Below are 56,504 nucleotides of genomic sequence, written 5' to 3'. Positions count from 1 at the left end.
GCGGCGGCCGCATCGACCGACGGCGCGACACCCACCGCTTAGGTTTTCTGGGGCCTGATGGTGAACATCGCCGACCACGCGATCACGGCCGCGCTATCGCCGGCGCTGATCATCGACGGCCGCGCGATCTCGTACGGCGAGCTGTATGCCAAGAGCCAACGGGTCGCCGCGGTGCTGCACGAGGCCGGGTTGCGCCGCGGCGACGGCGTGGCCCTGGTGCTGACGAACCGACCGGAGTTCTTCGAAATTACCTGGGGTTGCCAGCTTTCCGGGCTCTACTACACCGCGGTCAACACGCACTTCACCCCCGACGAAATTGCCTACGTGATCGACGATTCCGACGCCAAGGCGGTTTTCTTAGATATTACCGACGCTTCGGGGCCTTCCGGGGCTGACCTCGCGGCACACGTGCGGGAGGTCAACACGGGAATCGGTGTCCACATCGCGGTCGGGGGCGAGTTGCCCGGCTGGCAGTCCTATGCGGACGCCCTCTCCGCGGCCGGCGATGCGCCACCGTTGTCGGACGGGTCCGAGATGCTGTACTCGTCGGGTACCACCGGAAGGCCCAAGGCGGTCCGCCGGCCGCTCCCGGCCGACGGCAACGGCTCATGGGCGCAGTCGGTTCTTGAGATGGCGCTGATCCACCACTATGGGATGGATCAATCGAGCGTGTATCTGTCCCCCGCGCCGATGTACCACGCCGCCGGGGTGAACTACACGATGGCGGTGAACCGCGTGGGGGCCGCGTCGATCATCATGCGCAAGTTCGACGCCGAGACCGTCCTGCGGCTGATCGAGACCCACCGCATCACCCACGCCCAGTTCGTGCCGACAATGTTCGTGCGGATGCTCAAGCTGCCGGAGGCCGTCCGGCAAAAGTATGACGTGTCGAGCCTGAGGTGCGTGATCCACGCGGCCGCCCCGTGCCCGGTGGACGTCAAGCACAAGATGATGGAGTGGCTTGGACCAGTCATTCACGAATATTACGGGGGCACTGAGGGGTTCGCTGGCACTACGATCGGCCCGCAGGACTGGCTCGCCCACCCCGGCTCGGTCGGCATACCGATGGCTCCGGTGCACGTGGTAGGCGAGGACGGAGAGGAGCTTCCCGTCGGGGAGTCCGGCGAGCTTTACTTTGAGGGTGGACCCGACTTCGAATACTTTAAGGACCCCGCGAAGACCGCGTCGGTGTCCAACGAACGCGGGTGGCGCTCCTTGGGCGACATGGGTTACGTCGACAAGGACGGATACATGTACCTGACCGACCGATCGACGTTCATGATCGTCTCCGGCGGGGTGAACATCTACCCCCAGGAGGTGGAGAACCTTCTGGTCATGCATCCCAAACTCGTTGATGCCGCGGTGTTTGGCGTGCCCAACGACGAGTTCGGCGAGGAGGTCAAGGCGGTCGTGCAGCCGGCCGACGGCGTCACGCCGGGGCCCGACCTCGAGGCCGAGCTCATCGAATACTGCCGAACCCATCTGGCGGGCTACAAGTGCCCGCGCAGCGTCGAATTCGATCCGGAGCTGCCCAGGGACCCGAACGGAAAGCTCTACAAGAGACGCATCCGCGAACGCTTTTGGCAGGGGCGGGCGTCACGGATCCTGTGACCCGCACGGATAAGGGGTACTAGATGGTGAGCACCGACAAAACCGAAGTGAACTGGACTTCGCTTCCGGTGCCATGGGCGGTTCGAACGGCCGACCGGATCCCCAAGCAGCGGTACTACGACCCGGAGTTCTACGCGCTCGAAAACGAGATGCTTTGGCCGCGGGTGTGGCAGATGGCATGCCGCCTCGAGGAGATCCCCAAGCCCGGCGACTACGTCGAATACGAGATTCTCGACGAGTCCGTGATCGTGGTCCGCCTGGACGCCGAAAACGTTCGCGCTTATCACAACGCCTGCCGCCATCGCGGCGTAAAGCTGGTGGAAGGCAACGGGAATCGGCGCACCTTCGTTTGCCCCTTCCACGGCTGGTGTTGGGGCATCGACGGACACAACACCTTCGTGCTACGGCCCGAGGAGTTCAACGAGCACAACCTCAGCCCGGAGGATCTCCGCCTGGTTTCGGTCCGATGTGAGTTGTGGGGTGGGTGTGCGTGGATCAACCTCGACGACGACGCCCCGCCGCTACGCGACTGCTTCGAGCCGTTCGCGTCCATCTATGACGCCTGGAAGGTGGAGTCGCTGCGCGTCGAGTGGTGGCAGTCGTGCCGGCTTCCGGTGAATTGGAAGCTGGCGACGGCCGCATTCATGGAGGGCTACCACGTCCCGCAGACCCACCCCCAGCTGCTGCCATCCTCGCAGCCCAACTCGTCGTCCAAACCACAGGGCCTGGCCCAGACCAACCTGTACTTCATGCGCACCCTGGGCGAAGGCATGGCCGGCATGACCCACGAGAACGACATACGCATCGCCGAGGGCTTGCAGGACATGGAGCTCCCGGCCGATCCCACGGCGGCGATGGCCCTGTGGCGCAGCACCCTCAACGACGCCATCGTCCAATGGCATCGGGCCCGGGGCTGTGACATCCCCGACCTCAACGAGTTGCAGCGGCGCGGCATCGTCGAAGCCATCAATTTCGCTTTCCCGCACTACTTTCTGCTACCCCAGTACAGCAGCGCCTCCTCGTACCGGATCCGTCCGCTTGGTCCCGAGGAGACGCTGTTCGAGATCTGGTCACTCACCCGCATTCCACCTGACCAAGTCACCGGGAGACCGACACCACCGGAGCCCATGTCACCCGACGACCCGCGCTGGCCGCCGATCCCCGCCCAGGACTTCTCCAATCTGCCCAAGCAGCAAAAAGGATTGCACTCCAAGGGCTTTGAATACATGCGCTTGTCCAGCCGGATCGAAGGATTGATCTCGAACTTCGAACGCGTCATCGACGGTTTCCTTGCCGGCCTGCCTTATGACGCCCTGGTGCCCGCGATCCAGAAGACCAACACCACAATCGACGTTCCGATCGCCGATCTCGGCCTTACCGCCGCTTCGGAGGCATGATGACCACGCAGTGGGACCGCTCCGTCGACCTGCTCATCGCGGGAAGCGGCGGAGGCGGCATGGTGGCCGCGCTGGCGGCGCTCGACTCCGGGATCGAGCCGCTGGTGATCGAGAAGCAGGCTCTGGTGGGGGGTTCCACGGGACTTTCCGGTGGCATGGTGTGGTTGCCGAACAACCCGCTGATGCGCGCGGACGGTATCCCGGACTCGCACGAGGATGGTCTGGCGTACTTCGACGACGTGGTCGGCGACATCGGCCAGCCCTCATCGCCGGCACGCCGCGAGATGTTCCTCACCGCGGGCTACGAGATGATCAACTTCTTGATGCGCAAGGGCGTTCGGCTCGTGCGGTGCCCGGGCTGGAGCGACTACTACCCGAATCACAAGGGCGGCAACGAAGCTGGCCGCGCGATCGAGGGCATCCCGTACGACGCGGCAGCACTGGGCAACTGGAGCGACAAGGTCCAGCCCTCGATGGCCAAGAGCTACGGCGGGTTCGTCCTCAAGACGAACGAGCTGCGCGCGGTGCAGTACTTCAATCGATCGCCGCGGGCCTTCGCCGTGGCGACGAGGGTGTTCGCGCGTACCAGGGCGGCCAAGCTGCGTCGTCAAGAGCTCCTCACCAACGGTGCCTCACTCATTGGTCAGCTGCTCAAGGCGCTGATCGACCTGCGCGGCGAGCCGCCGATCTGGATCGACGCCGCAATGCAGGACCTGATCGTCGACGACGGCCGTGTCGTCGGCGCGCGCGTTACTCGTAACGGCGCATCGCTGAATATCGAGGCGCGCAAGGGCGTCCTGCTCGCTGCAGGCGGCTTCAGCCGCAACGCGGACATGCGCCGCCGCTACAGCGGCGACCAGCCCAATGAGGCGCGGTGGTCGATCGCCAACGCAGGCGACACGGGCGAGGTGCTGGAGACGGCGATCCGGCTTGGCGCCAAAACCGATCTGATGGATGAGGCCTGGTGGCTGCCATCGATTTTCATCGCCGACGGAGGTGACGCCGCAAGGGCGCTCGGAAGCGGTCGGCAGCGGCCCGGGGCCATCTACGTCGACGGCAGCGGCAGGCGGTTCTGCAACGAGTCGAACTCATACGTCGAGGTCGGCAAGGCGATGTACGCGAACAAGGCGGTGCCGTGCTGGATGGTCTTCGACGAGGGCTACATACATAGATACGTCTCGGGAGCGAACCCGTTCAAGAAACGCAGCCTCCCCGAAGAACTGATCGAGCGGGGCGCGGTCCTGCGAGGTAAAACCATCGCCGATCTCGCGCACCAGATGGAGGTGCCGGCCGGCACGCTGGAGCAGACGGTGAAGCGCTTCAATGGTTTTGCGGCCAAGGGCCTCGACCCCGACTTCGGCCGCGGCCAGTCGGCGTACAACGACTGCCTGGGTGATCCCGGGTACCGCACGAACGCCGCGCTCGGGCCACTCGACCGGGCGCCGTACTACGCCACGAGGGTTGTTCCCGCCGATGTCGGAACGTGTGGAGGGCTGGTCGCCAACGAGTACGCGCAGGTCCTCGACGAGAACGACCGCGTGATCGAGGGGCTGTACGCGACGGGCAACATCACCGCGACGGTGATGGGCCGAAACTATCTCGGAGCGGGCGGAAGCATCGCCTACACGATGGTCTTCGGCTACGTGGCCGCCCGGCACGCCGCCGGCCGCAGGGTCGCCGGCGAGACGAGCCGCTAGGCCCAGCGCCGTCTCGTCGAGCGTGACGATGCAGTCACGCTCGGCCTCGAATTTGACTGCACCGTCACGTTGGCGGCGGATCGAATTTGTCGACGAATTCGCGCGGCTTCATGCCCGACTGCATGAGTTCGGCCCGCCGCGCCTGGACATCGGATGCGGCGCCGACCATGTTCGTCAAGATGTGGCTGACCTGAAGGTGCACCCGCATTCCCATCAATTCCCAGGCACGCTTCACGTTGCTTTTCACCGCCATCAGCGTGGTCAACGGGATCTGCGCGATCTTGCGTGCCATCTCCTCGACCGTGTCCTCCAGGTCTTCGCGCGGCACCACCCTATTCAGCAGACCCCAGTCGAGGGCTTGCTGCGCGGACAGGGTCGGCGCCAGCAACAGCCAGTCCATGGTGCGGTGCCAGTTCATCATCAGCCACGGCTCGATCATGGTGTGCCCGCCGGGTTCCCCGAGGCTCTGGGCAAGCGGCATCTGGAAATACGCGTCCTCGGACGCCACACAGAAGTCCGTCAGCAGGCCGAGATAGATCCCGCCTCCCATGCAGTAACCGTGAATCTGGGAGATGGTCGGCTTAGGGAACTCCCACAGGTACAGCGTCGGCCACAGGAACAGGTCAGCGGTGCCCTTGTACAGGTCCTCGAACGTGTTTCCGAAATCGGGATAGGGATTTTCGTCCGGTTCCCAACGGGCGACATGCCCGCCGCAGAAGCCCTTTCCATTGGCCTTGAGGATGACGACCTTGATCTCCTTGTCGCGGTCGGCTTCGTGCAGGCACTCGTCTACTTCGGTGACCAGTACCGCATCCTTGGTGTTGGCCTTGTCTACCCGATTGAGGATGATCCGTGCGATCGGTGGTTCGCGTTCATAGATGACCGCTTCGAGGACGCGCCGTTCCATCCTCGTGACACTACCCGAGGCCGGGGACGTGCTACAGCGAGCGGCTGATGATTTCCTTCATGATTTCGCTTGTGTCGCCGCAGTGAGACCCGTTGGAAATGAAGGTCTTCGAACCGTTGATCACGTAGTGCGAGACGTCGCGAACCGCGGTGGTGCGTATCCCCTGCAGGTCAGAACCGGCACCCGGTTCGGTCATCGCGATCGCCAGCACCGCCTCCCCGCTGATGACTTTGGGCAGCCACCGCTGCTTCTGGTCCTCGGTGCCGTAGGTGTTGATGTAATGCGCGCCGATCGGCGAGTGTACGATCCAGCCCGACGCGGTGTCGTTCGCCAGCGCCTATTCTTCGGCGACGATCGCCGAAAGACCGAAGTCGCCTTCGGCTCCACCAAACCGCTCGGGCAAGTCCAGCCCGAGCAGCCCCGCATCGCCTAGCTTGTTCCAGTATTCACGATCGACCTGATGCTCTCGGGCCCAACGTTCTTGGTTCGGGGTCGCTTCCTTTGCCAGTAATTCGCCAGCGTGCTTACTCGATGCTGGTTTGTTTCCCAGCTCGCGCGGTATGTCGGAAAAAGCTCGGACATTGTTACCCTCTGAATTCATCCACCCCGAATATCGGGTCAGGTTCGCATATTTTTTGGCTTCGCAGGCCATATTTCGGCAAACACGTGCTGGACTTTACGACGGTTCGAAGCCATGGGTGTCGGCCGTCTCTGACCACTGGTCATGCGCGCAGGCTCAAAACCTGGCCGTCACGCACGCGCCAGGAGCCAGGCATATCCATTCGCTTCGCCGGCGGCAACGAGGTTGAGGTCGGCGAATGCGGCGGGTAACTCGCCAGCAGCAGCGCGAAATGGCCCCGGGCTGGCGTCGACTTCGCTGAGCACCGCGATCGCCAGTAGCCCGCCGGGTGCCAGACGCTCAACGATGGCCCGGTCGAGGCGGCGGTCCCGAAATTTGTGGCAGAGGATGACGTCGACGGGCGCGCCGGGCGGCAGACCCTTGTCAAGATCGACCACCTCAAACCGGCAGCGATCCTCGACCCGGCTGCGCCGGGCCAGATCTCGCGCCTGGTTGATGGCCACCGAGGAGATGTCGATCCCGAACACGTCTAGGCCTCGCCTCGCCAGCCAGACACTGCCGAGTCCCCGGCCGCAAGCCAGATCGAGTGCCTTTCCGCTGGTCGGGAACATGTCTGCGTAGGCCGCGAGGACGCTGGGCGGCTCGACCGCAGCTACCGACGCGGGTTCCTCGCTTGCGTACCGCTCGTCCCAGCGGTGCCGGTCCTCCCCGGTCACAGGCGCCACCCTACGGGTCGGGGATAACCGAAGCTGACCGATGCGAGAGCCGCGAGCCCAAGTTCGCCAACCGGTCGCCAAAATTCTGGACACATGTCTGTCGTTGGGGCCAAGGACAGGATTTGGTGCTCCACCGAGCAAGACGCAAGCGAGCCGCGAAAAGCCGACACTCATCGCCATATCGCCTGGTCCCACGCCATTGCTACAGGCCGTTGTCGGACGTCCCTGCGCTTTCCTACACTGGACTGGTGTCTAGAGAAGCGGCATCTTCTGCCGACGCCACCGGCACCGCTCCTGGCGCGGGCCGCCGGTCGGATCGTCGGCCGGGGCAGACGATCCGCAAGGTGCTCGACGCCGGCTTGCAGGAATTGCGCGAAACGTCGTACGCCAACCTGACGATGCGCGCGGTCGCGAGCCGCGCCGGGGTGTCGCCGGCCAGCGCCTACACCTACTTTCCGTCGAAAAGCGCGCTGGTGGCGGCGGTGTACCTGCGTCTCCTACAGGCACTTCCGCTGCATACCGACGTCGACGACACCACCAAAACACGCGTGAGCGCGACCATGCGGGATATGGCGATCGTGGTCGCCGACGAACCCGAGCTGACCACCGCATGCGGCGCGGCCCTGATGGCCGACGATCCGGCGGTCAAGCCGCTGCGCGAGCAGATCGGCGACGAGGTGTCCAGGCGGATCGGTGCTGCGCTGGGTCCGGGTTGGCCGCGCGCGGTGAAGTCCACACTGCAAATGACGTTTGCCGGCGCCCTGATGACGGCCCGGTTTGTCAGCTACGACGAAATCGCCGGGCAGCTCGACGAGGCGGTCAACCTCATTCTGGGCGCATCCGTTGCCTGAAATGACTGAGGCCCAAGCGAGCCCGGTACCACCCGACACAGAATCAACGAACTTCGAGGAGTTTCATGGATGACAGCGGCTTCAACCTGTCGACTGTATTCGCGACGCTGGCGAAAACACTTCCCGATCATCGCGTACTGATCTGGCGGGGCCGGGAATGGACGTACGCGCAGATGGACGCCCGCGTCGACGGGGTCGCGCACTACCTCGCGTCTGTGGGCTTGGGATGTCACACCGAACGTGATCGCCTGCAGGGTCACGAATCCGGCCAGGACCACGTCGGGTTGTACTTGCGTAACGGCAACGAGTACCTGGAATCTATGATCGGCGCCTATCGTGCCCGCGTCGCGCCCTTCAACGTCAACTACCGCTATGTCGAAGCCGAACTCGTCTATCTGCTGGACAATGCAAAGGCTCGGGCGCTGGTCTACAGCGCCGAATTCGCACCACGGGTCGCGGCGATCCGCGACCAACTCCCCCACCTGGAATTCCTGATCCAGGTTGCCGACCACACCGGCCAGCCTCTGCTGCCCGGCGCCGTCGATTACGAATCGATCGTCGCCACACCGCCGCCCGCGAGCGGAATGCCCACTCCCAGTGGAGACGACCTGTACATTCTTTACACCGGCGGCACCACGGGAATGCCCAAGGGTGTGCTGTGGCGTCAGAACGACATATTCGTTTCCTCAATGGGCGGAAGATCTTTCGGGACCGACGACGCGTTGGCGTCCTACGACGAGCTTGCCGAACGTGCGGCAAAAGCCGTCGGTTTCGCCTCGTTGCTGCTGATCCCGCCGTTCATGCACGGAGCGGCCCAGTGGGCTTCGTTTCAGATTATGACGATGGGCGGTTGGGTGGCGATTCCCGACGACGTTGAAAGCATCCGGGCCGACCAGATTCTGGCGCTGGCGGAACGCGAACGCGTCATGAGCATCCCGGTCGTCGGCGATGCGATCGCCCGCCCGCTCGTCGACGAGATCGAGCGGGGGAGCTATGACCTGTCGGGGCTCGTGTCGATCAGCAATGGTGGCGCCCCACTCACCCCCGCCGTCCGAAACCGCATAGCCGCCGCGCTGCCCAACCTGCTGATCATCGACGCCGTGGGCGCCTCGGAGTCGGGTATGCAGATGAACATGATGTCCACGGAGTCCGGACCGAGCGCCACGGCTACCTTTAATCCGGGCTCCGAAACCGCCTTTGTCGCAGCCGATTTCAGCCGGGTCATGGGCCCCGGAGGCGACGAAGGATGGCTGGCACGCCGCACTCTGATTCCGCTCGGCTACCTCGGCGACGCCGAGAAGACGGCCCGCACGTTCCCCGTTATTGACGGCGTGCGCTGGTCGGTGCCCGGTGACCGGGCCCGATTCCTCGCCGATGGCCGCATCGAGCTGCTCGGCCGTGATTCCGTCACCATCAACTCCGGTGGCGAGAAGATCTTCGCCGAGGAAGTGGAGGCCGCGATGGCCGAGCACCCCGACGTCTACGACGTGGTGGTTGCCGGGCGCCCATCCGAACGCTGGGGCAACGAGGTAGTGGCGATCGTGCAGCTTCGGGAAGGCCGTGATCCCTCGGACCAGGATCTGCTGGACACCTGCCAGCAACACGTCGCGCGCTACAAACTGCCGAAGGCCATAATTCGCACCGCCAAAGTTCAGCGGTCCCCGGCCGGCAAAGCTGATTATCGCTGGGCCAAAGAGATTGCCGTCGAAAGCCTTTCCAGCACAGCAGACTCCGGAAGCTGACGCCACCCGTTCAACTTCGCGGTGATGTTTTATGATTTGCACTGCACGACCGTTATGATGCAGCCATGCGCAGTCACGGCTGGGCAGGCAATACACCGGCCTCCGACGAGGAGGCGATCGAGCGCATTCTGGATGCCGCGGACAAGATAATCGACGAGCGCGGGTCAGCGATGCGGATCGCCGATGTGGCGCGGACGCTCGGTGTGACGCGCCAGACCGTCTACCGTTACTTTCCCGGCACCGAAGCGTTGCGGGTGGCAACCGCAATGCGGTCGGCCGACGGCTTTTTAAGCCAATTGGCAACCCACGTCAAGGGGATGACCGACCCGGTCGTCGCAATTACAGAAGGAGTGGCTTTCGCCGTCGAACAACTGGCGTCCGACAACCAAGCCGACCTCGTACTCAGTCAACGCGACCGCACCGGCCGGACAGTCTCCATCATGTCGGACACCGCCGTAACGTTCGGGCGCTCGATGCTGCATCGCTACGACGTGGATTGGGAGCAGTACGGTTTCGACGAGGCGGGTCTCGACGAACTGGCGGAGTTCTGTCTCCGGGTTGTGCATTCCTTCCTTGCCGACCCGGGTCGACCGCCTCGCAGCGGCGCCGATCTGCGGCGCTATCTGACCCGATGGATCGGGCCTGCGATCGCCTATCCCCAGCTGGCCCGTGCGATGGGCGCACTGCACAGCCCCGAGCCGCGAGCCCGGCGCAGCTCATCAGCAGCATCCTGATCCTGGGAAACAGCTGCGTATTCGGCGCATCGTGCCGCCGCCGCCCGGCTAAGACGCAGGTCGGCGGGTACAGTGAGCAACTGCGACCCACCACAAAGGCAGCACGGTGATCGCCCTGTGCGGTGCTGTGGCCACGCTTGCCATTCGCGGGCGGATACGGCCCAGGCGAGCATCCGACTTCGGCCTCTTCGGCCTCGTCGTCTAGCGTGCCGGTCACTCCCGCACCCCCGCCAGCTCCCGGTAGTCCCGGCGGCGCGTTCCCCGCGGTTCCCGCCGGCGGCGGAGGTTGCTATATCGGCCTCAACTGCGGATGCATTCCGCGTATCACCTGTCCCACCCCGCAGCGCCGCCCCTCTGCCGTCGTGCCGGGCCACGATGCGGCCGGCGGGCCCAATCCCTTGCCCCGCCAATCGAATTCGACCGTGCCTTACGCGGGCGATATTCGAGCTGCCACGGAGAACGCAGGATTCGCGGGCGAGACCCAGACGCTGAGCAGTTGATTCGCTCACCAGCTTCAGCGATCCTCAACGAGCCGACGTTGACGGCCTGAGCCGAAGGAGGAATAGACGTGGCTGGTCTGGGACAGATCGCACTGAACAGTGCACCCGTTTTTGGTGGCGCGATGCTGGCCATCGCGGCCGGGCAATTCAAAGGCCCGAACTATCGAGGGCTGATCAAAGATGACATGGACCTCTTGGATCGGCTTCCGCCGGACGCCGCGGCCAGACGTGCCGACCTGCAGCGCACCATCGATGCACGCATCGACGATCTGGTCGACGCCGCCGACCGGACCCGCGCGCTACGCAGGGCCGCACTGTCATATCAGGGCAATTGGCGCGACATTGTGCTCTTCCTCTGCGCGCTGTTGTTCACCATCGTCTGGTGGGAAGTCGACCACCAGAGATCCAATTGGCTGGCTATGTTCATCCTGCTGATCGTGCTGTCGGTGGTGGCCGCCGTATACGCACTGCGCGGGGTGTTGCGTGCCGCCACTTCGTTCGTGCGCAGGCAGCACACGTGACGACAGACAGCATCGGCAATACGCGGCGGCGCAACAGTGCACTCGAACTCGCCGCGGGATGAGAGTATTCGAGGACATTTTCACCGTCAGCGGGGTGGAGACTGAGGAGGGCAAGCAGTGGTGGATGGGCAACCCGCGCCGGTCGCGGACGTCGGCGGCGTGGCCTTCGACGTCGCCGACCGATTGGCGATCATCAACTTGTTCGGCGCGTACGCATACACCTAAGACCAGAACCAGCTGGACGACTTTCGTGCCTTGTTCAGTGAGTCACCGGAGCTTGGCCTGCGGCTATACGACGGCACCACGGTGTCGCAGGGCGTCGATACGGTGATGGAATTGCTCGCGGTAAGGAAAGACGAGTTCAAGGCGCAAAACAACCAAAGACGCCACGCCCTGAACTCCTTCTGGTTTGACAGCCAAAGCGCCGAGGAAGCGACCGGCCGCTGTTATGTCCAGGTATTCGCAATCCGCGACGGTGGCCCACCCACACCCGATCTGACGGGCTGCTACGAGTTCACTGCGGTCAAGCACGACGGCGTGTGGAGATTCAGCCGCTGGATCTTAGCGATCGACCAGGCCCAACTGTAAATTCAGAAGCCGGGGCCGGCGTCCTCTAGGACCTCAAGGGCCGCATCGATGTTGGGCATGACGGTCGAACCGTAACTGCTCACCACCTGGCCGAGCGCACGCGCGACATGTGGACCGATGGCACCGGCAGCGAGAATTTCGTCGGCCAGAACGATCCCGTTCACCACGTGCGCGGCGCTCAATCGGCCGTCCTGGGTCACCTCGTACCGCCAGTCGCCGATTTGGATCCGCTCTGGTTGCGATCGGAACAAGCCTCGCCGCGCCGGAGTGAGAACGACTCCCGGCAGTCCACAAAACACCTTGACCACCAGTCCAACTCCGCCGGGCCCGGCCAGGGCCGTCCCGACGGCGCGGCTGACGCGTTCGTGGTCGTAACCGGTCATCAATCACTCATCGGAAGCACGAACGACGGCGCGATGGTTTGCGGCTCGCCGTTGCGCCGCACCGCCGTTCCCGCGACGTAGAACTCGACCGTGTGCGGTCCCCACGCATAGTTCGAGATGGCGAAATGCACACCCACAACCCCGGTTCCGCCGTCTCGCTCGGCCTCGCTCTGCATACGTGACATCGCCAGCTCCCGGGCTTGGTAACTGCCCTGCGTCCACTGCGGCATCTCCGCGTTGCGCCCCACCTGACTGAGCGTCTTCAAAAACCCTTGTACGGCAATGTGGAACACACAGTTACCCATCACGAAGGCGACCGGCGCATACCCGGACCGCAGCAGCGTCGACAGATCCTGACCGGACAGGTGGCTACTGAATGCCTGTCCGTTCGGACGCCGAAATGCGCCTGGTTTGGCGGTGTATCGCACCGCGGTGCCCACCGCGACGAACTCGAGGTGTTCGCCCTCGCCCTGATGGCGCCATTCCAGCCGGACGCCGACTACTCCGTCCGCACCCAGCGAATCGGCCTCGGCCTGCATCCGCGACATCGCATTCCAGCGCGCACGGTACGTCGCGTCGGTGAGCACCGGCAGCTCCGATTGTTGTCTGATGCCGGTGAACTGGTAGCCGACGTGAAAAACCGAAACGCCCATGACGAGTTCGATGGGTTCGAATCCGGCCGCATGCAGCAACGCGAATTCGTTGATCGACAGGTCGGACGTGAACACCTTGCCGGCGTGTGACAGCCGTTCGCTGGCGACTGGATCGAGGGGGTTCGGTTGCATGGTCAAAGCTTCCTCCTGCGGTCCCCGACAGCGTAGGCCAGGGCAGGCCGCGACACCCCGTCGCACACGCACAACGTGCGACATCACCAGCGCTCGGGCGAGCCAGCGGAGACCGCGATTGCTAGATCGTCTATTTTTTCTTCGCCGAGGTATTGCCCGCCACTGTGGCCGATGTCACGCTAGCTGCATGACAGAAACCGACGGGTACGTAGACCAGGCGGTGATGGGGCTCGCCGAGCCGCAGCCGATGTACAAGGCACTGCGCGAGTCGGCGCCGGTGTTTCGCTCGCCACAGGAGGTGGTTGTTCTCAGCCGTCTTGCTGACATCGAGATGGCGCTCAAGCGCACCGAACTGTTCTCGTCGAGTATGGATGCGGTCGACCTGGGCAACGTGCGACCGTTGATCCCGCTGCAGGTCGACCCGCCCGAGCACGCGAAGTACCGTCGAATCCTCGATCCGCTGTTCACCCCGCGCGAGATGGCCCGACGTGAACCACAGGTCGCCGAGCTGGTGAATGAGATGATCGACCGCTTCGTCGATCGGGGCGAATGCGACTTCCACGAAGAGTTCGCGGTACCCCTTCCGTGCACCGTCTTCCTGCAGCTGCTCGGCCTGCCGCTGGATGACCTCGACAAATTTTTGGAGTGGAAGGACGGCGTCATCCGCCCTGAGGGCGACACCGGCTCCGCCCGCCGGCACGAGAGCTCGGCCCCCGTCGCACAGCAGATCTACGAATACTTCGACCGTGCCATCGACGACCACATCGCCAGCCCGCGCGACGACGTGCTGTCCGCAATGATCGCGGCGCATGTGGAAAGCGAGGGCCGGCCACTATCCCGCGAGGAGCTGCTCGACATCTGCTTCCTGTTCCTCATCGCGGGGCTGGACACGGTCACCGACTCGCTCGATTGCTTCTTTGTGTATTTGGCCCGTCACCCCGACCATCGGCACCGGCTCGTCGAACAGCCCGACATCCTGCCGCATGCGATTGAGGAGCTGTTGCGGTGGGAGACTCCGGTGCCCGGCGTCGCCAGGGTCGCCATGCAGGACGTCGAGGTGGGCGGATGCCCCATAAGCAAGGGCGAACGCGTCAGTCCGTTGCTCGGCGCTGCCAACACGGACCCGGCCGAATTCCCGGATCCCGACGTCGTGGACTTCAGCCGCAACCCGAACCGCCACCGCGCGTTCGGCGGCGGACCGCACCGCTGCCTCGGATCCCACCTCGCCCGCATGGAGCTGCGAGTGGCGTTGCGCGAATTCCACCGGCGCATCCCGGATTACGAGATCCCGCCCGGCACGCAGCTGACTTACACCGCCGCGCTGCGGTCGGTGGAATCGCTGCCACTGACGTTCCCTGTTTCGAAGCAATGACCCGCGTCATCGTCAACGGCGACCGCTGCACCGGGCACGGGCGCTGCTACACGCTGGCGCCCGACATCTTCGACGCCGACGAGGTCGGGCACTCGATAGTGCGCGTCTCGGAAGTCTCCGGTGAACTCGAACAGCAGGCCGTCACCGGGGAGCAGAACTGCCCGGAGCAGGCGATCACGTTCTCTCCGTGAGGATTCACCGCACGGACAAAATGCACCGTCGCACAACCACAATGGCTCTCTTATCTACAGGTGGCTCGCCGCGAAGGCGGCCGCCTGGTCCACCATCCCGTTGTCCGCATACGAGTTATGCGCGGCGAAGTCCCCACCGCCGGCGCACACCGGGTCACCCGCGGCGCACAACTCCGTGGTCTTAGGTACGTACAGCGGGCCGATCACGATTGGTGGCGCGCCGATCTGGTTCATAAAACCATTCGACGGCGTACCGAACAGGGCTACCGCGGCGACGTGGTTGGCGACGTCGGGCGGCATCGGTTTGGGTGCGTCCGCGGGTGCTCCATCGGGTATGGCCGCCGAGGTGACGAAACCCATGACTGCCGCTCCCTGGGAAAAGCCACCGAGCACCAGTTTGGTGTTGGGACAACTTCCTGCCATCTGCTCGACGTGATTGCCGGCGTCATCGATACCGTCCAGAGCGGTGGGAAAATCCATGGTCGCCGGGTAGTTGACCCCATAAACCCCCAAGGACTTCCCGCCCACTTTCGAACGCAGCGCGTCGACGAACGCCTGCCCGAAGTAGCCCACGCCAGGTGACTCACCAGTGCCACGGGCGAACACGACTTCGACATTGGGGCACCCCCCGGCGGTCACCGATGGGGCAGCAGATGCAAATGGAACGGACGCGGTCGCCAGTGCCCACACGGTGAGCACCGCTGCACCGCCCAATCTAAGAACTGTTGCGTTCACTCCCCGATGATGCCCCTTTGTCAAATGGCTCAAACCGGCCTCAGACCGGCGGGTGGACCGTTCATGCAGCCCTCGTGAGTCGTTTTCGCTGCGAAGCACTTTCACGAGCCCGTCCTACACAGAACCAGTGGATGTCGAACCGATCCGGAGTCTACCTCGTGTATCGCATATCGGTGTCGCTGGGCGCGCGATTATGCGCCCTCTGGCGGGAGGATCATGTTCGGACGAATCGACACCCTCGATAGGCCCAGGCACAAACTGCTGACCGTCGAACTTTGCAACGTGATGCGCGAATACCGGGTCGGCGGTCAATCAGTGCGTGCGCTCGACGAGATCAACCTGGGGCTGGAAGGCGGGCAGTTCGCGGCGATCGTCGGGCCGTCGGGCGCGGGCAAGAGCACGTTGCTGCATCTGCTCGGCGCATTGGACTCCCCCGATTCGGGATCGATCATGTTCGACGGCCAGGAGATCGGCCGTCTCAGCGACGAGCAGCAGTCAGCGTTCCGCCATCACCGCGTCGGATTCATCTTCCAGTTTTTCAACCTGTGCCGACCCTGTCGGCGTGGGAGAACGTGGCGGTCCCCAAGCTGCTCGACGGTGTCCGGCTGGGCAAGGCCAAAGCCGATGCGATTCGGCTCCTGGACCGGGTCGGGCTCGGCGACCGGACCGAGCACAGACCGGCGGAGCTGTCCGGCGGCCAAATGCAGCGGGTCGCCGTGGCCCGCGCATTGATGATGGACCCACCGATGATCCTGGCCGACGAACCAACCGGGAACCTCGATTCGAGAACTGGCCCTTCGATCTTGACGCCGCTTGCCGAGGTGGCCCACGAAGCCGGCCGCGGGCCGGTAGTACCCCGTTCGCCGATGATGATCGCCGCGACGTGCTCGTTGGCCAGGTCTGGAAGGTCGGGAAGCGTGACCAGGCCCTGCCAGCTGCACCAGCCGGTCGGCTCCGCGTCCGGCGCGCCGACGATATCCCGGACCACCGAATGCAGGCCGTCCGCGCCGATTAACACGTCTCCTTCGGCCGTGCTGCTGTCCTGGAACTCGACCCGCACAGCATCGGGTGTGGTGACGACGCCGACCACGCGGGAGTTGCAGCGGATGCGATCAGCCGGGAAGCCTTCCAGCAGTCTTCCAGCAGATCACGCCGTGGGACCATCCGGACAGGTGCGCCCAGCCGTTGCACCATCGCGGCCACGTCCAGGGTGGCCATTGGGCGACCCGTCGAGGTCATCACTCGCACACTCGACAGCAGTTGACCCGCTCCGTTCATGTCGACGCCGAGCTGGCCAAGAACCGTCTCGCCGTTGGACCAGATGGTTACCGCGCCACCGCCCGCCTGCACGTCCGACCGCTGGTCGAAGACGCTGACGTCGTGTCCGCCCCGCAGCAGTCCGCGAGCAGCCGAAATGCCGCTCACACCGGCTCCGATTACAAGAACCCGAAGCGGGCAGCCCGCTCGCAAACCGTCCCGCGAGCGTGCGTGTCTAAACGGCGACACGCCGTCGACGGCGAACAACTGCGCAGACCCGCGCCGGCCTCTCACTCTTGTGAATACGTAATTGGCCGCAAATCAGTTCATCAGGAAGCAGAGTCGTTGATCATCGCGTGCAGGTCCTCGACCGACCACGGTTCAGCGTCATGGTGGTCGCGGTACGCTAGCACCCGCGGCGTTGGCCGATCGAAGCGGCCGACGAATCCGCCTGCAGCAACGAATATTTGACCCGTGACGTCACTTGCCAGGTCGCTGGCCAGATACGCGTAGATCGGTGCCGCAAAAGGGGCGGGAGGAGCGTCCAGTGAGACCTGCCTGGTCATGTCGTCGAGGATTCCGCGGCGGTAAAGGCTCTCGATCTGCTCTTCGTAGTCGGCACCGGTGGACAGCCGCGTCTTCGCGCCTGGACACACCACGTTGGCCCGCACCCCGGACGGCTTCAATTCCGCGGCGATCGCCATCGTCAGCCCGTTGACCGCGCCCTTGCCCGCGGGGTAGCCGGTGCCGCCGTAGTCGCCGAGGAACGCAATGGAGCTGGTGTTGATGATCGACCCGTATCCCTGCGAGGCCATGACGGGCGCCGCGACCCGGCAGGTGTGAAAAGCCGTGCCGAGGTGGGCACTGATCAGGTGATCGAATTCTGCCGGCGAGATATCAAGTATCGAGGCATGGGGAGGTTCGGCGATCCCGGCGCAATTGATCAGGACGTCCAACCGCCCGAACGTATTCACGCACTCTTCGATGAGCGCCGCGGCGATACGCTCGTCGTCGGCGGCCCCGACCACCGCGGTGGCTCGCCCTCCCGACGCAGTGATCCCCGCGACGGCCTCGTCTACAGCAGCGGGGTCGCGTCCGTTGACCACCACGCCGGCACCCAAGCGACAGAGCAGCTCGGCGACTGCGCGACCGACGCCGCGGCTGCTTCCGGTCACCACCACACCCCGCCCTGCCAGGAGGTTCTGGCTCATTTATCGGCCTCCTGCGCTAGTGAGTTGGCGGCGGGCGGACTCAACAAATCGGATGCGATAGACGTCTTCGGCGTTCCCGTGCGGAACCACAGCGGACGTTACCGGCGGGGGGTCCGTCGTCACAAGGTGAACCACCGTCGCCCGGACGTTGCTGCCGCCTACCCCGTAACCAACCGACCGCTGCGTCCGGAAAGCGATGTACTGTGCGTTTCGGGATCAAGAAGTTCGGCCTGGGTCACTTTCCCCGGTCGCCCGAGCGTTACCGCGAGGAGCATGGGTGCGATGAGGATTTCTCAAACGATGGTCGCCGGCGTGGTCGCCGCGACGGCGCTGGCGGTCTCGGTGGCCGGCTGCGGCAGCAAAACGTCATCGACGACGACGTCGGGCTCGGCTACGTCGGCCACGAGCGCGCGCAGCTCGGGCCCGACTTCCTCAGCGCCAGCACAGCCGAACGACTACACCGGGCTGTTGATCCAGGCAGCGGATATCAACGCGCCCGAAACCTTCACCGCAAGCCCGCCGATAAACAACCCGAACGGCCAACCGGGTGTCGCGACGACCTTCAGCACCCCAGAGAGCAACCACGTCATTCACGACACCATCCAAGTGCTGGCGGACCCCGCCGCCGCCACCAACGCGCTGAACGCAGCAAAGACGGGACAGGGTAATTCAATCAAAGACCCGCAAACACAGCCGGCCAACAACATCGGCACCGGCGGAACGCTTATCTCGGGCAACACACCGGACGGCAACAAAGGGATAGCCATCTTGTTGTTCACCGAGGGCAGGGCATTCGTCACGCTCCAATTCGATGGCCCGCCCGGCATGCTCCCGCCGCCGGACTTCCTCACCGATGTCGGCCAGAAGCAAGACGCGGCCGTAAAGAAGGGGCTCGGCGGCTGACCTCAGGGTCGCCGTGGTATCACCGCTCGGACCCACAGCGACGCAGCCGATTCCGGCTGCAGCGCCCCGGTTTCGTCCGACGCACGCGCCGTCGTGCGCAAAGGTCCGGGTTGACCGCGAACGAATGGAGCAAACCAGATGGACGACGTAGTTCACGGACATTGCGACCCGCGCTTCGACAAGGTCCGCGCGGCGCTGGCGGACAACATCGTCTACGGTGAAGAGGTTGGCGCATGCATTGCCATCGACATCGATGGCGAGGCCGTCGTCGACATCTGGGGCGGATTCACCGACGGTGCACGGACCAACGCCTGGACTGAGAACACCATCGTCAATGTCTGGTCATCCACCAAGACTGTCACCAGCCTGGCCGCACTGATGCTCGTCGACCGCGGAATGGTCGAACTGACCGCGCCGGTGGCCACCTACTGGCCCGAGTTCGCGGCAAATGGTAAGCACGACATCGAGTTTCGTCATGTGCTGTCACACACGTCGGGTGTTTCCGGCTGGGAATTGCCGTTCACCACCGAAGACATGTATGAGTGGGACAAGTCCACGGCGGCCCTGGCCGCCCAGGCGCCTTGGTGGGAGCCGGGAACCGCGTCCGGATATCACGCACACAACCAAGGGCATCTGATCGGTGAGGTGATGCGGCGCGTCACCGGGCGTTCGCTCAAGGAGTTTGTCCGCGACGAGATCGCCGGGCCGCTGCGCGCCGACTTCCAAATCGGCGCCCATCTTGCTGATTACGACCGCATCGCCGAGATCATCGCGCCCCCACCCCTTGAGTTGCCGCTCGAGCTGCTTCCCGAAGACAGCCCGATGCGCAAAACCTTCAGCGGTCCACCGCCCAACGCCGACGCCGCAAACACGGCGGCGTGGCGCGGGGCCGAGTTGGGCGCACTCAACGGCCACGGCAACGCGCGTTCCCTGGCGACGATACTGTCGGCAATTTCACTGGGGGGCAAGGCACGTGCAGTGCAGTTGCTGAAGCCCGACACCGTCGAGCTGATCTTCGACGAGCAAACAAAAGGCATCGACCTCGTCCTCTCCGCGCCGCTGCGTTGGGGTATCGGATACGGGCTGGCGAAGAACGAGGCGCTCCCCTACCTTCCGGATGAGAGGATTTGCTTCTGGGGTGGATGGGGCGGCTCGATGGTGTTGATGTGCCCCGATCGGCGCACCACCATCTCCTACGTCATGAACAAGATGGGGCCCGGGATTCTCGGTTCAGACCGCACGGCGACCTACGCGGCGTTGATCTTCGACGCTCTTGCGTGAGCACAGTGCGCTACTTCTACCCGAAAAGGCTTGGTGGTTGCGCTGATCCGGACGGCCGAAGTGTCGTACCGTTCTCGAAGGTCTCACGCAGTTGATCCGGCACACCGGATCTGAAGACGTCTGAAGACATCCTCGTGGGACCGGGGGCTATGTCGAGGGGGAAATTGGCGCAGTGAAGAGACCGACCACCGTCATCGCAGCATGTGCTGCATTGCTGACCGCCGGATGCAGCGGGTCCGACACCCATCAAGCCGGCACCACAGTGCCCGCGGCGCGGCCCTCGACACAGACGGCACAGACGTCCGAGGCCCCACCGCCGCCCGCGTCGGGAAGGGTGGAATCCGTTATGAAGACGCCCACACCCCGGAGGCGCAACGCGGGCGCGAACTGATGCAAAACGCGCGGCTTTTGGAGGATCTCGCTCGCCACGTCGAGGACACCTTGGTGCTGCCGTCCAACATGGGGGCCGCCGTCGCCAAGCAATGCGACACGGTCAACGATTTTTATGATCCGAATGTCAGCGAGGTGCAACTCTGCTACGAGGCCATCCAGCACAGTGAGCAGAACTTCGCCGGTAGCGGTAACCCGGATCCGGCGGCCGCCGCGGTCGATGAGGCGACCTCCGCGTTCAACCACGAGCTCGGTCACGCCGCGCTGGCCATCTATAACCTCGCGTTCACCGGGCGTGAGGAAGATGTGGCCGACCAGCTGTCAGCCTTCATGCTCCTTACCCCCGGTGCCGTTGGGAAGCCCTATCCCAACGGTGTCCCAATCGCGACGAACACCGCGCAAGACTGGAAGCTGAGCGCAAAGGAGGCCGGGGACGCCAGCGAGCTCCCGTTTTGGGACGGGCACCCAATGGACATACAGCGGATGTACAACTGGGAATGCTGGATCTACGGCTCAGACCCGGCGGCCAACGGCAGCATTGTCACATCCGGAGGCCTGCCGGAGGACCGAGCCGGCAACTGCGAAGGCGAGTTTGAGAACATGTCCAGAGGTTGGCAGCAGCTGTTGGGGCCGCACTTAAGAAAGCCCAGCTAGGCTGCGCTACGCAAGATTCGTCGAAGCGTGAGTGCACCAGTTGATGCGTCGCGAACCGTCACTCGGTCGGCGTGAGAAGAAACAGCCGGAATTGGCGTGCGCCGGCGCGATGTTGAGCGATCTGATAGTTCGGCCAGTGCGCCACGACCGTGGCCCACGCCGTGTCGCGTTCTTCTCCGGTGAGCAGCCGCGGCGTTGCGGTGAAAAATTCGCGGTGGCCGCGGACGGTGACCCGTTCTGCCGCTTGAAGGTTCGCCGACCACGCCGGGTGGTGCCGCCGGCCCCAGTTGGAGCCAACCAGCACCAACCCGTCGTCGACCGGTACGTATTGCACGGTTGTCGTGCGGGCAAGACCCGTTTTGCGGCCTTTCGTGGTGATCCGCACGCAGGGTAGGCCGGCGAGGTCCAGAACGCCGATTCGCCCAGCCGTCACGAACCGGAGAAAAGACTCGAGAAGCTCGGCGATCGGTCGGGCGGGCAACACCAGCCACCGGTACGTAATCGGATTTCGCGCCACTCGCTGGAGCGGATTCATGCGATGAGCGTATGGCTTTCGAACATCGCCGTGCCATGTCGATTTCCACCCAGTTCTCGCCACCACTCTACAGATGTAGAGTGCGCGTGATGGAACACGACGAGTTCGAGGGCAAGGTAGCGATCGTTACCGGCGGAGCATCCGGTATCGGGCAAGCGACCGTCGAAACGCTGCACCAACGGGGCGCTTCGGTGGCGCGGTGGCGCATCAGCTCGTCGATGAGGACACTGATATCCGCAGGGCGGTGCCCGCCTGCGTGGTCAATGACGGCGATGCCAACGGTTACGGGATCAGCAAGTGGGCCGGCGAGGTGTTGATGCGCGAGGCCCACGATCTGTGCGGACTGCCCCTCGCGGTCTTCCGGCCCGGCATGATCCTCGCCGACAGCCGCTACGCGGGGCAGCTCAACGTGCCCGATATCTTTACCCGGCTGTTGTTCAGTCTGGTTGCCAGCGGTATCGCCCCGCGGTCGTTCTACCGTGCAGGGGCCGCGGGCCCCAAAGGTCGGGGCCCGCACTACGAGGGCCTGCCGGTCGACTTCCTCGCCGATGCGATCGCGGCGATAGGCCCGCAGCACGGCAGCAGCTTTGACACCTACAACACCATCAACCCGCACGACGACGGCATCTCCCTGGACACTTTCGTGGACTGGATCATCGCCGCGGGCTATTCCATCGAACGGATCGAGGACTACTCGGACTGGCTGAGCCGGTTCGAGACGGCGATGCGCGCACTACCCGAACGAGAGCGTTCCCAGTCGGTGCTTACAGTGTTGGACGTGTACCGCCAACCCATGCCCGCCGTCGCCGGCTCACCGGTACCCGGTGAACGGGTTCCGGGCGGCGGTCGAAATGTCCGGACGTACAATCCCCCACCTGTCAGAGCAGCTGATCGACAAGTACCTCGTCGACCTCGAACAGCTTGGAGTGCTGTCGCTTTCACATCAGAGGCACCCGAAGGAACGATCATGACAAGTCTCGACCCGGCCGGCCCGATCGGGGCACCCAAGCACCGGCACGGTCGGGCAACCGAATTCGACACCGGCCTGCCCGCCGGGACCGAGGTCTTCTCGGCCGACAACCATATCTCGGTGGCAGACGACATCTTCTATCAGCACTTCCCCGACGACCTCAAAGACCGCGCGCCGCGGATCTGGTACGAGGACGGCGCGTACTTGCTCGGCCCCCCGGGGAATTCAATGGTGGTCGGCGATTTCAGCGCCGTGCTCATGCAATACGACGATCTCGCCGGCGCGGCCACCAACAACATCGACGCCCGCATCCGTGAACTCGCCGGGGACGGCGTCGACAAGGAACTGGCGTTCCCCAACGCGGTCCTCGCGCTGTTCCACTATCCCGACAAGGACTTGCGCGAACGGATTTTCCGCATCTACAACGAACACATCGCCGATGTCCAGGAACGCTCCAACGGGCACTGCTACGGCGTCGGTTTGATCAACTGGTGGGACCCGCGTGGCGCTCGCCGTACCCTCTCGGAGCTGAAGTCGCTGCGGCTCAAGACGTTTCTGATGCCGATAAGTCCGGGCAATGACGACCACGGGCACGTCATCGACTACTCGAGCACGGAGATGAGCGCGGTGTGGGACGAGATCGAAGAGGCCGGCCTACCGGTCAGCCACCACATCGGCGAAAGCCAGCCGAAGTGCCCGAGCGAGGTCAACAGCGTCGCGGTCGCCATGATGGTCAACATCGACTCATTCCGGGAGATGTTCTCCAAGTACATCTTCGGCGGCATCCTGGACCGGCATCCCAGCCTGCGTGTCGGCTGGTTCGAAGGCGGGATCGCGTGGGTGCTCCCGGCCCTGCAGGACGCCGAACACGTGCTGGCGTCATACCAGCACATGCTCAAACACCAGCCCGAACACGACCCCCGCCACTACTGGGACACCCACATGTGCGCCTCGTTCATGGTCGACGGCCTGGGCCTGAAACAGATCGACGAGATCGGAATCGACAAGGTGATGTGGTCATCCGACTATCCGCACAACGAAAGCACTTTCGGGTATTCGGAGCGGTCGCTGGCCGCGGTGGTGGAGGCCGTCGGCCCCGAAGACGCCGTCCGTGTCGTCGGCGGCAACATCAGAAACTTCCTAGGTATCTAGATGGCGAACTCACTCACCGCCCGCGGCTCGGTTTTCGAGATTCCCGACGAGCCCGACTGGGCACGCATGCGTTCAGAGACCGGCGCACGACTCCGGTCGGCGATGGTCGACCACGGCGTCGATGCACTGATCCTCTTGATGAACGGCCACGTCCAATACGCAACCGGGGTTAGCTGGCCGCTGCTGGACGCCGGCCTGTCGCACGTGGAACGCCCGGTGGCGATCGTGCTGGCCGACGACGAACATCCGCATCTGTTCCTGCCTTTTCGAAGTGGGGCCTCATTGGAGCCACCGGTCCCGCATGACCATCTGCATGGCCCGGTTTATCTCGAATTCGACCACGGGGTAGCGCACTTTGCGCGCGTACTCGCCGAGTTGGTCCCGCCGGGCGCTACGATCGCCGTCGACGAGCTGACCGGCGCGATGCGTCGGTCAGGGCCCACCCTGTTTCCGTCGGGCCCGCCGCAGGAGGCGGCGATAGTGGTCGGCGCCGCGCAGCTGATCAAGACCCGCGATGAGGTTTCGTGCCTTCGCCAGGCGGCCCGGATCACCGAGCAGGCCATGGCGGATGTGCAGAAGGCGCTGGCACCCGGGGTGCGGCAGATTGACCTTTCGGCCCTACTGGTGCGCCGCGCATTCGAGTTGGGCGCCACCGCCAACATGCTGGAGGCCATCTGGCAGGTAATGCCGGCTTCCCGGGAGGCCGGCGTTTGGACCACCCACGGCGATCTGGCGCTGCCGCTGCTGCCCACCGATCGTGAACTGTCAGCCGGCGACGTGCTCTGGACCGACATCAGCTTCAGCTACGCCGGCTACTGCTCGGATTTCGGCCGCACCTGGCTAGTCGGCGAACAACCCACCGCTGCGCAGCAGGACCAGTTCCGGCAGTGGCAAGCCATCTTGGACGCAGTGCTCGCGGTGACCAAGGCCGGCGCTACCTCAGGGGACCTGGCCCGGGCGGCGATAGCCGCCAACCGCGGTCGCAAACCGTGGCTGCCGCACTTCTACCTCGGCCACGGCATTGGCACTTACCCCGCCGAAACCCCCATGATCGGAACCGATCTGGGCGAAGACTTCGACGACAACTTCGTCTTCCCACCCGGTATGGTCCTGGTCTTGGAACCGGTGGTGTGGCAGGACGGCACTGGTGGCTATCGCAGTGAGGAGATCGTGGTTATTACCGAAGACGGCTACCTGCCGATCACCGACTACCCCTACTCCCCCTACGGTGACTGACGTTTCGCCTGACGCCCTGCAATTGCGGGTCGGGCGTCGGGAACGCGCACTGGCCCAAATGGAGGCACACGACCTCGACATCCTGGTGCTCGGGCGGCAAGCCAACGTCCGCTATGTCACCGGCGCCCCGCAGCTGTGGATAGCCGGGACCCGACCCTTCGGCCCGGTATGTGTCGTGGTGCGCGCCAGCGGCGATATCTACCTCAACACCACCGATGACGAGGGTGTCCCCGAGGAAATAGGCCACGATCACCTCTACGGGTTGACCTGGAATCCGATGACGCTGATCGACGTCTTGAAGAAGATCGACGGTGCCGAGACGGCGCTTCGAGTCGGAACCGACGCGATAACACCCACTTTCGCCGCGTTGCTGCCCGAAGCGTTCCCCAAGGCCGAGCTCGTGGACGGCGAGCTGGCCATGCGCGCGGCGCGGCGCATCAAGACACCTGATGAGATCGCGGCAATGGGCGAGGCCATTCGCATCGCTGAAGGCGGCCTCGCCGCCGGGGTGGCGGAATTGCGGACGGGGTTACCCGAGCAGAAGCTCGCTGGGGCGGTACTGGAGGCGATGGCCGCCGGCGGGGTGAGCACGCCCGCTACTCAGGACGCCGCGTGGGTGACCTCGCGCGAACATCCTTGGCAGCGCGCACAACCGAACGGCACAGTGCGAGATGGCGACCTGGTCGCATTCGCCGCCGGCGCCTTGGCCGGCGGTTACGTCGGCGAGGTGGGCCGGACCTGGCCGACCGGAACGGTCACGGCCGAGGCTCGCCAACTGCGCCAGCGTTCGAACACGCTGTACGACAAGCTCATTGACGCCTGCCGCCCTGGCGCATCCACCCGCGAGCTGCTCGCGGCGTATGAAGCGGCCGGTGAGCCGATTCCGCCGATGCCGATCGCGCACGGACTGGGGCTGGGCTTCGACCCGCCCGTCGTGTCCGAGACGCTTTCGGCCGCAGCCGAAGACGACCGTCTCGATGCCGGGATGGTGCTGGCCATCACGGGCTACGTGTGGCAAGAAGGCGTCGGCGCCGTATTTCGCCGGGACACCGTCCACGTCACCGCCTCCGGCGCGGAAGTGCTGACGCACAGCCCGTCCTGGCCGGAGAACTGAGGCATCAGAGTACGTCGGCGATAGCGCGGCCGGCGGTGCGGCCGGAGAATATGCAGCCGCCGAGGAAGGTTCCTTCCAGGGCGTTGTAACCATGTACGCCGCCGCCGCCGAAACCGGCGACCTCGCCAGCCGCATAAAGCCCACCGATGGGCTCTCCGTCGAGGCGCGCCTGCACCGACAAGGGGCCCGGTAAACGTAAGCCTAAGCAACTTCTGTGCTGTTCTGACGTCAGCAGCTACGGGTCGTCGTCGGGTGCCAGGAGTTTCTCGGGGTGATGGAAGCTGTTGGTTCTGGGTTGGCCGCGGTCCAGGTGCGCCGGCGGTAACCATTCGGTGTCGCCGTTGGCGTTTTTGCGGGTGATGAATCCGCCTTTTTCGACGAGCCGGTTATCCGGTCCGCAGGCCAGGGTCAGGTCGTTGATGTGGGTGCGGTGGGTGGCCTTCCAGCCTTGGACGTGGTGGACCTGGCTGTGGTAGGCGGGTGCGTCGCAGCCGGGCTTGGTGCAACCGCGGTCCTTGGCGTAGAGCATGATTCGTTGGGCGGGAGAGGCCAGGCGCTTGGTGTGATACAGCGCCAGGGCTTTGCCATGATCGAAGATCGCCAAATAATGGTGGGCGTGGCTGGCCCAGCGGATTACATCCGACATGGGTACCAGGGTGCCCCCGCCGGTCAGAGCTTTGCCGGCGGCGGACTCTAGGTCCTGAAGCGTCGTGGTCACCACGATGGACACGGGTAGGCCGTTGTGTTGACTCAGCTCGCCCGAGGCGAACACGCCGCGTATTCCGGCGAGCAATCCGTCATGGTTGCGCTGGGCTTCGGATCGGTGATCGCGGCGCACCGCGTCCTCATCGGGTGTCGCATCGACCACGGGGGTCTCATCTTCGGGGTTGCACACCCCGGGGGCGGCCAGTTTGGCGAGCATGGCCTCGATGGCGGCCCGCAGCTCCGGGGTCACCAGCCCGCTGAGGCGTGACATCCCGTCGAATTCCTGCTTGCCCAGCATGATGCCGCGCTTGCGCGCCCGCTCCTGGTCGCTGAATTCCCCATCGGGGTTGAGCCAGTCCATGATCCGTTGGGCGTACTTGGCCAACTCATCGGGGCGATACCCGCCGGCCTTACCGGCCAGGTCGACTTCGGCGGCTTCCCGGGTACCCAGGTCCACCTCGGCGGGCAGGTGGGCGAAAAAGCTGCGGATCACCCGCACGTGTGCCTCGCCGATCAGTCCCTGGTGCTGGGCGGCGGCAGTCCCGCTCAGCTGCGGCGCCAGTGGTTCACCGGTCAAGGCGCGCCGCTGTCCTAAGTCCTCGGCGTCGTCGATGCGCCGACTGGCGTCGGCCTTGGTGATACGTAACCGGTCGGCCAGCGCCGAGCGCAGTGTGCCGCCGAGTTCTTGCTCGCTGGCTAGTGCGCCGAGCTGGTTGATGATGCTGTGCTGCGGTGCGCGTGACCGGCGTGCGACGCGTTCGAGACGCTCGAGTGCCCGCAGCAGTTCTGGGGTGGTGAGAACGTCAAAAGACAACTCACACAAGCGGTCCAGGTCGGCGTCGAGCGAGTTGAAGACCTCGACGATCTCTTCGCGACTACTCGAACCCATGCGTCAAATTTTACGAAGGCCCACCGACACAAATCGCCCGTATGTGACTGCTGAAACCAATGTGGCACAAGGGATTATAGAATCCCTAGCAGGCGCCTTCCACAAGAGCCGCATCAAGCAGGTCGCCGATGCGATGGCGTTCCCACAGGTTCAGCAGATTCGACAACATCTGCAGCGGCGCACGCACGCTTTCGTCATTCTTGATGCACGGGTCCGTGCGATCGCCAGGGGTTGAAGCACCAAAATCGCTTGCGTATCAGCGCCGGTACATCCAGTAGCCAGGCCACGCCTATCACCGCCGCGTAGAGCAGGGTGTGCCGGCGCAATCGGTCCGGGTCGAGAGCCGGACCGCCACAGCGACGGACTTCGGTGACGAACACGTCCAGCAGTTCGTCGAGATGCCCGTCCTACATCGAGGTTTCCGCACCCGACATGGCTCCCCACAGGGCCATGCCCAAATTCATCTGGCTGACGCACCCCCAGTCCATCAAGCCACAGTGCAGGCCGTCGGTATCGCGCCAAAACCAGGCATTGTCGACGTTGGCGTTCCAATGGCACAGTGCGACATAGTCGGTGTCGGCCGCCAGTTGGCGCGCAACGAAGTGCTCGTGTGCTGCGATCCGCGGCGCGTCCGCGTGCGGAAGCGACAAGAACTCTGGTGAAGCAACGTTGGCGGGCAGCAGTCCGGGATGGGTTTCGGCGAACTCGGCCAGCTGAGCCAACCGCCGGTCCAGTTCGTCCGTGCTGAGTGGTGTGCGGTTGCCGACTGTCGCGGCCTGCACGTCGAGCGGAAAATGTGCGGTCAGGTCGGCCGGCAGGCGCCCGGCTCGGTGGGTGCCGTGTCGGCCAAGCGCGCGACGGCGGCAAGCAGCGCGCGATAGTGCTCAAGCGACTCGGGCATCTCATAGTCGAGGCACTTGTGATATTGACGTTCGATTCCATTGCTGCTGAACTGGATTCGCTCGCTGATCAATATTCCTGTGCCGGTCTTCCGGTGGTAGTCGCCGAACAGCGCCCTGGGTACCGAGATGGGAAACCCGGCTGCCCGCGACAGCGACGCGAACCGCACCTCGGGCTCCATTTGCGTCTTTCCGCGGTCGCGTATCGGGTTGTCGAAGTCGCGTGAGAACTTGACGAACAACTCGGTGCGCAGGCCCGGCTCAGCCTCGTCGTATTCGACCGACAGCACGACTTTGCGTCCCGTGCTGCCGCCGGCGACCTCACACAACCCGGTAATGCGCGTGACGCTGTTACCGTCGAGCGCGCCTCCCGCCCGGAATGCGTCGGTGAGAAATCGTGCCCCGCCGTTGCGCAACGCCGCGGCGTCGGCGGGAAACGGCATACCGAACTGGTCACCGGTCACCCAGCGGTGAGTCTCACTGTGCACTGTTCTGAATCACCACGTCTGTTCGGCCGCGCGTACCAGCATGTGGTTGACCGCCACCCGACGGTCACGCGTCACCATGAAAAGCACCGCGTCGGCGATGTCTTCCGACCGCAACTTGACCATGCCGGCCGTCTGGCGCTCGAACGTCTCCCGCGACGACTCGGCCAAATGGGTGAAGATCTCTGTGTCGACGGTCCCGGGACCCACGACACCGACCCGAACCCGCTTGCCAATGAGCTCTTGACGGATGCCCTCGCTGAAGGCGTTGACACCAAACTTGGTCAGTGCGTACACCGCGGTGCCGGGCCGGGCCACCCAGCCAGCGGTGGAGCTGATTGTGACTACGTCGGCCACCCCGCGGGGTGAGTCGGCGGCCGCGTCGATCAAATGCGGAAGTGCGGCTCTGGTCGCGTAGAGGACACCCTGCACGTTGACCGCCACCATGTCATCCCAGTCCTGCAGGGAAGCCTCGGCAGCGGTACCCATTTGCATCGTGCCGGCGTTGTTGACCAACGTGTCGAGGCGTCCCAACTCGGCGACGACGCGCTGCACCGCTGTTGATACTTGCTCGGCGTCGGTCAAGTCGGCGGGCACCAGCAGTGCTGTGCCCCCGGCGGATTCGATCTCGGTTTTCACCTCAGCCAGGCGATCAGCCCGGCGGGCCAGCAGTGCCACCGCAGCGCCTTGGGCGGCCAACGCCTTCGCCGTGGCTGCGCCGATACCGCTGCTGGCACCGGTCACAAGTGCGGCGGTGTTCGCCAGCGTCTGAGTCATGTCCGGCCTCCCGTTGGCGTCCCGGCGCGCAGAGGCTCGCGAAGCACTTGGTAAAGATAGTCGTTGTCCTCACCGAGGTCGGGGGCGCCCCGCGCGATGTGCGTTGGGGCGTGCGCCATCCGCCATGACGCTCCCAGTATCGGGCGCTGACCCTCGTGGTGATCGGTGACGAAGCGGTACAACTCGCGGTCCCAGAGTCGTTGATCGCCGATGACATCGACTGACGTGGCGCTCTTGGTGGCCGGGACGCCCGCCGCCCGCAGGCGGTGCGCGAGTTGCTCGGCATCATGGTTTCGGGTGAGTGCCGCGAGGTCGGCATCGAGCGCCGCGGCCTGGTTGTGCCGCTCGCCCACTGTGACGTAGCGCGGGTCAGCGAAAAGCGTTGAGGCATTGAGCACGTCGCACAACCGCTGCCATTCGGAATCGTCGGACACGGCCACGGTGATCCAGGATCCATCCGCGCAGGGGTAGCAACCGTGCGGGCACATGTCGGGATGGTTGTTTCCGCTGGGCCCCAGGCGTTTTCCGGTGAGGCTCTGCTCGAGCAGGCAGTCCCCGATCATCGTCGACAGGGTTTCGACGGCCGATACGTCGACGAATTGGCCTTCACCGCTGAGCTCTCGATGCAGCAATGCCATCATGGCGGCGTACGCTGCCGCTGCGCCGACGGTGGAGTCCCCGTAGCGCATGCTCGCCCCCAGCGGAGGCCCATCGGGATAGCCGACCAGGGAAGCGAGGCCGGCCAGGGCGGCGAAACACGGCGCGTAGCCGGTTTGGTGCCCCAGTGGACCGTCGTTGCCCCACATCTTGATCGACACCGAGATGATGTCTGGCTTGATCTCTGTGAGCTGCTCGTACCTCAGGCCCTGACGTTCCATCGCTCCCGGGCGCAGGTTGTTGATCACGATGTCGCTGCGGGCGATCAGCTCACGCAGCCGCGTCATGCCCTCGGATGACTTGATGTCGAGGTCGACACTGAGGATCTCGGGGTTGATGCTCAGAAAGAAGGGCGCGTGGTTGATATCGGTGCCGCCGTAGGCGCGCATCTCCTCGGGGTGAGAAGCGGTTTCGACTTTGATCACTTCAGCGCCGAGCAGCGCCAGCAGCTTGCCCGCGTAGGGACCGGCCCACACCTTGGTCAGCTCCACGACGCGTACCCCTTGCAGCGGTCCTCCGCGTGGATTATTGGACGACTTCAGTTGGGCAGACTTGACGGTCGCGGCCACGCGTGGGGTGTCAAGCCGGTGCAGGATCGGTGCGATGTGCTGCCCGAGAACCGGTGCAGCAGAGGTGATTTCAGCCGGTGATGCGCTGAGCGAGTACGGGACGGTGGGATAGGCCGCGGTACCCAGCACGGGGTGGTGCACATCCTGGAAGAAGCCGCGATGACGATACTGCGCCGATTCGTGCAGATCCGCGGCGTCATTGACGGGGACCAGCGGCACGCCGAGCCGCTGAGCTTGTTCGGCCGCAGCCTCTTTGGCTAAGCCCTTGACCCACGCCGCGAACCCCTGCTGGAACGTAGCGACCTTTTCCTGCGTGACGGAGAACTCCAGCCAGTCGTCGTCGAAGTCGTCGAGCCACTGCGGATGCCCCATGAGGGCCTCGACGCCCAGCCAATGCGCGCGGCTGGTCATGTAGAGGTAGACGAAGCCTTCGGCGCAGGCGAAAAACGAGGCCGGGCCCTGCTGGTCGAAATCGCTGCGTTCACCCTCGGCCGGCACCTCGCCCGTGATGAACCGGCCCACGATGCAATCGGAGCGCGAAACGAGCACGGCGTGTTGCGACACGTCGATGACGTCGCCCTGGCCGGTGTGCAGGCGCCTGAACAGCGAGGAGGCGACGCACAGCGCCGCCTCCAGTCCGGCTTCGTAGTCGGCGAGGAATCGGCCCGGACCCTGCAACGGCGGATCGGCGGGGTCGGCGTGGCTGGGCGTGTGAAACCCCCATCCACTGGCGTGAAACACGTTGATGCTCTTGGCGTTGCCGAACTCGGCATCGGCCAGTTGGCCGAACGGGGTGATCGAACAAAACACCACACCCGGGTGCCGCGCGGCGCCGGCCGTGACCCAAGAGGTCCCGTCGTCGATGACAGCGTCGGCGGTGCCGATGATCTCGTCCAAGCGTTCTGCGGCGGCGCCGCCGAGAACCACGGACTGCTTGTTCGTGTTGAGGTAGGCGAACAGTGCGCTGTTTTCGCATCCTTGGGAACTGAGATCGTCACCGAGGATGGGCGCCATCGCCCGGGTGGGGCTACCGCACCCGGGCGCCTCGATCTTGATCACATCGGCCCCGAAGTCGGCCAGCAGCTTCCCGCAGTACTCCCCTGCGACCGACCCGGCCAGTTCGACGACCCTGATACCGGTCAGCGCCGACATACCCACCCTCCCCAAGCGGTCAGGGCTTGCTTCGTCCCGAGCGGCTCAGGCGCCACTCCGGCGGGAAGTTCAAGTCGTTGTCCTTGACGACGTTGCTGAGTCCCTTTTCGAAGGTGCCCTCGGTGAGGTCGACCTCTTGCGCGTCGTTCTTGATCATCGGCAGCATGCCCTCGACCATGCCGGTGAGCAGGCTGCCGAAGTACTCGCCCTTGTGCTGCTTGTAGAGCTCCAGAAAGGTCTTCTGCACCGCGACGGTGTCGGTCGGACGGCACCGGGAACACGCCAGCGCGTACTTCTGCGTCTCTTCCTCCAACTTGTCGCGGGGCACCACGCTGTTCACGAAGCCGCAGTCGTACATCTCCTTGGCGCTGAACGGCCGCCCGGTGAAAAGCATTTCGGAGAACTTCCGCAGGCCCATCGTCTCCGCCCACCACCACAGCCGAGGTCCCCAGCCCACGTAACGGAAGGCAGGGTGGCCGAAAAGCGCGTCATCAGAGGAGACCACCAGGTCGGCGTCGCCGGCCTGGTAGAAGTGCCAGCCGTAGCAGTAGCCCTTGGCCTCGATAATGCTGATCTTCCGAAGTTCTTGCAGGGGGCGGTTTCCCGCGCGGGCCTTGGCGTAGAAGTCGGTGACCGTGGACAGGTAACGGTAGGAGCCGCCCGGCGGGTACTTGACGTCGTCGTCGTTGATCGCGAGCTCGTGAAGCAGCGGCAAGCCCGGATTCTCCAGCATCGGGCGCTGCTCAGGCAGGTCTCCGCCACTACCGAAATCTTGGCCCTCGCCGCGGATCACGACGACCTTGACGTCGTCGTCCACGTTGCACTTGTGGATCAGATCGGCATAGTTCTGCCGCATTCCCAACGTGGTGGAGTTCTGCGCCTCGGGACGATCGAAGGTGATGTAGGCGATCTTGTTCTTCTTGTCCTTTTCGAACTTGATGTACTGCTCGGCTTCTTTCTTCAACTTCTCGTAGTCGTATTCCGGCATGGCTCTCTCTCCACTTCGTTGTGCCTAATTGAGTAAGCGATTACTTGAGCAACGCACCTGCATCGACGGGTAGCGAAACGCCGGTGACGCAACGAGATTCGTCAGAGGCGAGGAACAGGACGGCGTTGCTGATGTCGGCGGCTTCCACCCAGGGCACCGGCAACGTGTGCGTCATCTGCGAGAACGGCGCGAAGTCCTCTGGTCCGGGATTTTCCAGATCCGGCCGAAACAGCTTGTATGTAATGTCGTTCATGGTCATCGGTGTGTTGACCTGGCTGGGGTGCACCGAGTTCACTCGAATCCCGTACTGGCCCAGCTCGACGGCGAAACTGCGCATCAGGCCCAGCACGCCGTGTTTGGCCGCGATGTAGTGGCCGGTGTAGGCGAGGGCCTTGTGTGACCCGACCGAGCCGGTCAGCAAGATGGAGCCGCCGCGTTGGCCGGCGAGGATATGCGGCACACCGGCTTTCACGGTCTTCCACACGCCGGAGAGATTGACGTCGATCATGTCCTGCCAGATCTTCTCCGGGATCTTGTGCAGCTTGTTGCCGAAGGTGCCGATGCCCGCGTTCGCGACGATGATGTCGAGCCGGCCGAGTTGTTCCACACCACTGTCCACCAAGGCTTTGAGCGCATCGTAGTCACGCACGTCGACCTGCGCGGTCACGATGCGGCGGTTCTGGGCTTTGACCAAGTCGGCGGTCTCGGCGAGGTCGTCCGGTGTCGAGTGCGGGTAAGCCATGTTGTCGATCGGTCCGCAGATGTCGAACGCGATGATGTCGGCGCCCTCCTGCGCCAACCGCACCGCGTGACTGCGGCCCTGACCCCGCGCGGCACCGCTGATCAGGGCGACCTTGCCCTCGACCCGCCCGGCCATCACGCCACCACCGTCGGCAGGGTTTCCCAGCCCCGCACCGTTGACGTCGGGCTGAGCTTGGCGTTGGCCAGGTCGACGTCCCACTCGGGGAACCGTTTGAGAATTTCCTCGAGGGCGACGCGGCCTTCGAGGCGCGCCAGCGCTGAACCCAGGCAGAAGTGGGCGCCCACACTGAAAGTCAGGTGCGGCCGAGCGGCTCGATGGATATCGAACTTGCCGGCGTCGGGCCCGAACTGGCGCTCATCGCGGCACGCCGCCCCGACGAGCATCATCATCACGCTGCCTTCGGGCACCGTCTGGTCATACAGACTGACGTCGCGGGCCACGTAGCGTGCCATGTGCGGCGCGGGCGGCTCGAAGCGCAGCAGCTCCTCGATCGCCTGCGGGATCAGCCCGGGGTTTTCGACGAGTTCGCGACGCTGGTCGGGGTGCTCCGCGAGTACCTTTCCCGCCCAACCGATGAGCCGGGTCGTCGTCTCGTTGCCTGCTCCGGCAACGACGTTGAGGTACACCAGGATCTCGTTCCGGGTGAGCCGCCGTTTCGTGCCGGTCTCGTCGACGAACTCAACGTTGAGCAACTCGGTCATGATGTCGTCAGAGGGATGCTCGGCTCGCCAGTCGATGTACGCCTCGAACTGCTCCCCGACGGACAAGCCATGCTTATGCTCCATGGGTTTGCCCGCCTCCGTGCGGAGCTGGGCGTTGACGCGATCACGAACCATTTCCTGGTCGTCCTCGGGGATGCCGAGCAACATGCTGATGACCTTCATCGGCATGATCGCGCCCAGGTCGGTCACGAAGTTGAACTGACCCGAACCCACCAGCGGATCCAACGATTGAGCGCAGAAATCACGGATCAACGGCTCTAGCGCGGCGATCTTGCGCGGGGTGAACATCCGTGACAGCAGCTTGCGGTGCACGTCGTGGATCGGCGGGTCTTCGAAGATCAGCATTCCCGAGGGGATTTCGAGGTTGGCCTTGATCAACTCCAGGATCACGCCGCGGGCGGAGCTGTAGGTGCCGTGGTCGATCAGCGCCTTGTTGACATCGGCGAAACGGCTCAGCGCGAAGAAGTCGTATTCGGCGTTGTAGTAGAGCGGCGCCTCGTCGCGCAGGCGCGCGAACATTGGGTACGGGTCGGCGATCAGCTCGACGTCGTACGGGTCGAATCGAACCTCGCTCGCGGTGCTCGTTGTCACGAAATTCCTCCTACCGGTGCTATTTCCGGATGTTGCTCTGACGAGCACACGGCTGGGCTGAACAGGCTTGGGGACGGCTGGCCGTCGGATTACTCTATTCTCGTAGAGAATCACATGGCGGGTGCTCTGGCAAGACCCAGTGCCGCGAAAGTCCATGCTCACCTGCGCCTGCGCCGCGCGGTGCGCTCATTGTCCGGCTGGGTCAACCGCCCCTTGTCTGGGCTCTTGAGGATGCCGCCGGCGATTGCCGACAAGATCAGGTCGAGTTGTTCGGGGCTGTCGATGATCCGGTCGCCGTGGGCGAACCGCAGCAGGAGACCGTTGATGAATGTCAGGGTGATGTTGCTCAGATCGTCGACCACGGCCGATTCCAGCTCGGCGCCGTGCGGCATGAGTTGCACGAGGATTTCCCGGTGTAGTTTGGTGAACCCGTCCGTGGCTTGCTGCAGGATCGCGGCGAGCGCCGGGTCGCGGGTGGCCTGCATCGTCAGCTCGTATCGGGCCTTCGTCCGGGAGAACTGCGGTTCGCTGCCGGCCTGGATGACGACCTGCGACAGCCGCGACGGCGAGGGGTTGCCGGCCCGGCCATCGGCGCTGTCGGCTACGGACTGCAAGCTCGCCAGGTCTAGCTCAGCCAGCCGCTCGGCCACCGCACGCAGCAGCGCGGAGCGGGTGCGGAAATAGAAGGAGGTGGTGCCGTCGGGTACGCCGGCCTTGCGGTCTACCTTCAGATGGCTCAGCCCCTTGGCCCCCTCGTCGGCCAGGAGCTGAATCGCCGCGTCACATAAGTCCCGGCGACGCTCCGCAGGATTGGGCTTTCGGCGTTGCGGTGCAGCGCGGGTTTGTCGGGCCATACGGGGTAGCTTTCGTGCCGACGGACGTGGAACGTTGATGTTGGATCACGAGGCTACTCTATATTTGTAGTGTGAGTAAAGCGCCGCAGTCATTGCGGCACGACGGGGCCGAAACCGCGATGTGAACTCGGGGAGCCGGCGGGCGACGCCGAGCCCCTGGCTCTGGCGGTTCTTACGGCATCCAAATGCTTGTCCACCAATGGTTTTCGACTCCGTGCGGATTCAGTCTGCTAAAGCAAAGAAACCGCGCTGCCCGGGAAACAACGCCTTTTGCTAGGTAAACGTGAAAATCCGGCGCGACACGCCGCTTCGGGCGTCGTGATGGATAGCTCCGGTCCCTTACCTTGAGCTGAAACGTCCGACAGGAGGCTTTATAGGAGGCCGCCGCGGTGACCGACAGCCAGATCGATGGGGTTTCGCGTCGTGAATTTCTGTCGAGGGCAGCCGCGGGCGGCGCCGGGGCATTGCTGTCGCTGGCCGGTCCGGTCATTGAAAAGGCGTACGGGGCGGGCCCGTGTTCGGGTCATTTGACCGACATCGAACACTTCGTGTTCTTGATGCAGGAGAACCGGTCGTTCGATCACTACTTCGGCACGCTCTCCGGCACCAATGGGTTCAACACGGCTTCGCCGCTATTTCAGCAAGCGGGGTGGAACCCGAAGACGCAGTCGCTTGATCCCAGCGGTGTCACGCTGCCCTACCGATTTGACACCACCCGGGGGCCCCTGCTGAACGGCGCGTGCGTCAACGACCCGAACCACGACTGGGGCCCGATGCACACCTCGTGGAACAACGGCGCCATGAACAACTGGCTGCCATCGCAGGCATCGAGCCTTCCGGCGGCCAACGTCGCTGTGATCATGGGCTATTACACGCGCCAGGACATCCCCGTCCACTACATGCTGGCCGACACGTTCACGATCTGCGATAACTACCACTGCTCGGTGTTGGGCCCGACCATACCGAACCGGCTGTACTGGGTCAGCGCCGCGCTCGGCTTCGACGGCACTCGAGGCGGGCCACAGCTGACGACCCCCGACATCCCTCCGATTCACCAGTTCAGTTGGACCACCATGGCGGAGAATCTCAGCGCCGCCGGCGTCAGTTGGAAGCTGTACGAGACGAAAAAATTCGGCCCAGTCGTCGACACGGTTGTCGGTTATGGCGAGATATTTGCGAACTTCAAGCAGTCCGCAAATCCGGCGTCAGATTTGGCTCGCTACGGCCTCGCTCCGACCTACCCCGCGGACTTCATCGCCGATGTCACAGCCGACAAACTACCGCAGGTTTCCTGGCTGGTTCCGGGTTTCCTGGCGTCCGAACATCCCTCACTCCCGGCGGCGTCCGGTGCTATCGCGATTGTGGACGCGCTAAGAATCTTGCTGTCCAACCCTGCTGTGTGGGAAAAGACCGCGCTGATCATCAGTTATGACGAAAACGGTGGCTTCTTCGACCATGTCGTGCCGCCGACAGCCCCCGCGGGGACCCCCGGCGAGTACGTCACCGTCGCCGACATCAACTCAGTGCCGGGGTCCGCAGGCATACGTGGCCCGATCGGTCTGGGCTTCCGTGTTCCCTGCCTGGTCATTTCTCCGTACAGTCGTGGGCCGCTGATGGTCCATGACACGTTCGACCACACCTCACAGTTGCGATTGCTTGAGACCCGGTTCGGGGTGCCGGTTCCCAACCTGAGCCCCTGGCGGAGAAGCGTGACCGGCGATATGACGTCGACCTTCAACTTCTCTGTCCCGCCCAACTCGTCGAAACCCAACTTGGATCACCCATTTGTCGCGGCCCTGCCGAAACTGTCGCAGTGTATCCCCACCGTAGTGCCGGCGTACCTGGGCGATGGGCGTCCCTATCGGGTGCCCTACCCGCAGACGATGCCTACTCAGGAAACTTCACCCACTCGCGGGATTCCCAGCGGTGTCTGCTAACCAGCCTTGCATGGACCGACTCGGTATCGGATTCCTGAGCGTATTCGCGCTTCCACCAGTGGAGTTGGTCGATCTCGCCGCAGACCTTGGCTGCCCCCATATCTCAACCGTCGTGCAAGGACAACCGTTGGTAGCGCTCGACTTTGGGCCCTATTCGCTGCGAGACGACGTCGCGTTGCGGCAGGACCTGCTTGCCGCGATGGATCACCGCGGTGTGACGATCTCGCTCGGCGACGGCTTCCTGGTGCTGCCCGGCGCCGAGATGCGCACGTTCTCCGCGGATCTTGACGTCCTGGCCGACCTCGGCGTTCCGTGGATCAACGCCGTCAGTCTCGACCCGGATCTCGGCCGCACATTCGACCAGTTCGCCGCGCTGGAAGAGCTGGCCGCGCAGCGCAACATCCGAACGGCCGTCGAACCGGTGCCCGGCCTGACGGTCGGCGACCTGCCCACCGCGCTGGCCGCTGTGGAACACGTCGCCAGCCCCGACTTCCGGCTGCTGATCGACACCATGCACCTGGTCCGGTCCGGTTCCAGCGCAGCCGATCTGGCTGCCGTTAACCCCGACCACATCGGCTACGCCCAACTCAACGACACTACGCTGCAGCCGCGCATCGACAACTACATGGAGGAAGCCATGTTCGAGCGCATGGTTCCCGGCGAAGGCGAACTACCTCTCCACGACATCCTCTCGGCGCTTCCCCCTGGCATCGTGATCGAACTCGAAGTACCCAGACGATCACTGGCCTTGGCCGGGGTCAGCCCCATCGATCGGCTGCGCCCATGTGTCGACGCCGCCCGCCGATTGTTGGCGGAGATCGCCTAGCTCTCACTCCCAGTCATTCACTGGGGCACCGCAGGTTTGAGCGCGGTCTCGCGGATCACTTTGTGCACGAACGCCAGCTTGCGGACCACCGGTGGCGGGATATAGGCACCGAATTCCTGTTCCTCGGGGACCAGCCAGTTACAGCCCAGGCTCGCTGACCTCGTGCACGCTATCCAGACCTGGCCGTCGATCAGGGCCGTGCCCGACGAGGTGGCGACCATGGCGCGACTCGGGACATGCAATCCAAGTTCGGCCGAGCAATTCGGGCAGCGTTGCGACTCGAATGGGGTGAAACCTCGACAAACGGGACAGGCGAACGCGTGCACGGATTCAATGGTCGCAGGCGTTGGGACGTACGTGCCGCAGTTAAAGCCACGACCACCCAAAATCCACGTCCACGCAAGACCTCAGCTCGGCTCGCGCAGCGGGAGTCCGGCGGCGCGATAGATCGCATCGATGACGGTCATGTTCTCGACCGCATCTTGCGGCGTCGTCTTCACCGGTTCGCCGCGCAGCACCGCGGCGGCGAAGGCGTCGAGCTGATAGGCGTAGGAAGCGCGGCGCGGGAAGCGCTCGACTCGTTTGCCGTCGGCCGATCGGACCGAAAGCCGATGGAAAAGCTGGGGCAGCACCGGGTTGAGCACGCGCAGCTCGCCCCGGTCGCCGACCACGTGAGCGCTGATCTGCAGCAGATGCGACGACCACATCGAGCAGCGGACTCGGCCGGTATGTCCGCCGCCGAACCGCAACTCGGCAGTCATGGCCCGGTCGACCTGTGGATCGCGCAGTTTCGCCTGCGCCGAAACGACTTCCGGGGTTGCACCGCCGAATGTCCGGACCATGTGGACCGGGTAGCACCCGGCGTCCATTGTCGCGCCGCCGGCAAGCGAGTAGTTGTAGCGGATGTCGGAGAACCTCGGCAGCGGGAAGCACATGGCGGCCTCCACCCGCTCGAGCCTGCCCAGCTCCCCCGAGGCAATGATCTCCTCAACCCGCAAAGCCAACGGATGGTAGCGGTAATGGAAGGCCTCCATCACGACCCGGTCCGACTGCGCGGCCAGTTTGGCGATCTCACGGGCTTCGGCGGCGTTGGCGGTGAACGGCTTTTCGCACAGCACGTGTTTACCGGCGGCCAGTGCGGCCCGGGTCCATCGACCGTGCAAACCATTCGGCAGCGGGTTGTAGACCGCATCCAGATCCGGGTCGGCGATCAACTTATCGTAATCGTCGTGTACCCGGGCGATGTCGTGTTTGGCGGCGAAGGCCTGCGCGCGCGACGCATCGCGCGCCGCGACGGCGGCCACCACGACCTCGCTGTTTCCCTTCGCCGGGTTGATAAGCGCCAATGGTGCAATGCGGGCGGCACCCAGAATGCCGATCCGCAGCGGGGCGGCTCCGTTTCCAGACATCAGCCGACGCTAGCACCCGACCCGGTTCGGTTTGTGATGCGACAAGGTCCTTGGCCGGATCCACGAAGGTTGACTAGGGAGACGAGCGCGGGTTCGTTCGAGATGCCATGCCCTAACGCATATTTCGCGGCAATCTCCCTGCCCGGCTAAAACCCCAGCGAGACGGTCGCGAGTCCGGCGATCACGCCAAACACCACGATCACCGCGCCGACGACCACCAACACACGTGACCGGAAAGAGCCCCCGAGCATCGCGAACGAGGGCACGCTCACGGGCCGCAGCGTCATTAGCAACGCCCCTGCCGGGCCCACGCCCATGCCAAGCGTGAGCATTGCTTGAATAATCGGCACTTCGCCCGCGGTGGGGATCACGAACAAGATGCCGGCAACCGCGAACGCCACGATCCAACCGATGCTGCTCGTCACGCCGGGGGTCCGATGTGCGGAAATAGCCACGCCCGCGCCGCGCCAAGCAGCAACACCAGCACGATGTACTCGGGCAGGAGTTTCTCTCATTCAAGCCTCCAGGCGTCGTTGGTCTCAGCCGAGCGTTTGCGGGTCGACTTCGTACACCGAGACGGGCTCCAGTACCACGCCGGTTTCCTCGACGTAGCGGTCCCACAGCTGCAGGAGTTCGGCCAGCTTGTCGGGCCGTGAGCCGGCCAGGTCGTCGATTTCGCCCGGGTCGGCGGAGAGATCGTAGAGCTGCCAGCTGCCCGGGCCGTACGGCGCGGGCAGGTAGAGCGCCTTCCAGTCGCCCTGGCGGATGGCGCGGCGGCCGAACAACTCCCAGCCGGTGCCGGTATCGGCGTCGTGAACCGCATCGGCGCCACCCGACAGATATTCCACCAGCGAGCGGCCGCGCATGGGTTCCACCTCACGGCCCTGGTAGGCCGTGCCGGGGTGGGCGACACCGGCGAGCTCCAGCACGGTCGGAGCGATGTCCATGACGGTCGCGAAGGCGGTGCCGATCTCACCCTGCCGGGCGAAACCCGGCCAGGTGACAAACCCGACCACCCGAACGCCGCCTTGGGTGGTGAACGCCTTATGCAGGCGCGACGGCGCGGTGGCAGCCTGTGCCCAGCGGGGTCCGTACCAGATGAACGACGTGGGGCGACCGAGGTTGTCGAGGCTGTTATCGCAATGCTTTTCGATCTGCGCGGCGATCTGGGCACCACGAAGCGGCATAGCCTCGACGATCGCTCCCTCTGCACCGTTGTCGGACATGAAGATGACGACCGTGTTGTCGAGTTCCCCGGTCTCGGCCAGGTAGTCGATGACCCGGCCGATGTTCCAATCGATCCGGTCCACCATGCCGGCGTAGACCTCCATGCTGCGGGCCGAAAGCGCGCGCTGATCGGCGGTCATGTCGGCCCACTCCGGAGCGCCGTCGGCCACGACCGGGTGCGCCGCGACATCGGGCGGGCACAGGCCGAGCCTCTTGAGCGCTGCCAACCGCGCCTCCCGCAGTGCGTCCGGACCGGCGTCGTACCGGCTGTGATAGGTCGAAATGGATTCGTCGGGTGCCTGCAGCGGCCAGTGCGGCGCTTGAAAGGGCAGATAGGCAAAGAACGGTCGGTCCTGGTTATCGAGGTCCTCGGAACGTTCGCGGAAGTAGCGCAGCAGGGTGTCGGTGTAGTAGTCCGATGAGTAGAAGTCGTCGCCGACCGTGACGAAGTGGTCGTCTTCGGTGTAAAGCGTTGGCACAGGAGAGAACCCGCCGCCCGCGGCGCCGCCGTAGTGGCTGGCGCCGGCTGGCAGCAGAGCGAACGAACGCTCGAATCCGCGGGCCCACGGCGACGTCTCGATGGTGGAGCCCAAATGCCACTTGCCCGACATCAGCGTCAGATAGCCGGCGTCGCGTAGCAATTCGGGCAACGCCACGACCCGGTCGTTGAGGTAGCCCTCGTAGCCGGGCGCGCCCTGGAAACCGGGTGCGGCGACCTCGAGCATTGTGCCGATGCCGGCGATGTGGTGATCGGTTCCGGTCAACAGCATCGCCCGGGTGGGCGAGCAGGCCGGCGCCGAATGAAAATCGGTGAACCGGGTCCCCGCGTGGGCTAGCCGGTCCAGATTGGGCGTATGGATCTCGCCGCCGAATGCGCCGATATCGGAAAACCCGAGATCGTCCGCCACGATTAGCAGGAAGTTGGGCCGCTTCACGGTCAAAGATCCTTTCAGGTCTGCTTGCTGATCAGCGACGGGCGAATGCGGGTGCGTGCTCGGGCCGGACCCCGACGCCGATGAAATACGCGGGCAGCACCGACAGCCACGGCAGCCGCTGGAACAGGCCGAGAAGGGCCGCCGGCGGCGTGGGGTCCGCGCCGCGCAGCAGCGGGCCGAGCAGCCTGCTCTGCAACACCCGTTGCACTGCCTGGGTCACCGCGGTGGGAAATACACGGCGGCGGCGGACGGCTGCCAGGTCGCGATCGGTGACCCGGTGCTGCCGCAGTGGCTCGGCCAATATGGTCGCGGCCGCGACGGCATCCTGGACCGCCATGTTGATGCCGACGCCGCCCAGCGGAGACATCGCGTGCGCGGCGTCGCCGATGCACAGCAGCCCATCGGCGTGCCAACGACGCAGCCGATCTACCCGGACGTCAAGGTGCTTGATGTCGTCCATGGACGTCAGCGTCGCGACCGCCTCGGCCGAATCCGGCAGCAGTGCGCTGACGTCGCGACGGAACGCCTCGATACCTCGCGCACGCAACTGGGAGTCAGTGCCTTTGGGCCCGAGGTAAGCAATCTGGTCATAACCCTCGCGTGGGATCACACCGAGGGCCTTGCCCGGAGCCACACGAGGCAAGAACGAGAATTCCGCGTTGCCTTCGCGCGGCAACCTGAACCACCACACGTCGAAGGTGACCGGGTGCTCGCGCGTCTTCAGCCCAGCGTCGCGACGAACGATCGACCACCGGCCGTCGCACGCAACGGTCAACTCAGCGCGCAGTTCGCCCGGTCCCTCGGGTCCTTGATAGCGCACTCCGGTGAACCTGTCGCCTTCCCGCAACAGCCCGGTGGCCTCGGTCTTCATCCGCAATGTGAAGCTCGGCTCGGCTTGGGCGGCATCGGCCAACAGGTTCAGCAGGTCCCATTGCGGCACCATTACGACAAAGGGATAGGGTTGGCGCAAGCGCGCGAAGTCGACGTAGGTCACCGAGCGGCCGTTGGATTCGAATCTCGCTTTCTGCACCTCGCTGTGGGGCAACGCCGCGAAGCGCTCCCACAAGCCCAGCTCGTCGAGCAGGCGCATCGTGGTCGGATGTACCGTGTCACCGCGAAAGTCGCGCAGAAAGTCGCCGTGCTTTTCCATCAGCGTGACCTGCACACCTGCCCGAGCCAACAGAAGGCCGAGGACCATGCCCGCCGGGCCGCCGCCGATGATCGCGCACTCGGTCGTCTCTGTCGTCTCAGCCATCAGCGCTCAAGCATAATGCGCGCCCCCTTGCCGGCGAGCGCGCGTGTTTGGCCGCCGACACGCCGGCAAGCGTGGCATTCTGCGCACGCTCGACCTCGGTGGCGTCAGTACGCGAAGCGGTTCAGCACGTCGTAGTTGCCGGCGGGCGTCGCAGCGTGCAATTTGTAAATCAACCGCAATGGTGTTGATTCGATCTTCGGGTAGCCGGCCAGTACGGACGTCTGCTCGATAAATCGCAGCCTCGGGTTCCACGTTTCCAGGTCGCGGATGTTGCGGATGCCCCATTTGATGATGCCTTTGGTGAGTACGTTCGACAGCACCGGTGCCAGTTGCGAGAGCGTGTCGAACTGCAATTCACCGGTGTCGAACCGATCGGTCAACCGCTCAAGCAGCTGCCGGACTTCGCTTTCCTGCAAGTACATCAACAGACCCTCGGCAACGACGAGCGTGGGGCGCCCAGTCGGAATTTGATCCAGCCACTGCGGATCGGTCACCGACGAACCGATCATCCGGTAGCCCTCGGTGTCTTCGTACAGTCGGCGACGCAAGTCGATGACCGCCGGCTGATCGACGTCGAACCACAGCACCGACGGCGCTGGGGCAAGCCGAAATGCGCGGCCGTCGAGGCCGCAACCGAGGTGCAGGACCACCGCGTCAGGATGGCGCGCAAGAAAATCGACACACCAGTCGTCGAGCTGCTTGGCGCGCAACGCGACCAGATACTGGTTGCCTGCCGGCAGCGATGTCCGATGTATGCGCTTGAAGTCATACTCGATGCGGTCGACCGCCTCCGCAGCTGTGTGGTCCCCTAAAACCGGTTGCCGTGAGCGGCTTTCATAAGCGCGCAGGTACAGAGTGACCAGACTCGTCCATTCCACCGAACCCCAACCGACTGAACTGAAATCAACTTTCGCCGCCGTCACGTCTGCCTCCTGCCTACCGGTGTTCGGTCGAACTCGTCATCAGCCGGTCACGATAGTCCTGCGAAACCCATTACCCTCAAGGGGTTTGGACTTCATGACAGGGTTGCCGAGGTAAAGGCTTTCGAGATCCCCGACAACTACGTGCTGGGCAGCGTCGGCAGTCCCTCGGCATGGAAGTCGCTGGCGGCAGCGGCGATTCCCTGCTGGGTGCCGCTGACCAGATCGTGCCCCAGGGCAACGGTGGCGGCGTGCGGCGGCAAGAACCCGAACGGGGTGTTCACGTTGGCCGGCCCTATCGAATAGCCATAGGCCGGGTCGCCGTACCCCCAGTTGACCAGATAGGTCAAATCGGGTTGCAGCAGGTCGGCAAGCGGGTTCCCGATGTATGGGATTGCCCGCACCGGGTCCAACAGCGGCAGGTTCTCGGTGGGAATCATGTAGTAGGTGGTCATCGTCGGTCCTGACGTCGACAACTCAATAGCCGACGCGACCTGTGCAGCCGTGAACGTTGGATAGGCGTTGTGCACATAAATGATGCCCATCACGGCATTGAGGTCGGCGAACACATCGATTGGGTACCGCGGGACGTCCGCGAAGCCGTCGTATTCCCCGGTGTAAATCACGGTCGGATAGTCGTTCACCGGGGTACCGCCGGAGAACATCGCACCCAGACCCGGCAAGCCCAGACCGGGAAAGCGCGTGAACATTCCGCCGTTGGGATTCATCGGATCCCCGATCAGCACGAAGTTCACATCTGTACTCGGGATGCCGGCGGCGACGAGTTTCGGCATTTCCAGCGAGGCGATCACCGCGCTCTGCGAGTAGCCGAAAACGTTGATGTGGGTGATCCCGTTGTCATAGGCCTGCAATATCGCGTTGTTCAGGATCGTGACGCCCTGGCTCACCGACTGGTCGAGGGTCAGACTCTTGACACCAGTAATCGGAAATAACTGCTCGGGCGTGGTCAAGGCCTGGAGGTTGCTGGTAGTGAAGTTGGGGGAAATGTAAAGGTTGTAGACCTCGCTCAGATACTGCGGTGACGGTGTCGGCACGTCGGTGAGGCCCATGATCAAAGAAATGCCGACGGACGTGGGCTCGGAGTGCGCCAATGCCGCCTCAGTCGCCGCCGCCACACTCGCCGCTGGGCTGGTCAGCGGCGCGGCCAACGCCTTGGACGCTGCGGCCTCGGTCTCCGTGTAGGCGTTGGCAGCGGCGGCCAGCAACCGAGCAAACTCGTCGTGAAACGCTCCCGCTTGCTTGATAACCGCCTGGTACTCCCGGGCATATGAGTTGAACAGGGCCGCGGTAGATGCCGATACCTCATCGGCCGCTGCCCTCAGCACACCGGTTGTGGGGCCCGCCGCAGCCGCGTTGGCGTCGTTGATCGCCGAACCTATTCCGGCCACATCGACGGCGGCAGCCGCCATCGCCTGCGGCTGCGCGAGCATGTTCGTCATCAGCTCGCCTTTCCCACGACCCAGCGCCCTGTTGTGTCGACCCGGCGATGGTCAAATTGATGACGAACCTGCCCATCGCTAAGCCGGCACTCAGCAACCGTAGAGCGATCCCGCCGGTTTGTCTGGCCTTCACGTGTTGTTCCGCCTGAAGGCGCTGGTCAGAATGCGTCGGGGTCCCGCTGTATTTCGATGGGTACGGGATGGCTATACAAGCGCGAGGCGTTAGCCCAGGTGATCTTGCGAATTACCTCTTGCGGCAGATCGCCGATTTCTTCGTGGATCGTTTGTTGGGTGTGCGGCCAGGTCGAATCGCAATGCGGATAGTCGGCTTCCAACATGATGTTGTCGACACCAATCCGGTCGCGTTGCACGAAAGACGACTTGTCCTCCACCGCGCAGAACCAGAAGTTGCGCGTGAAAACCTCTGCGGGAGTTAACTTTTCGCCCAATTCCTGCCAGGTGCCATACATCGCATGATAGCTGAGCATGTGGTCCAGTCGATCCAGCAACCCCGCAACCCAGCCGATTCCGCCTTCTGACAAGCAAATCTTGAGATCGGGGAACCTGCTGGGCAGGCCGGAATACAACCAGTCGACCGCCGCCGAAATGGCATAGGCGAAGAACAGCACGCCCTGCACATCCGGCGGCGCGTCCTCGGTGGTGGACGGCGAGGAACCGGACGATCCGATGTGCAGATTCACGACGGTGCCCGTCTCGGCGCATGCGGCGATCATCGGATCCCAGTGACCCGAGTGAATACTCGGCAAGCCCAGCATCGCTGGGTTCTCACTGAACGTGACGGCGTGAAATCCGCGCTCGGCGTTCTCATAGATCATGGTTGCGCCCAGCTCCGGGTCGAGCAGCCACGGCAACTGACAGGGGACGATCCGGTCCGGGTACGAGCCTGCCCAGACCTCGAGGTGCCAGTCGTTCCATGCGCGGACCGAGGCCAACGCCAGGTCGCGATCCTTGGTCACCTGCTGTAGCCGCTGGCCGGCGAACCCTGGCAGGAACGACGGAAAGTTAAGCGACGCGTAGATGCCGTTGAGATCCATGTCTTTGACGCGTTCATGGATATCCCATGCGCCCCTGCGCATTTCATCGAATCGGACCGGCTCGAAGCCATACTCTGACACCGGTCGCCCGACCACGGCGTTGAATCCCACATTGGGCAATTCCTGCCCGTCGTAGACCCATGTCTGTCCGCCCTCATCGGTGTCGACGACTTTGGGTGCGCGATCGGCGAACTTGCGCGGGAGCCGTCCGGTGAAGGTGTCCGGGGGTTCGACGATGTGATCGTCGGCCGAGATCACCGTGTACCGGCGTTGCGCTCGCGGCGGGTCCGGCAGAAACGTGACCGAACGGTCCTCGCCGGTCTTGGCGGTGGTGAAGTTCAGGTTCGCGGCCAGCTCGTCGATCGATTTCATCGTCGGCAATCTCCTTATGATGGCGCGAGCGGTCGCAAAAGTACCCAATTCGTGCCGAATTCGGGTGCTTTTGCGTCTGCTCGCGAATCAGCTGAGCACATCGGCATCCGCTTTGATGGTCATCCGCGCCGCCCCCGCCCAGTAGACGTCGGCAGCGCGTTCGGTGAGCGATCTTTGCATGCCCGCCATGTCCGACCAGTTCATCTTCACCGGCTCGTTGCCGGTGAGCATGACGTCATAGGCCAGTTTGCATACCCGTTCGATCGACGCCGCTCGGTACACGGCCTCGGCCAGGTTGCGACCGGTCACAATGACACCGTGATTAGCCAAAATGGTCAGGTTGGCGCCGCCGATGCGGGCCGCGAGATCTGCCGCGCGGGCGGGGCTGTCGATCTCACCGTCGTAGGTGTCGACCAGGCACAAGTCGTCCAGGAACAGCGAACCGGTCTGGTGCACCAGTTCGGGCAGCCGGCCCAGCGCGGCAAGCACACACACGTAGTAGGGGTGATTGTGAATCACGACCCGGGCGTCGTCGCGGACACGGTGCAGCTCGGTATGGATGTGTATCGCCGGAGTGACGTCCCAACGACCGCGCACCACCCGCGCGTCGGCGTCTACCACGCAGATATCCGATGCGGTGAGCTCGGCCCACCACAGTCCCCACGGATTGACGAACATGTCCGTCTGTCCGTCGGGCTGCCAGGTGATGTGTCCGGCCATATTCTCGGCGAAGCCGATGGCGGCCAGATGGCGGAAGGCCACCGCGAGCGCCTGCTCGTTGGACAGCTCGACTCCGATCGGGGGCACCACCGACGGCGCCCACACCTCCAGGCCGCCGCGCCGCGCGTTAGGAGAGTTCATGATCGGCCTCCATCCTGATTCGAATATCCTTACGGAGCTCGCCTTTAGCGATCTTCCCACCGGACGACCGGGGTAGTTCGCCGACCACGATCAGTCGTTCGGGCAGCAGTTCCTTGGAAACTCCCAGCGCCAAGAGATGCTCGACGAGCTCGGGTAGCTCGACGGTGTGGGAATGAGCGAGTTCGGTGTAGACACAGACCTTTTCGCCGAACACCGGATCGGGCATCGCGACGGCTGCCGCCACCGCGATCGCGGGGTGGGTTGTGACGGCGTCCTCGACCTGCGCCGCGCTGATGTTCTTGCCGCCCCGCAGGATGAAATCGGAGGTTCGGCCGGTGACGGTCAAATAGCCATCGGCATCGATCTCGCAGATATCACCCATCCGCATCCACCCGTCGCGGGTGAACAGCTTGTCGTGGTCGGTACCCCCGAGGTAGCCGAGGCTCGTCGCCGGCCCCCGGCACGCCGGTTGGCCGCGTCCCGTGTCGGTGACGTCCTGATCGCCGTCGAAGAGGCGCACCGCCATTTCCGGCACGATGCGGCCGCAGGTACGCAGCCGTCGTTGCAGCGGGTCGTCCAACGTGGTCCCGCTCAGCAGGCCGGTTTCGTTCGAGCCATAGAACTGCAGAATCTTCGCGCCGGTGAGTTCCTCGAACTCCGCGGCGGGCCGATACGGCAACGCCTCGCCGCCGGCGAACACGATCCGCAGCGAGCTCAGGTCGTAGTCGCGGCACGCGGAGTCGGCCATCAGCATCGTCAATTGCGTGCTGACACAGCACAATACGGTGGCCTTGTGACGGGCTATCGCCTCGCATGCCGCCTTGGTGGTGAACCGCTCCAGGAGCACCGAAGTGGCCCCGAGGTAGATCGGGGTGGTGTGGCTGGTCCATATTCCGAAGCCGAAAGGCATTGGTATGACCGGCAAAAAGATGTCGTCTGACGTCAGTAGACCGTTGGCGACCGCCTTCTGGTGAAAGTAGTGCCAGCGGTTCTGGGTGTGCACGACGCACTTGGGCAGCCCAGTCGTCCCGGAAGTGGAATTGATCAGAAAGACGTCGTCGGCGCCGAGTTGCGACTCGATCGCGACCGTCTTGGCCTCCGCGTCGGTGCTCAGGCGCACCGCGTCGGCTTCACGTCCCATGGTCAGCACGGACACCGGCACCCCGACGATAGTGGCGGCCGCATCCGCCGCGATACCGCGCCGCTGCTGATCGCTGATCAGCACCTTCGGCCGCGAACTGCGCAGTATCTGGGCGACCTCGCGGCTGCCGGCGCGGGCACCAATGCCGACGACGACAGCGCCGCAGCGTTCGACTGCGACGAACAGCACGTGGACGGCGGCCGAGTCCCCGTGCCACACCCCAACCCGGTCGCCGCGCGCCACACCGACGCCAGTCAGCTGCTCCGCCAGAGCGTCCGCCGCATGGTCGAATTCGCGCCAGGTTAGCGACAAACCGGGATGATCGATATAGGCGAGGCGGTCGGGTGACCGTTGAGCATTACGCCGCACCGCGTCCGAAAGCGTCGAGTAGGACCACCAGCCTGCCGCGCGAAACCGGACCGCGTCCTGCGCGGTGAATGCGGGCGACACCCCGGCGTGAAGTGTATCCAGCGCACCGACGCTCATCAGCAAATGATAGGAAACCAGCGACGCCGCGGGTGATGGCGGCGGGGGCTGGTCCAAGCTGGTCCAAGGCAATCCGCACCAAACACGGACGCTGCGGCGACGAGCGCCGATATACTGACCCGGGCGGGGGCAAGGAGATCGCGATGAGTTTCACCAGGCGGACATGGGCCGCGGTTGCCGTCGGGGTGTTTGTGCTGACGGCTGTTCCCGAGGTCTTCGCCACGATCCGCCCACCGGGCGTTGCACGTGCGGACGTATGCGTCAACGCCGGCAGGCGCGTTTCGGTAAGCGGGTGCACCAACGTCGCCGACGCGGTTGCTCCCTATGCTGCGCCGCCCGCCGCCTACGCCCCGATGCCGGAGGATTACCCCCCGCCTCCCCCGCCACCACGTGTCAACGTGTGCGCCAATGTCGGCCGGCGCGTGAGTGTCAGCGGGTGTGTCTGAGCCACCCTGGCTTAATCGCAATCAGCCTTCGTCGACACATCGCGCTGCCAAACGGGGCGAGCAAGGCTGGACGCCGCGTGCCACAACCCTGAGCGCGACGTGCCCACTGGTCACGGACGCTTGTCTATAAGTAAATTTCTGTTAACGTGACCTCCATCTAGTCACCGATGAGAGGATCGTCATGACCACTGGTGTCCACGTGGTTGGCGTCGGGATGATTCCGTTCACAAAGCCCGGTAAAAGCGCGAGTTATTCCGAGATGGGTGAGCGAGCGGCCCGCGCGGCGCTCACCGATGCGGGCGTCGACTACACGCAGATCCAGCAGGCCTATGTCGGCTATGTATATGGGGATTCAACGGCTGGCCAGTCAGCGCTATATGGGCTTGGGCAGACCGGGATTCCGATCGTCAACGGACATGGCCGCCGCGGCCGCGAACAACGTCTACGAGGCGGCCGGCGTGTCGCCAGAGGATATTCCCGTGGTCGAGCTGCACGATTGCTTTACCACGAATGAGTTCCTGAGCTACGAGACCCTGGGCCTGACGCCGGTGGGCACCGCGGAGAAGTTCGTGCGAGACGCCGACAACACCTACGGCGGTCGCGTCGTCACCAACCCATCCGGCGGCCTGCTGTCCAAGGGGCATCCGCTGGGGGCGACCGGCCTGGCGCAGTGTGCGGAGCTGGTGTGGCAACTGCGCGGCCAGGCCGGCGCGCGCCAGGTTGACGGCGTCACCCTCGCGCTGCAGCACAACCTCGGTCTCGGTGGCGCCTGCGTTGTCACGCTTTACCAGAAGGTGGACGCTCGATGAGCATCGATCGTTCGTTCATCGGCCGGGAGTCTCCGGCCGTGTCGCTGCTGGTGACCCGCAGTCGGCTGCGCAATTTCGCCAAGGCGACCGGACAGGATCAACCGGTCTACACCGATGTGGATGCGGCCAAGCAGGCCGGATACCGGGATCTGCCGGTGCCGCCGACCTTCTTCTTCGGGATCGAGCTGGAGGCGCCGGACCCGTTCGCGTTCGTCACCGAACTGGGTGTGGACCTTCGTACCGTGTTGCACGGCGAGCAGAAGTTCGAATATCGGCAAATGGCTTATGCCGGCGACGAGTTAACCGCGACGAGCCGCATCACCGACATCTACAACAAGAAGGGCGGGCTACTCGAATTCGTCGTGCGCGAAACCACCGTCACCAACCAGGACGGTGCCGTCGTCGTTGTGATGCGTAACTCTACAGTGGTGCAGAACCGGCGCGCGAAGGAGAACTGATGACCACGTTCGCCCCCGAGGTCGGCGCCGAATTGCCGCCGCTGCGGATCGATCCGATTTCGCGGACCACGCTGGCACTGTTCGCCGGCGCCTCCGGCGACCACAACCCCATTCACATCGACCTCGATGTCGCGCGATCCGCCGGGCTCGACGACGTATTCGCGCATGGCATGCTGTCGATGGCGTATTTGGGCCGGCTTCTCACCAATGTTGTTCCACAGCAACAACTTCGCTCGTTCCAGGTGCGGTTCACCTCGATCACCCCGGTGCACGGCCAGCCGACCTGCACCGGCACCGTCACCTCGATCGACGAGGTGAACGGCGAACGGCAGGCCACTCTTGATCTCCAGGTCAGCCTCCCCGACGGCACGGTGACGCTGCTCGGCAGCGCCGTCATCGCACTCAGCTGAACAACCGCACGAAACCCGAGAGGACAACGAAAATGGGAAAGCTGGACGGCAAGACCGCGATTGTGAGCGGCTCCGGCCGCGGTATCGGACGGTCGATCGCCCTCAAACTGGCCGCCGAAGGCGCCAACGTCGTGGTCAACGATCTCGACACCGACCCGGCCAACGCGGTCGTCGAGGAGATCACCAAAGCCGATGGCAGCGCGGTGTTATGCGCCGGCAGCGTCACCGCGGAAGGCTTCGGCGAACGGTTCGTCGGCACCGCGACCTCCGAGTTCGGCGGTCTGGACATCGTCATCAACAATGCCGGCTACACCTGGGACTCCGTCATCCAGAAGATGGGCGACGACCAGTGGGACGCGATCCTGGACGTGCATCTCAAGGCGCCCTTCCACATCCTGCGTGCCGCTCAGCCGGTGATCAGTAAGGCGGCCAAAGCGGAGAAGGAGGCAGGTACACGGGTGCATCGCAAGGTCGTCAACATCTCCTCGGTGGCGGGTCTGTACGGTAACGCCGGGCAGATCAATTACTCGTCGGCCAAGGCGGCCATCATCGGCATGACCCGCACATTGTCCAAGGAGTGGGGCCGCTACAACGTCAACGTCAACGCGGTGGCATTCGGGTTCATCGAGACACGGTTGACTTCCGCAGCCGCAGACGGCAACTCGACCATCGAGATCGAGGGTCGGGAAATCAAGGTCGGCGTCAACCCCGGCCTGCTGGCCGCGGCGCAAATGATGATCCCGCTCGGCCGGCCGGGTACCCCGGACGAGGCCGCGGGGGCGGTGGTCATGCTGACCTACCCCGAGGCCGACTACGTCAGCGGCCAGATCCTGGTGGCCGGCGGCGGATTCGAGGCCTGACCGCCTATGAACACCACCGACACGACCTACACCAGCGCGTGGCGCGACCACGAGGTCGCCGCACTCGGCGAGCTCGCGGACAAGTTCTTCGCCAAAAGTCTTGTACCACATAGAGACCGGTGGGATGCACAACAGCACGTCGATCGGGAGGTCTGGCTGGAGGCCGGCAAACTCGGGCTGCTGTGCTGCTCGATCCCCGAAGAGTATGGCGGCGGCGGTGGCAGCTTCGCCCACGACCTGGCCGTGATCGAAGCGCAGGCTCGTGCGCTCGACAGCGCCTGGGGCAACTCGGTGCACAGCGGCATCGTGGCGCACTACATCCTGGCCTACGGCACCGAGCAACAGCGGCGACGCTGGCTGCCGCAGATGGCCAGCGGTGACATGATCTCCGCGATCGCGATGACCGAACCCGGCGCCGGCTCCGACCTGAAGAGCATCAAGACCACCGCGCTGCGCGACGGCGACGAGTACGTCATCAACGGCGCCAAGACCTTCATCTCCAACGGATCGCTGGCCGATCTGATTGTCGTGGTGGCCAAAACCGACCCGAAAGGTGGCGCCAAGGGGATCTCGCTGATCGTCGCCGAGACCGCCGAGCTGCGCGGATTCACCCGCGGCCGGATTCTGGACAAGGTGGGCCAGCACGGCGCCGACACCTCGGAGTTGTTCTTCGAGAACGCACGGGTGCCGGCCGACAACGTCCTAGGCGGCGTCGAGGGCAAAGGCTTCGCCCAGTTGATGACCCAGCTAGCGCAGGAAAGGCTCACCATCGCTGTGAGCGCGGTCGTCGCGACGGAGGCCGCCGTCGCGGAGACGATCGCCTATACCAAGTCGCGCAACGCCTTCGACAAGACTCTCTTCGATTTCCAGAACACGAAGTTCACCCTGGCCGAGTGCCAGACCCAGGCGCACGTGGCCCGGGTGTTCCTCGATTCGTGCATCGAACGGCACCTGCGCGGCGAGCTCGACGCGACGACGGCGGCGATGGCCAAATGGTGGCTGACCGAACAGCAATGCCAGGTCATCGACCGCTGCCTGCAACTGTTCGGCGGCTACGGGTACATGCGCGAGTACCCCATCGCGCGCATGTACGAAGACGCGCGGGTGCAGAAGATCTACGGCGGAGCGAATGAGGTCATGAAGGACATCATCGCCCGGTCCCTCTAAAGCGACCGCGAGAACCATCGCACCGGAGGTGTCATGTCAGTTCCCGCGGTGACGGTCCGCCGGCGACCCAAAGATCGCAAAGACCAGATCGTCGATGCCGCTCGGCAACTGATCGTTGCGCGTGGCTACCGCAATGTGTCGATGGCGGAGATCGCCGAGGCCGTCGGTATCACCGCCGGCGCGCTGTACCGGCACTTCTCGAACAAGGCTGTGTTGCTCGGCGCCGTGATCGACAAGAGCTTCGACGACGTGATCGTAGCTACCGACCAACGCGACCTGATCCTGCAGGACGTGCTGACGATGGCGTGCGAGCAGGTGGTGACCCGACGTGACACCGGCGCGCTGTGGTGGAGGGAATCGCGCTACCTGGAAGCCGACACGGGCGCCCGGCTACGTCGGCGGCTTCGCGACAACAATCGCAGCTACCAGAGCCTGATCGAAGCCGAGCGTCCTCGTTTGCCGGCTGCGCAGGCGCAGCGGTTGGCGTGGGGGGTTCAATCGATTCTGGCCAGTCCGAGCTTTCACACGACGAAGCTTCCGCACGCGGACTTCGTCGCACTGCTGAGGGCGGCGTGTCGCTCGCTCTGCGCAGCCGAACTCGGTCCACCGCCACCGCCGGCGCCCGCCCGACCTCGACAGCGACATGGCGTGCTCGAGCCGGTGTCCAAACGCGAGAGCCTGCTGACGCATGCGATAACGCTGTTCGAACGCAACGGTTTTCAGGCGACCTCTCTCAACGAAATCGGGACGGCTGCCGGAGTTACCGGCCCCAACCTCTACAGCTATTTCGCGAGCAAGGCCGACATCCTGGAAACCGCGACATCGCGTAGAGTGAGTGCGCTCTGGCTGCTGCTGAACAGGGTACTGCGGGACAATGACGAGCCCGCCGGGGCACTTCGCGATCTGGTGCGCGGATACATCCAACTGGCTCTGGATCGAACCGTTTTGGCCTCACTGCTGCTGTCCGAGCAACAAAACGTCGACGACGTCACGCGTAATCGGCAGCGCGAGTATGTCGCGGAATGGGTAGCGCTACTGCGTGCTTCGCGGCCCGCGATCGGTGAGCGGGCGGCACGGGTGTTGGTGCACACCGCACTGGCCGTGATTCACAACATGACCCAAATCGGGCGAGAGCAGCACGATCCCACATTCGCTGATGATCTCGCCGCCATGGCGACCGCGGTGCTGTTCTCCCCCGCTGAATAGAAGGTCGAGGTAATCCCGTACATGTCCGAACGATTCATCCGACGTGAAGACCCGGCTCCCGGAGTCGCTCGGGTCGTGCTGGCCCGGCCCGAGATGCGCAACGCGCAAAGCCCCGAACTGTTGTACGAGCTGGACGCCGCGTTCGCGGCGGCAACCGCCGACAGCGCGATCAAGGTGATCGTGCTCGCCGCGGACGGCCCCGACTTCTCCTCCGGCCACGATCTGCGGGCCGGGTTCTATCTACCGTGCGCACCGGCGGCGACAATGGCGGCTGGACTGGACGCCGGAGGCGCAGAGGGGCACTACGCCTTTGAATGCGAGGCCTACCTCGGACTGTGCAGGCGATGGCGCGAGATTCCCAAGCCCACGATCGGGCAAGCGCATGGTCGCACCATCGCCGCCGGGCTGATGCTGCTGTGGCCGATGGATATCATCGTGGCAGCTTCCGATGCGACATTCTCCGACCCGGTGACGGCTTTCGGGGTGAACGGCGTCGAATACTTCACGCACGCTTGGGAACTCGGCGCGCGAAAGGCCAAGGAGATTCTGTTCACCGGCCGCGCGCTGACCGCTCAGGAGGCGCGCGAGGTCGGCATGGTCAATCACGTCGTCGCCCCGGCGGACCTCGAGTCGTTCACCACCAAGCTGGCGACGCAGATCGCCGCGCGTCCGGCCTTCGGGCTCCGGCTCGCGAAGGAAAGCGTGAACCGCAGCCTCGACGCTCAGGGCCAATCCACGGCCCTGGACGCGGCGATCGCGCTGCACAACCTGGGGCATGCCAGCAACCTGGCGCGCTACGGGCAGATCGTCGACCCGACCGGCGCCGAGGTCATTCGGGCCGGCGCGAAGCGCGCAACCGAAACCGGCTTGCCCCTGCCGGGACAGCCGGCGAACGGGTAGCTCGCCCACGCCGGAATTTGGTAATCCCTTGTGTCACTTCAGCTTCAGTAGTCCCAGCTCAGGTATCTTTGTCGGAGGGTGTTCGTAAAATTTGAGGCATGGGTTCGAGTATGCGTGAGGAGATCGTCGGGGTCTTCGATGCGCTCGATGACGATATGGACCGCTTGTTGGAGTTGTCCTTTGATGTGTCGTCACACTGTGGTTTTTGTTGATTGTCATGATCAGAACAGTCCTTGTTGGGGGGCTGGGGGCTGGATACGCAGGCCTTTTCCGCGTCCGGTACGGATGTGGACGGCTTGG

The 56,504-nt window shown here is 64.3% G+C and carries 52 protein-coding genes and 6 pseudogenes (1 of these 58 running past the window's edge); 30 read left to right on the top strand and 28 right to left on the bottom strand.

What is annotated here, in order from left to right:
* The 4 genes in view from ACLP9N_RS12090 to ACLP9N_RS12075 are tightly spaced (at most 47 nt apart) and all read left to right on the top strand, a layout consistent with a single transcriptional unit that may run on beyond the window.
* Positions 1-42, top strand: the 3' portion of a protein-coding gene (locus ACLP9N_RS12090; protein WP_442407619.1) for an enoyl-CoA hydratase-related protein. It extends 837 nt beyond the left edge of the window; only the last 42 of its 879 coding nucleotides appear in the window; the start codon falls outside the window, past its left edge; the stop codon is at positions 40-42.
* 18 nt (positions 43-60) lie between these two features.
* On the top strand, positions 61-1,611 hold the full coding sequence (locus ACLP9N_RS12085) for an acyl-CoA synthetase (protein WP_442407651.1): 1,551 nt from the start codon (positions 61-63) through the stop codon (positions 1,609-1,611).
* 47 nt (positions 1,612-1,658) lie between these two features.
* Positions 1,659-3,008 carry an aromatic ring-hydroxylating oxygenase subunit alpha gene (locus ACLP9N_RS12080; protein WP_442407650.1) on the top strand — a complete coding sequence of 450 codons (1,350 nt, stop codon included), beginning with the start codon at positions 1,659-1,661 and terminating at the stop codon, positions 3,006-3,008.
* Positions 3,008-4,705, top strand: a complete 1,698-nt coding sequence (locus tag ACLP9N_RS12075) for an FAD-binding protein (protein WP_442407618.1) — start codon at positions 3,008-3,010, stop codon at positions 4,703-4,705. Before ACLP9N_RS12080 ends, ACLP9N_RS12075 begins: the two co-directional genes overlap by 1 nt.
* 64 nt (positions 4,706-4,769) lie before the next feature.
* Here the strand turns inward: ACLP9N_RS12075 and ACLP9N_RS12070 are convergent, their stop codons facing one another.
* The 3 genes and pseudogenes from ACLP9N_RS12070 to ACLP9N_RS12060 form a co-directional block, all read right to left on the bottom strand.
* A complete protein-coding gene (locus tag ACLP9N_RS12070) occupies positions 4,770-5,612 on the bottom strand; it encodes an enoyl-CoA hydratase-related protein (protein WP_442407617.1) in 843 nt (280 codons plus the stop codon).
* 79 nt (positions 5,613-5,691) lie between these two features.
* Positions 5,692-6,194: pseudogene (locus ACLP9N_RS12065) on the bottom strand (acyl-CoA dehydrogenase family protein); the annotation flags it as partial.
* A gap of 168 nt (positions 6,195-6,362) precedes the next feature.
* Positions 6,363-6,908, bottom strand: coding sequence for a class I SAM-dependent methyltransferase (locus ACLP9N_RS12060; RefSeq protein ID WP_442407616.1), 546 nt, complete (start codon positions 6,906-6,908; stop codon positions 6,363-6,365).
* 248 nt (positions 6,909-7,156) lie between these two features.
* Here ACLP9N_RS12060 and ACLP9N_RS12055 point away from each other — a divergent pair, with 248 nt between their 5' ends.
* The 5 genes from ACLP9N_RS12055 (at position 7,157) to ACLP9N_RS12035 (ending at position 11,844) form a co-directional block, all read left to right on the top strand.
* Positions 7,157-7,759, top strand: a complete 603-nt coding sequence (locus ACLP9N_RS12055) for a TetR/AcrR family transcriptional regulator (RefSeq protein ID WP_442407615.1) — start codon at positions 7,157-7,159, stop codon at positions 7,757-7,759.
* A gap of 65 nt (positions 7,760-7,824) precedes the next feature.
* A complete protein-coding gene (locus tag ACLP9N_RS12050) occupies positions 7,825-9,501 on the top strand; it encodes an acyl-CoA synthetase (RefSeq protein ID WP_442407614.1) in 1,677 nt (558 codons plus the stop codon).
* A gap of 65 nt (positions 9,502-9,566) precedes the next feature.
* A complete protein-coding gene (locus ACLP9N_RS12045) occupies positions 9,567-10,235 on the top strand; it encodes a TetR/AcrR family transcriptional regulator (protein WP_442407613.1) in 669 nt (222 codons plus the stop codon).
* 562 nt (positions 10,236-10,797) lie between these two features.
* The gene (locus tag ACLP9N_RS12040) at positions 10,798-11,256 is read left to right on the top strand and encodes a hypothetical protein (protein WP_442407649.1); all 459 of its coding nucleotides are present in this window, start codon (positions 10,798-10,800) and stop codon (positions 11,254-11,256) included.
* Between the two features lie 237 nt (positions 11,257-11,493).
* The gene (locus ACLP9N_RS12035) at positions 11,494-11,844 is read left to right on the top strand and encodes a nuclear transport factor 2 family protein (RefSeq protein ID WP_442407648.1); all 351 of its coding nucleotides are present in this window, start codon (positions 11,494-11,496) and stop codon (positions 11,842-11,844) included.
* Between the two features lie 2 nt (positions 11,845-11,846).
* On the opposite strand, the gene ACLP9N_RS12030 is transcribed toward ACLP9N_RS12035, so the two are convergent.
* Positions 11,847-12,227: a DUF5073 family protein gene (locus tag ACLP9N_RS12030; protein WP_442407612.1), complete on the bottom strand. Its 381-nt coding sequence runs from the start codon at positions 12,225-12,227 to the stop codon at positions 11,847-11,849.
* Complete coding sequence (locus ACLP9N_RS12025; protein ID WP_442407611.1) at positions 12,227-13,012, bottom strand: heavy metal-binding domain-containing protein; 786 nt, start codon at positions 13,010-13,012, stop codon at positions 12,227-12,229. Before ACLP9N_RS12025 ends, ACLP9N_RS12030 begins: the two co-directional genes overlap by 1 nt.
* 187 nt (positions 13,013-13,199) lie before the next feature.
* On the opposite strand from ACLP9N_RS12025, the gene ACLP9N_RS12020 reads away from it, so the two are divergent.
* Together ACLP9N_RS12020 and ACLP9N_RS12015 are read left to right on the top strand one after the other, a co-directional pair.
* Complete coding sequence (locus ACLP9N_RS12020) at positions 13,200-14,384, top strand: cytochrome P450 (RefSeq protein WP_442407610.1); 1,185 nt, start codon at positions 13,200-13,202, stop codon at positions 14,382-14,384.
* Positions 14,381-14,575, top strand: coding sequence for a ferredoxin (locus ACLP9N_RS12015; RefSeq protein WP_442407609.1), 195 nt, complete (start codon positions 14,381-14,383; stop codon positions 14,573-14,575). The genes ACLP9N_RS12020 and ACLP9N_RS12015 overlap by 4 nt, the downstream gene beginning before the upstream one ends.
* Positions 14,576-14,629: 54 nt before the next feature.
* Here ACLP9N_RS12015 and ACLP9N_RS12010 read toward each other — a convergent pair whose 3' ends face one another.
* Entirely contained in the window at positions 14,630-15,334 is a 705-nt protein-coding gene (locus tag ACLP9N_RS12010) for a cutinase family protein (protein ID WP_442407647.1), read from the bottom strand.
* A 261-nt stretch (positions 15,335-15,595) separates the two neighbouring features.
* Here ACLP9N_RS12010 and ACLP9N_RS12005 point away from each other — a divergent pair.
* A pseudogene (locus tag ACLP9N_RS12005) lies at positions 15,596-16,149 on the top strand (ABC transporter ATP-binding protein); the annotation flags it as partial.
* Here ACLP9N_RS12005 and ACLP9N_RS12000 read toward each other — a convergent pair.
* Positions 16,143-16,780 (bottom strand): annotated as a pseudogene (locus ACLP9N_RS12000) (FAD-dependent monooxygenase); the annotation flags it as partial. The pseudogenes ACLP9N_RS12005 and ACLP9N_RS12000 overlap by 7 nt on opposite strands.
* Before the next feature lie 116 nt (positions 16,781-16,896).
* Positions 16,897-17,778, bottom strand: coding sequence for an SDR family NAD(P)-dependent oxidoreductase (locus ACLP9N_RS11995; protein ID WP_442407608.1), 882 nt, complete (start codon positions 17,776-17,778; stop codon positions 16,897-16,899).
* A 300-nt stretch (positions 17,779-18,078) separates the two neighbouring features.
* On the opposite strand from ACLP9N_RS11995, the gene ACLP9N_RS11990 reads away from it, so the two are divergent.
* The 3 genes from ACLP9N_RS11990 (at position 18,079) to ACLP9N_RS11980 (ending at position 21,006) form a co-directional block, all read left to right on the top strand.
* Complete coding sequence (locus ACLP9N_RS11990) at positions 18,079-18,681, top strand: hypothetical protein (protein WP_442407646.1); 603 nt, start codon at positions 18,079-18,081, stop codon at positions 18,679-18,681.
* Between the two features lie 138 nt (positions 18,682-18,819).
* Positions 18,820-19,962: a serine hydrolase domain-containing protein gene (locus ACLP9N_RS11985; protein WP_442407607.1), complete on the top strand. Its 1,143-nt coding sequence runs from the start codon at positions 18,820-18,822 to the stop codon at positions 19,960-19,962.
* A 225-nt stretch (positions 19,963-20,187) separates the two neighbouring features.
* A complete protein-coding gene (locus ACLP9N_RS11980) occupies positions 20,188-21,006 on the top strand; it encodes a DUF4344 domain-containing metallopeptidase (RefSeq protein WP_442407606.1) in 819 nt (272 codons plus the stop codon).
* A 58-nt stretch (positions 21,007-21,064) separates the two neighbouring features.
* Here the strand turns inward: ACLP9N_RS11980 and ACLP9N_RS11975 are convergent, their stop codons facing one another.
* Positions 21,065-21,541, bottom strand: coding sequence for a nitroreductase family deazaflavin-dependent oxidoreductase (locus ACLP9N_RS11975; protein WP_442407605.1), 477 nt, complete (start codon positions 21,539-21,541; stop codon positions 21,065-21,067).
* Positions 21,542-21,552: 11 nt separating this feature from the next.
* Between ACLP9N_RS11975 and ACLP9N_RS11970 the strand changes: the two genes are divergently transcribed.
* From ACLP9N_RS11970 to ACLP9N_RS11950, 5 genes and pseudogenes are all read left to right on the top strand, one after another.
* Positions 21,553-21,858 (top strand): SDR family NAD(P)-dependent oxidoreductase, encoded by a 306-nt coding sequence (locus ACLP9N_RS11970; protein ID WP_442407604.1) that lies wholly within the window; start codon positions 21,553-21,555, stop codon positions 21,856-21,858.
* Positions 21,741-22,085: pseudogene (locus ACLP9N_RS11965) on the top strand (SDR family oxidoreductase); the annotation flags it as partial. The gene ACLP9N_RS11970 and the pseudogene ACLP9N_RS11965, both read left to right, overlap by 118 nt.
* A 423-nt stretch (positions 22,086-22,508) precedes the next feature.
* Positions 22,509-23,663 (top strand): amidohydrolase family protein, encoded by a 1,155-nt coding sequence (locus ACLP9N_RS11960; RefSeq protein WP_442407645.1) that lies wholly within the window; start codon positions 22,509-22,511, stop codon positions 23,661-23,663.
* Complete coding sequence (locus tag ACLP9N_RS11955) at positions 23,664-24,899, top strand: M24 family metallopeptidase (RefSeq protein ID WP_442407603.1); 1,236 nt, start codon at positions 23,664-23,666, stop codon at positions 24,897-24,899.
* Positions 24,900-24,957: 58 nt separating this feature from the next.
* Entirely contained in the window at positions 24,958-26,013 is a 1,056-nt protein-coding gene (locus ACLP9N_RS11950) for a M24 family metallopeptidase (RefSeq protein WP_442407644.1), read from the top strand.
* 4 nt (positions 26,014-26,017) lie between these two features.
* On the opposite strand, the gene ACLP9N_RS11945 is transcribed toward ACLP9N_RS11950, so the two are convergent.
* From ACLP9N_RS11945 to ACLP9N_RS11905, 9 genes and pseudogenes are all read right to left on the bottom strand, one after another.
* A complete protein-coding gene (locus ACLP9N_RS11945) occupies positions 26,018-26,245 on the bottom strand; it encodes an FAD-binding protein (protein ID WP_442407643.1) in 228 nt (75 codons plus the stop codon).
* Between the two features lie 3 nt (positions 26,246-26,248).
* A complete protein-coding gene (locus ACLP9N_RS11940; RefSeq protein ID WP_442407602.1) occupies positions 26,249-27,607 on the bottom strand; it encodes an HNH endonuclease signature motif containing protein in 1,359 nt (452 codons plus the stop codon).
* Positions 27,608-27,692: 85 nt separating this feature from the next.
* Positions 27,693-28,970: pseudogene (locus tag ACLP9N_RS11935) on the bottom strand (hypothetical protein).
* A 33-nt stretch (positions 28,971-29,003) separates the two neighbouring features.
* Entirely contained in the window at positions 29,004-29,768 is a 765-nt protein-coding gene (locus ACLP9N_RS11930; protein ID WP_442407601.1) for an SDR family NAD(P)-dependent oxidoreductase, read from the bottom strand.
* Complete coding sequence (locus tag ACLP9N_RS11925; RefSeq protein ID WP_442407600.1) at positions 29,765-32,146, bottom strand: CoA transferase; 2,382 nt, start codon at positions 32,144-32,146, stop codon at positions 29,765-29,767. Before ACLP9N_RS11925 ends, ACLP9N_RS11930 begins: the two co-directional genes overlap by 4 nt.
* 19 nt (positions 32,147-32,165) lie before the next feature.
* Positions 32,166-33,134 carry an enoyl-CoA hydratase/isomerase family protein gene (locus tag ACLP9N_RS11920; RefSeq protein ID WP_442407599.1) on the bottom strand — a complete coding sequence of 323 codons (969 nt, stop codon included), beginning with the start codon at positions 33,132-33,134 and terminating at the stop codon, positions 32,166-32,168.
* A 40-nt stretch (positions 33,135-33,174) separates the two neighbouring features.
* Entirely contained in the window at positions 33,175-34,011 is an 837-nt protein-coding gene (locus tag ACLP9N_RS11915) for a mycofactocin-coupled SDR family oxidoreductase (RefSeq protein WP_442407598.1), read from the bottom strand.
* A complete protein-coding gene (locus ACLP9N_RS11910) occupies positions 34,011-35,210 on the bottom strand; it encodes a cytochrome P450 (protein ID WP_442407597.1) in 1,200 nt (399 codons plus the stop codon). The genes ACLP9N_RS11915 and ACLP9N_RS11910 overlap by 1 nt, the downstream gene beginning before the upstream one ends.
* Positions 35,211-35,368: 158 nt before the next feature.
* Entirely contained in the window at positions 35,369-36,064 is a 696-nt protein-coding gene (locus tag ACLP9N_RS11905; protein ID WP_442407596.1) for a TetR/AcrR family transcriptional regulator, read from the bottom strand.
* Positions 36,065-36,453: 389 nt separating this feature from the next.
* On the opposite strand from ACLP9N_RS11905, the gene ACLP9N_RS11900 reads away from it, so the two are divergent.
* Positions 36,454-38,001: a phospholipase C gene (locus ACLP9N_RS11900; RefSeq protein ID WP_442407595.1), complete on the top strand. Its 1,548-nt coding sequence runs from the start codon at positions 36,454-36,456 to the stop codon at positions 37,999-38,001.
* A gap of 10 nt (positions 38,002-38,011) precedes the next feature.
* A complete protein-coding gene (locus ACLP9N_RS11895; protein ID WP_442407594.1) occupies positions 38,012-38,827 on the top strand; it encodes a sugar phosphate isomerase/epimerase family protein in 816 nt (271 codons plus the stop codon).
* A 17-nt stretch (positions 38,828-38,844) separates the two neighbouring features.
* Here the strand turns inward: ACLP9N_RS11895 and ACLP9N_RS11890 are convergent, their stop codons facing one another.
* The 10 genes from ACLP9N_RS11890 to ACLP9N_RS11845 all read right to left on the bottom strand — a co-directional run bounded on the left by ACLP9N_RS11890 (position 38,845) and on the right by ACLP9N_RS11845 (position 49,948).
* Entirely contained in the window at positions 38,845-39,153 is a 309-nt protein-coding gene (locus ACLP9N_RS11890) for a zinc-ribbon domain-containing protein (protein WP_442407593.1), read from the bottom strand.
* Between the two features lie 81 nt (positions 39,154-39,234).
* Positions 39,235-40,236 carry a Gfo/Idh/MocA family protein gene (locus ACLP9N_RS11885; protein WP_442407592.1) on the bottom strand — a complete coding sequence of 334 codons (1,002 nt, stop codon included), beginning with the start codon at positions 40,234-40,236 and terminating at the stop codon, positions 39,235-39,237.
* A 146-nt stretch (positions 40,237-40,382) separates the two neighbouring features.
* Positions 40,383-40,637 carry a permease gene (locus tag ACLP9N_RS11880; RefSeq protein WP_442407591.1) on the bottom strand — a complete coding sequence of 85 codons (255 nt, stop codon included), beginning with the start codon at positions 40,635-40,637 and terminating at the stop codon, positions 40,383-40,385.
* A gap of 138 nt (positions 40,638-40,775) precedes the next feature.
* Positions 40,776-42,398 (bottom strand): arylsulfatase, encoded by a 1,623-nt coding sequence (locus tag ACLP9N_RS11875; protein WP_442407590.1) that lies wholly within the window; start codon positions 42,396-42,398, stop codon positions 40,776-40,778.
* 31 nt (positions 42,399-42,429) lie between these two features.
* Positions 42,430-43,653 (bottom strand): FAD-dependent oxidoreductase, encoded by a 1,224-nt coding sequence (locus ACLP9N_RS11870; protein WP_442407589.1) that lies wholly within the window; start codon positions 43,651-43,653, stop codon positions 42,430-42,432.
* Positions 43,654-43,757: 104 nt separating this feature from the next.
* Complete coding sequence (locus tag ACLP9N_RS11865) at positions 43,758-44,576, bottom strand: class I SAM-dependent methyltransferase (RefSeq protein WP_442407588.1); 819 nt, start codon at positions 44,574-44,576, stop codon at positions 43,758-43,760.
* Positions 44,577-44,713: 137 nt separating this feature from the next.
* Complete coding sequence (locus ACLP9N_RS11860; RefSeq protein WP_442407587.1) at positions 44,714-46,033, bottom strand: PE family protein; 1,320 nt, start codon at positions 46,031-46,033, stop codon at positions 44,714-44,716.
* A 158-nt stretch (positions 46,034-46,191) separates the two neighbouring features.
* Complete coding sequence (locus ACLP9N_RS11855; protein ID WP_442407586.1) at positions 46,192-47,460, bottom strand: amidohydrolase family protein; 1,269 nt, start codon at positions 47,458-47,460, stop codon at positions 46,192-46,194.
* A gap of 87 nt (positions 47,461-47,547) precedes the next feature.
* Positions 47,548-48,321 (bottom strand): class II aldolase/adducin family protein, encoded by a 774-nt coding sequence (locus ACLP9N_RS11850; protein ID WP_442407585.1) that lies wholly within the window; start codon positions 48,319-48,321, stop codon positions 47,548-47,550.
* Complete coding sequence (locus ACLP9N_RS11845) at positions 48,308-49,948, bottom strand: class I adenylate-forming enzyme family protein (protein ID WP_442407584.1); 1,641 nt, start codon at positions 49,946-49,948, stop codon at positions 48,308-48,310. The genes ACLP9N_RS11850 and ACLP9N_RS11845 overlap by 14 nt, the downstream gene beginning before the upstream one ends.
* A gap of 143 nt (positions 49,949-50,091) precedes the next feature.
* On the opposite strand from ACLP9N_RS11845, the gene ACLP9N_RS11840 reads away from it, so the two are divergent.
* The 8 genes and pseudogenes from ACLP9N_RS11840 to ACLP9N_RS11805 all read left to right on the top strand — a co-directional run bounded on the left by ACLP9N_RS11840 (position 50,092) and on the right by ACLP9N_RS11805 (position 56,204).
* Complete coding sequence (locus ACLP9N_RS11840) at positions 50,092-50,394, top strand: hypothetical protein (RefSeq protein WP_442407583.1); 303 nt, start codon at positions 50,092-50,094, stop codon at positions 50,392-50,394.
* Positions 50,395-50,575: 181 nt separating this feature from the next.
* Positions 50,576-51,203 (top strand): annotated as a pseudogene (locus ACLP9N_RS11835) (thiolase C-terminal domain-containing protein).
* On the top strand, positions 51,200-51,661 hold the full coding sequence (locus ACLP9N_RS11830; RefSeq protein WP_442407582.1) for a MaoC family dehydratase N-terminal domain-containing protein: 462 nt from the start codon (positions 51,200-51,202) through the stop codon (positions 51,659-51,661). The pseudogene ACLP9N_RS11835 and the gene ACLP9N_RS11830 overlap by 4 nt, the downstream one beginning before the upstream one ends.
* Positions 51,661-52,071, top strand: a complete 411-nt coding sequence (locus tag ACLP9N_RS11825; protein ID WP_442407581.1) for a MaoC/PaaZ C-terminal domain-containing protein — start codon at positions 51,661-51,663, stop codon at positions 52,069-52,071. The genes ACLP9N_RS11830 and ACLP9N_RS11825 overlap by 1 nt, the downstream gene beginning before the upstream one ends.
* Positions 52,072-52,103: 32 nt before the next feature.
* Positions 52,104-52,931 (top strand): SDR family NAD(P)-dependent oxidoreductase, encoded by an 828-nt coding sequence (locus ACLP9N_RS11820; RefSeq protein ID WP_442407580.1) that lies wholly within the window; start codon positions 52,104-52,106, stop codon positions 52,929-52,931.
* Positions 52,932-52,937: 6 nt separating this feature from the next.
* Positions 52,938-54,098, top strand: coding sequence for an acyl-CoA dehydrogenase family protein (locus ACLP9N_RS11815; RefSeq protein ID WP_442407579.1), 1,161 nt, complete (start codon positions 52,938-52,940; stop codon positions 54,096-54,098).
* A 33-nt stretch (positions 54,099-54,131) separates the two neighbouring features.
* Positions 54,132-55,304 (top strand): TetR/AcrR family transcriptional regulator, encoded by a 1,173-nt coding sequence (locus tag ACLP9N_RS11810; protein ID WP_442407578.1) that lies wholly within the window; start codon positions 54,132-54,134, stop codon positions 55,302-55,304.
* 21 nt (positions 55,305-55,325) lie between these two features.
* On the top strand, positions 55,326-56,204 hold the full coding sequence (locus ACLP9N_RS11805) for an enoyl-CoA hydratase (RefSeq protein ID WP_442407577.1): 879 nt from the start codon (positions 55,326-55,328) through the stop codon (positions 56,202-56,204).
* Positions 56,205-56,504: the final 300 nt, after the last annotated feature.

Origin of the sequence: Mycobacterium sp. (assembly GCF_052144515.1) — a bacterium.
Taxonomy (GTDB): domain Bacteria; phylum Actinomycetota; class Actinomycetes; order Mycobacteriales; family Mycobacteriaceae; genus Mycobacterium.
This window is presented reverse-complemented; position numbering and strand designations above follow the sequence as displayed.

Excerpts from the sequence above, each read along its gene's own strand:
- ACLP9N_RS11895 (WP_442407594.1), top strand. The coding sequence starts at position 38,012 with ATGGACCGACTCGGTATCGGATTCCTGAGCGTATTCGCGCTTCCACCA.
- ACLP9N_RS11815 (WP_442407579.1), top strand. The coding sequence starts at position 52,938 with ATGAACACCACCGACACGACCTACACCAGCGCGTGGCGCGACCACGAG.
- ACLP9N_RS11960 (WP_442407645.1), top strand. The coding sequence starts at position 22,509 with ATGACAAGTCTCGACCCGGCCGGCCCGATCGGGGCACCCAAGCACCGG.
- ACLP9N_RS11980 (WP_442407606.1), top strand. The coding sequence starts at position 20,188 with ATGCAGCGGGTCCGACACCCATCAAGCCGGCACCACAGTGCCCGCGGC.
- ACLP9N_RS11845 (WP_442407584.1), bottom strand. The coding sequence starts at position 49,948 with ATGAGCGTCGGTGCGCTGGATACACTTCACGCCGGGGTGTCGCCCGCA.
- ACLP9N_RS11970 (WP_442407604.1), top strand. The coding sequence starts at position 21,553 with ATGGCTTTCGAACATCGCCGTGCCATGTCGATTTCCACCCAGTTCTCG.
- ACLP9N_RS11805 (WP_442407577.1), top strand. The coding sequence starts at position 55,326 with ATGTCCGAACGATTCATCCGACGTGAAGACCCGGCTCCCGGAGTCGCT.
- ACLP9N_RS12015 (WP_442407609.1), top strand. The coding sequence starts at position 14,381 with ATGACCCGCGTCATCGTCAACGGCGACCGCTGCACCGGGCACGGGCGC.
- ACLP9N_RS11855 (WP_442407586.1), bottom strand. The coding sequence starts at position 47,460 with ATGAAATCGATCGACGAGCTGGCCGCGAACCTGAACTTCACCACCGCC.
- ACLP9N_RS11995 (WP_442407608.1), bottom strand. The coding sequence starts at position 17,778 with ATGAGCCAGAACCTCCTGGCAGGGCGGGGTGTGGTGGTGACCGGAAGC.
- ACLP9N_RS12025 (WP_442407611.1), bottom strand. The coding sequence starts at position 13,012 with ATGCAACCGAACCCCCTCGATCCAGTCGCCAGCGAACGGCTGTCACAC.
- ACLP9N_RS11885 (WP_442407592.1), bottom strand. The coding sequence starts at position 40,236 with ATGTCTGGAAACGGAGCCGCCCCGCTGCGGATCGGCATTCTGGGTGCC.
- ACLP9N_RS11850 (WP_442407585.1), bottom strand. The coding sequence starts at position 48,321 with ATGAACTCTCCTAACGCGCGGCGCGGCGGCCTGGAGGTGTGGGCGCCG.
- ACLP9N_RS11905 (WP_442407596.1), bottom strand. The coding sequence starts at position 36,064 with ATGGCCCGACAAACCCGCGCTGCACCGCAACGCCGAAAGCCCAATCCT.
- ACLP9N_RS11955 (WP_442407603.1), top strand. The coding sequence starts at position 23,664 with ATGGCGAACTCACTCACCGCCCGCGGCTCGGTTTTCGAGATTCCCGAC.
- ACLP9N_RS12050 (WP_442407614.1), top strand. The coding sequence starts at position 7,825 with ATGGATGACAGCGGCTTCAACCTGTCGACTGTATTCGCGACGCTGGCG.
- ACLP9N_RS11830 (WP_442407582.1), top strand. The coding sequence starts at position 51,200 with ATGAGCATCGATCGTTCGTTCATCGGCCGGGAGTCTCCGGCCGTGTCG.
- ACLP9N_RS11915 (WP_442407598.1), bottom strand. The coding sequence starts at position 34,011 with ATGGCCGGGCGGGTCGAGGGCAAGGTCGCCCTGATCAGCGGTGCCGCG.
- ACLP9N_RS11840 (WP_442407583.1), top strand. The coding sequence starts at position 50,092 with ATGAGTTTCACCAGGCGGACATGGGCCGCGGTTGCCGTCGGGGTGTTT.
- ACLP9N_RS11940 (WP_442407602.1), bottom strand. The coding sequence starts at position 27,607 with ATGGGTTCGAGTAGTCGCGAAGAGATCGTCGAGGTCTTCAACTCGCTC.
- ACLP9N_RS11810 (WP_442407578.1), top strand. The coding sequence starts at position 54,132 with ATGTCAGTTCCCGCGGTGACGGTCCGCCGGCGACCCAAAGATCGCAAA.
- ACLP9N_RS11950 (WP_442407644.1), top strand. The coding sequence starts at position 24,958 with ATGGAGGCACACGACCTCGACATCCTGGTGCTCGGGCGGCAAGCCAAC.
- ACLP9N_RS11825 (WP_442407581.1), top strand. The coding sequence starts at position 51,661 with ATGACCACGTTCGCCCCCGAGGTCGGCGCCGAATTGCCGCCGCTGCGG.
- ACLP9N_RS11820 (WP_442407580.1), top strand. The coding sequence starts at position 52,104 with ATGGGAAAGCTGGACGGCAAGACCGCGATTGTGAGCGGCTCCGGCCGC.
- ACLP9N_RS12075 (WP_442407618.1), top strand. The coding sequence starts at position 3,008 with ATGACCACGCAGTGGGACCGCTCCGTCGACCTGCTCATCGCGGGAAGC.
- ACLP9N_RS11925 (WP_442407600.1), bottom strand. The coding sequence starts at position 32,146 with ATGTCGGCGCTGACCGGTATCAGGGTCGTCGAACTGGCCGGGTCGGTC.
- ACLP9N_RS12070 (WP_442407617.1), bottom strand. The coding sequence starts at position 5,612 with ATGGAACGGCGCGTCCTCGAAGCGGTCATCTATGAACGCGAACCACCG.
- ACLP9N_RS11860 (WP_442407587.1), bottom strand. The coding sequence starts at position 46,033 with ATGACGAACATGCTCGCGCAGCCGCAGGCGATGGCGGCTGCCGCCGTC.
- ACLP9N_RS11920 (WP_442407599.1), bottom strand. The coding sequence starts at position 33,134 with ATGCCGGAATACGACTACGAGAAGTTGAAGAAAGAAGCCGAGCAGTAC.
- ACLP9N_RS12030 (WP_442407612.1), bottom strand. The coding sequence starts at position 12,227 with ATGACCGGTTACGACCACGAACGCGTCAGCCGCGCCGTCGGGACGGCC.
- ACLP9N_RS12045 (WP_442407613.1), top strand. The coding sequence starts at position 9,567 with ATGCGCAGTCACGGCTGGGCAGGCAATACACCGGCCTCCGACGAGGAG.
- ACLP9N_RS11870 (WP_442407589.1), bottom strand. The coding sequence starts at position 43,653 with ATGGCTGAGACGACAGAGACGACCGAGTGCGCGATCATCGGCGGCGGC.
- ACLP9N_RS11930 (WP_442407601.1), bottom strand. The coding sequence starts at position 29,768 with ATGACTCAGACGCTGGCGAACACCGCCGCACTTGTGACCGGTGCCAGC.
- ACLP9N_RS11985 (WP_442407607.1), top strand. The coding sequence starts at position 18,820 with ATGGACGACGTAGTTCACGGACATTGCGACCCGCGCTTCGACAAGGTC.
- ACLP9N_RS12020 (WP_442407610.1), top strand. The coding sequence starts at position 13,200 with ATGACAGAAACCGACGGGTACGTAGACCAGGCGGTGATGGGGCTCGCC.
- ACLP9N_RS11990 (WP_442407646.1), top strand. The coding sequence starts at position 18,079 with ATGGTCGCCGGCGTGGTCGCCGCGACGGCGCTGGCGGTCTCGGTGGCC.
- ACLP9N_RS11975 (WP_442407605.1), bottom strand. The coding sequence starts at position 21,541 with ATGAATCCGCTCCAGCGAGTGGCGCGAAATCCGATTACGTACCGGTGG.